The organism is Mycobacterium sp. OAE908 (assembly GCF_017872775.1).
Classification (GTDB): Bacteria; Actinomycetota; Actinomycetes; order Mycobacteriales; family Mycobacteriaceae; genus Mycobacterium.
This window is the reverse complement of sequence record NZ_JAGGJL010000001.1, coordinates 4,587,552-4,643,252: the sequence shown is the minus strand read 5'-3', so window position 1 is coordinate 4,643,252 and position 55,701 is coordinate 4,587,552. Positions and strand designations below refer to the sequence as shown.

Here is a 55,701-nt window from a genome sequence, read left to right as displayed (position 1 = left end):
GGTTTCGCGGAGTTCCTCCACGGTGTCGGCAATTTCCGCGGCGACGCTGGCGACTGGACACATGTTCGCGAATCCGGTGCCTGCCATGTCCTCGGCCGCCTGGGTGAACACGGCGTCGATCGCGTCGCCGAGGTCGGTGTGGGCGTCGACGATCGACGGGATGAGCAGCGCGTAGGCGTGGCCCGCGTTGATCAGCGCCTCGCGCGCGATCTGCACCTTGCCGCCGCGGAAGTGGTGATACAGGGAGCCGATCGGAGCGCCGGATGCCTGAGCGATGTCTTTCATGCCCACAGCGCCGTAGCCCTTGTGCCGCATCAGCTCGGCAGCGGCGGTCAGGATCGATTCTCGGGTGGACCTTGCCATCTGCGCCTCCTGACGACAGACTAGAGCATACGTTCTAGAATCAACGTTCTACCGCCGAAAGGTCGTCATGAAAGCCGTCGACGTTCCCGCCGGAACCATCGAATACCGCGAGGAAGGCGACCCGAGCGGACCACCTGTCGTTCTGCTCCACGGCCTGCTGATGAACGACGCGCAGTGGAACCCGGCGCTGCCCCTGCTGCCCGCCAGCTTCCGCTATCTGCTGCCGGTTCTGCCGATGGGCGGCCATCGCATCCCGATGCGCGCGCAGGCGGATTTGACGCTGCCCGGCATGGTCGAAATCGTCGGCGACTTCCTCGAGGCACTCGATCTCGCCGACGTCACGCTGGTTGTCAGCGACTGGGGCGGGCCGCTTTTTCTGACCGATGCCGGCCGCGACAAACGTATTGCGCGGCTGGTGATCTGTCCGTCCGAAGCGTTCGACAACTTCCCGCCGGGGTTGCCCGGCAAGGTGGCGTGGTTGGCCAGTCGCAACACGCTGACGGTGTCGCTGGCCATGCGGCAGCTCAAGGTCGGCTGGTTGCGGAGACAGTGGCTGATATTCGGCCAGATGGCGAAAAAGCCTGTCCCCCAAGACATTGTCGACCACTGGATGGCGGCGGGATTGGCCGACCGGCGGATCCGGCACGATCTCGTCAAGTACTGCCGCACCAGGTTCGACAAGACCGATCTGATCCGGGCCACCAACCGGCTGGCCGACTTCGACGGCGACGTGCTCGTGCTGTGGAGTCGAAACCCGGTGATGCCGGATGAGCACGCGACGCGGCTGGTCGAACTGACCGGCGGGACGCTGCGCTACATCGACGACGCGAACGTTTTGATCATGCTCGACCAGCCGCAGCAGACGGCGCAGGAAATCGGGGCTTTCCTCACCGCCTGCGAGTAACGTTCTCCGATCGTGAGAACGGTCCGCAGTTTCTGTCGGGTGTGCACGTCGGTGTGCGGCATCCTCGTCGACCTCGATGGCGACCGCGTGGTCGCGGTGCACGGCGACCGCGACAACCCGTTCTCGCAGGGGTATACCTGCCCGAAGGGCCGTGCGCTGCCGCAGATTCACCATCATCCTGACCGGCTGGAGCGACCCCAGATGCGGATCGCCGGCGCGCTGCAGGACACGACATGGGAAGCGTGCCTCGACGACATCGGCATCAAGCTGAGCGACACCATCGAGACGCACGGGCCCGAATCCGTCGGGATCAACTTCGGCACCGGCGTGGGCATGGACGCGGTCGGCTACCGCGTCGCGCAGCAGTTGCACGCCGCGATCGGCACACCGGCGAAGTTCAGCCCGTTGACCATCGACGGCACCGCCAAGGTGTTGATGGCCGACCTGATGGGCGGCACACCGGCGCTTGCCGCGCGGCCCGACTACGACAACGCCACGTTCGCGATGTTCATCGGCAGCAATCCCGTTGTCTCCCATGGGCATAGCGTCGGAATGCCGAATCCTCGCGGCGTCATCCGCGACCTCGCCAAGCAGGCCGAGGTGTGGGTCGTCGACCCCCGCTACACCGACACCGCGCGGCTTGCGACCCACCACCTCGCGCCGCGGCCCGGCACCGACTACGCGGTGCTCGCATATCTGGTGCGCGAAGTGCTGCGCGACGGCGTCAGGGCGCCGGCCCAGGACGTCGACGCGTTGGCAGCCGCGGTTGAACCGTTCACCGTGCACCACGCGGCTGCGATCGCCGACGTGCCGGCAGCCGACCTCGAGCGCCTGCTGAGCTCGATACGGAAGGCAGGCCGCATTGCGGTCGACACGGGTACGGGTGTCACGATGTCGCCGAGTGCGAATGTGACGCAATGGCTTTCGTGGGTGCTGTTGATCATCACCGATTCGATGAACCGCCCCGGCGGCATCTGGTTTCATCCGGGCTTCGGCTACCAACTGGAGAGTTTCGAACTGCCGGTCACGCCGCCGGAAGGACGTTTCGGTCCAGGACCGCGCAGCCGTCCCGAGACGCAGGCGTTTCTGCGGGAGTGGCCGTGTGCCACGCTGCCCGACGAGATCGATGCGGGCAACATCCGCGCATTTCTGAACCTCGGTGGCAGCATGCTCACGGCGTTCCCCAATGCGTGCTCGTTGCGCCCTGCGCTGGAAAAGCTCGACGTGCTGGTAACGACCGAGATCCTGCCGAACGAGACGACGGCGTTGTCGACGCATGTGCTTCCGACCAAAGGTCAGCTCGAGCGGCCCGACGTGACGCTGTGGGACTTCCTGTGCCCGCGCGTTTCCGCGCAGCACACCGATGCGCTGGTATCGCCTGTGGCAGAACGACGTTCGATGTGGTGGGTGCTGGCGGAAATCGGTCGGCGCCTCGGCCACGAGCTCGCCGATCCCAACGCCAGCGACGAGGCGATGCTTGCGCAGCTGAGCTCGAGCGGACGCGCGCCGTACGACGAATTGGTCGCCAACGGATGGGCCGAGGCCGACCGCGAACTGCCCGCAGCGTGGGTGGATCGGCACGTCGACCGGCTCGGCGGTTGGCGGATGGCGCCCCGCGTGCTCGTCGACCAGCTGAATGCGCTGCGCGAGCCCGCGCCGCTGGTGCTCGTGCCGCGCCGCCAACTGCGTCGGCTGAACGCTCAGCTGGAGTTCCTCGGCGAGACCGCCGAGATCGTCGTGCACCCCGACGATGCTGCAGCGGCGGGGATTTCAGACGATCAGAAGCTGACCGTGCGCAGCGAGCACGGCGAGCTCACCGGGGTCGCGCGGGTGGACGCTTCTGTTCGGCGCGGTGCGGTTTCGGTCCCACACGGCCATGTCGGGGCGAACGTCAACGTGCTCACCAGCAAGGACGACATCGATCTGGTCACCGGGATGACGCGCTACTCCGGTGTGCCGGTCAGCCTGCACCCGGCGTGATTCGAGTACCGAACTACTCGCTGCGGCTGCTCTTCATCGGCTGATACTCGGCCATGTGGGTATTTCACTGAAGGTTCCGCCTGTCCCGTTGGTCCGCGCAGTCGAGCGGACTCGTCATCACCTGTTGCGAATTCACCAATCCCTGGTGCCGCCGCCCGCCGCGATGGTCGAGCTGATCATGGCGACCTGGCTGTCCCAAGCGATCGCGGTGACTGCCGAACTGGGCATTGCGGATGTCCTCGCAGAGAAGCCGATGGACATCGACGACCTGGCGCGCAAGGTTGATGCAAACCCGGACGCCCTGGCCCGGATGCTGCGCGCCTTGATCGGCCGAGGCATCTTTCGCCAGCGTCGCGACGGCCGCTACGACCTGACCCCGCTGGCGAAGACGCTGCAATCGGACACTCCGGATTCGATGGCGGCCTTCGCCCGATTCGTCGGCTCGCCGGAGGACCGTGAGCACTGGAGCCACTGCATCGAGGCCATCAGGACCGGTGAGTCCGTTGTCCCGAAGCTGCGAGGAATGCCCGCGTTCGACTGGGCCATGAGCGATCCGGAATTGAGCGAAGTCTTCAACCAGGCGATGACCAACTTCACCGAGTTGGCCCTGACGGCGGTGCTCGCTGCCTACGACTTCGCCGAGCACCGGACCATCGTCGATGTGGCCGGCGGGCACGGACGTCTGCTCGCCGGCATGTTGTCGGCGGCACCGACCGCGCAAGGCATCCTGTTCGACCTTCCGCATGTGGTCGCAGGCGCCGAACCGCTGCTGCGCAAGCAGCGAGTCAGTGACCGCGTCCGCATCGTCGGCGGGTCATTCTTCGAGGCCGTTCCCGAGGGCGGTGACCTGTACGTGCTGAAGAACATCATTCACGACTGGTCGGATGAGAAAGCCAAGCAGATCCTCGAGACCGTGCGGGCCGCTGCGCCCCTGGACTCGAAATTGCTGTTGGTCGAATCCCTGATACCCCAACACGACCGCGAATTCGCCACGAAATGGCTGGATTTGGAGATGCTGGTGGGCAATTCGGGGCGCGAACGCACCGCAGACGAGTACCGAGAATTGTTGCGAGACGCGGGATTCGAGATGACCCGGGCGGTCCCAACCGCATCGCCGTTCAGTCTGGTCGAAGCCAGGGCGACCTGAGCTAGACGACGCCGATCTGTTTCATCTGCGCGTAGACGTCGACGACGCCCCAGGTCTCGACGACGCGGCCGTCGGCGATGCGGAACATGAACATCTCGTTGTAGGTGACGGTGTTGCCGGTCGGCGCGACACCCATGAATTCACCTCGGTGCGTACCGGTCACCGTCGTCCTGCCGACGACCTTGTCGCCCTCGCCGATCAAGTCCTCGACGGTGAGGTGGATGTCCGGATAGATGCGCAGCAGCATCGACCAGATCTGCTTGAGCGCCGCGGCCCCGGTCGTGTCTATCGGCAACGGCGTGCGGATCACCGCATCCGGGGCGACGACTTCGTCGATCGTTCTCGCGAGGAAGTCGAAGTCGCACGTGTTGGCTGCCTCATGAAAGCGCCTGAACAGCGCCTTGTTGGCGGCCACCTCGGCTGTCGACATGCTGGTCCGGGCTACTCCTCGTCGAGAGCGGCGGCGACGTCGTCGGGAATGTCGACGTTGGTGTAGACGTCCTGCACGTCGTCGAGATCCTCGAGCGCATCGATCAGCTTGACCACCTTGCGGGCACCTTCCAGGTCCACCGGCACGCTGACCGACGGCTGGAAGCTGGCCTCCGCCGACTCGTAGTCGATGCCCGCGTCCTGCAAGGCGGTGCGAACGGCAACGAGATCACTTGGCTCGCAAATGATTTCGAAGCTGTCGTCGAGATCGTTGACTTCTTCTGCCCCGGCTTCGAGCACTGCGGTCAGTACGTCGTCCTCGGTCAGGCCGTCCTTGGCCAGCGTCACCAGACCCTTGCGGGAGAACAGGTAGGACACAGACCCTGGGTCGGCCATGTTGCCGCCGTTGCGGGTGACCGCGACGCGCACCTCGCCTGCCGCGCGGTTGCGGTTGTCGGTCAGGCACTCGATCAGCACTGCGACGCCATTGGGGCCGTAACCCTCATAAGTGATGCTCTGGTAGTCGGCGCCGCCGGCTTCCTCGCCCGCGCCACGCTTGCGGGCCCGCTCGATGTTGTCGTTGGGCACCGAGTTCTTCTTGGCCTTCTGGATGGCGTCGTACAGCGTGGGGTTGCCGCCGGGATCGCCGCCACCGACGCGCGCCGCCACCTCGATGTTCTTGATCAAGCGGGCGAAGTTCTTGCCGCGACGGGCGTCGATCACAGCCTTCTTGTGCTTGGTGGTGGCCCACTTGGAATGGCCGCTCATGCAGGTACTGCTCTCTTTCTAACGATGCAAAGTCCAATCAACGAGTCTACGTGGAGGTTTATGCCTCACCGAACCGCGGCGGTTGGCGTCAGCGCCACCACCCGGTAGCCGATGCCCGCAGGCCAGCCGAGGTGGCCGCTGACGTGCACCTGAATCCAGGTCGGCGCCCCCGACGGGTCGTCGGTGAACGTGGCCGCGGCGTGAACGATCGCGGCCCTTTCGCCGGACGCCTGCAAGACCGCCGAGGTCGAAAGCGTCGCATCGCCGAGTTCGGCCCTGTCATAACGAAGGCTGTCGGGCAGGAAGAACGCCGTCTGGAAGTTCGGCATCCGGACACCCCGCGGCGCGTGGGGAGCCCGCTGCAGCGTCAACCCGGACACGACCGGCTTGCCGTCGAACCACACCGTGCCGACGTATTCGGTCCTGCGGGCCTCGCCGCCGGCGGGCAGGCGCACCAGCGTGTCGATACGCGGCTGCGGCTCGAGCTCGATCATCGTCATGGGCCTACTTTGCGCGATTTGTGCACGTCTTCACGCGTTGAGCGCGGAAAACCGTGCCCAAGTCGCTAGGACCCGGACAGTTGCGCCTTCACGCCGCGCGTCAGGTCGTCGGCGAGGATCTCCGGCTCGCCTGCGAACAGGCCGTCCAGCGCCTGCTTTGCGACCGCAGAGGGGTCGACCTTCCGATCGTCAGGAGCGTGCGCGGCCATGTCGGTGTCCATGTATCCGACGTGCAGGGAAGCCACATGGACACCGCGGGGCGCGAGTTCCTGCCGCAGTGCATCAGTCATCGCCCAGCCCGCCGCCTTGGCCGCGGAGTACGCACCCAATTCGGGCGCATGGAACCACGACAACACCGAGAGCACGTTGAGGATCGATCCGCCGCCGTTGCTTTCGATGATCGGAGCGAACGCCCTGGTCACGGCGAGGGTGCCGAAGTAGTGGGTCTCCATCTCCAGCCGCACATCATCCAGCGACCCCGTCAGCAGTGATGCGCCGGTCGAGACGCCTGCATTGTTGATCAATACATTGACGTCGCCGGCCACTTCAGCGGCGCGGGCGACGGATTCTGGATCGGTGATGTCGAGTTGCACGGGAATCACACCCGGCACGTCGATCGTCTCGGGCCGACGGGCGGCGGCATATACCTTGGCGCCGCGCTCGACGAGCTGTTCAGCGAACCGCTTGCCCAATCCGCGGTTCGCTCCGGTTACTAATGCGGTGATCTGTTCGGTAGTCATGCTGTATCCAAGCCGCGTTTCGTACCGATTATTCCATAACTCGCTAGAGCATATCGACGAACAGCTTGTGAATGCGACGGTCGCCCGTCATCTCCGGATGAAATGCCGTCGCGAGCATGCGACCCTGCCGCACCGCGACGATGTGATCCGCGGCCCGCCCCAGCACCTGCACTTCGGGGCCGACGCGTTCCACCCACGGCGCACGAATGAACACCGCATGCACGCGGTCGTCTAGCCCCTCGAACGGAAAGTCGCCCTCGAACGAGTCGACTTGGCGACCAAAAGCGTTGCGCCGCACAGTCATATCGATGGCCTTGAGCGGGACGGCCTCGCGCCCCTCGGCACCCGCGTCCAGAATCTCGGTCGCCAGCAGAATCATCCCGGCACAGGAGCCGTAGGCGGGCATGCCTTCGGCCAGCCGCGCCCGCAGTGGCTCGAGCAGTTCGAACTCGCGCAACAGGTGGCTCATCGTGGTGGATTCCCCGCCGGGGATCACCAGCGCGTCGACGGCCTCGAGCTCTCCAAGACGACGCACCGTCGTCGCATCGGCACCCGCCTCACGCAACGCCGCCAGGTGTTCACGGGTGTCGCCCTGCAAGGCGAGCACACCGACGCGCGGCGCGCTCATGGCGTGTAGTCACGCTTGTAGCGGGTCAGACCCTCCTGCATCACCGCCGCCACCATCTCACCGGTCTGCGTGAAGATCTTGCCCTGGGTCAACGACCGGCCACCCGACGACGACGGCGACGACTGGTCATAGAGCAGCCACTCGTCGGCGCGAAAGGGCCGCATGAACCACATGGCGTGGTCCAGCGACGCGACCATCAAATGCTTACGTTCCTCGACGTGGTTCACCTGCGCGGAGCCCAGCAGCGTCAGGTCGCTCATGTACGCCAGTGCGCAGATGTGCAGCACGTAGTCGTCGGGCAGCGGATCGCGGTGCCGGAACCACACCTGCTGCTGCGACGCTTTGCCCGGCAACAGCTTCATCTGATCTCGCGGCACGATGCGGACATCCCATTCGGCGAACTGGGCGAAGCCGGCGTCGTCGAATGCCCCGCCCTTGGAGATGAAGCCGGGCAGATCATCTGGCGGCGGCGCGAACGGCATCGCGTCCTGGTGCTCGATACCGCTCTGGTCGGTCTGAAACGACGCCGACATCGAGAAGATGGTCTCGCCGTGCTGGATCGCGTTCACCCGCCGAGTGACGAACGAGCCGCCGTCACGCAGGCGCTCGACGAGAAAAACCGTCGGCGCCTTGGCATCTCCAGGCCGCAGGAAGTAACCGTGCAGCGAGTGCACCTGGAAGCGTTCGTCGACGGTGCGTACCGCGGATACCAGAGACTGTCCTGCCACGTGGCCACCGAAGGTCCGCTGAAAGTAGCCCGACTCCGGACTGAAGACACTTCCGCGGTAGATGTTTACCTCGAGCTGCTCGAGATTCAGGATCTCTTCGATCGCCATGCAGAGTTGTTTACCAGCCCCGTTCAGCAAGCCTATGCGGGGCTGGCACGTCCTCCACGTTGATGCCGACCATGGCCTCCCCCAGCCCGCGTGACACCTTGGCCAACACGTCGGGGTCGTCGTAGAAAGTCGTTGCCTTCACAATGGCCGCGGCCCGCGCGGCGGGGTCCCCGGACTTGAAGATGCCCGAGCCGACGAACACGCCCTCGGCGCCCAACTGCATCATCATCGCCGCATCGGCGGGTGTGGCAATACCGCCGGCGGTGAACATCGTCACCGGCAGCTTGCCTGCCCGCGCCACTTCCACGACCAGTTCGTAGGGCGCCTGCAATTCCTTTGCCGCGACGTACAACTCGTCTTCGGCCAGCGATGTCAAGCGGCGGATCTCGCCGCCGATCTTGCGCATGTGTGTGGTCGCGTTGGACACGTCACCCGTGCCGGCCTCGCCCTTGGAGCGGATCATCGCCGCGCCCTCGCTGATGCGACGCAGCGCCTCGCCCAGGTTGGTCGCACCGCACACGAACGGCACAGTGAACTTCCACTTGTCGATGTGGTTGGTGTAGTCGGCCGGGGTGAGCACCTCGGACTCGTCGACGTAATCCACGCCGAGGCTCTGCAGAATTTGCGCCTCCACGAAGTGCCCGATGCGGGCCTTGGCCATCACCGGGATCGTGACCGCGGAGATGATGCCCTCGATCATGTCGGGGTCGCTCATCCGCGACACCCCGCCCTGTGCACGGATGTCGGCGGGCACCCGCTCCAGCGCCATCACGGCCACGGCACCTGCGCCCTCAGCGATGCGGGCCTGCTCGGGGGTGACGACGTCCATGATCACGCCGCCCTTGAGCATCTCGGCCATGCCGCGCTTGACCCGAGCCGTCCCGGTCTGGCTGTTGGCCGACCCGTTCGATCCAGCTGCGGTTTCCACTGCTATCTCCTCCAAATCGCTACCGATCCAGTCTAAACGTGGCGGCAAATCCAATGAATCCGCAGCTTCGAACCTCTCAGCGGATGGACTGCAGCTGCCTGCGCGGCACTGCGCCCCGCACGTCCGCCAGCGCGTTCGCCTCCTCGAGAAGCTCACCGAGCTGCAGCGGATAGACGGTTTCACCCTTGGCGACTAGGTCGGCAATCATTGTCGCATCGCACCACCGATGGCCGTGTATATAGGCCCGCTCCAGCCCGGTGCGGCCGGCCGCCGACGGCTCGAAGCGCCGGGTGCGGTGCACGAAGAACATCTCCTCGCTGCGAATGACCGAGCCGTTGAAGTCGATGACGGCCTCGCGCCGCCACACCGGTCCGACCATATCGGCCGGCTCGACGCGCAGCCCGGTCTCCTCCTGGACTTCGCGCGCCGCCGCCTGCGGCAGCGTCTCCCCCTGCTGCGCCGCCCCACCAACGGTGAACCACCACCGCGGCGCTGGGTTTTGCGAGCCGGCCGCTATCGCGGGATCCGATCCGCAGAACAGCAGGACGCAGCCGTCGTCGTCGAGCAGCACGACGCGTGCGGACAGCCGCCGGTTGACCGGCCCCACTTCTCGCGGCGTAGTCTCGGCGCGTTCGGCGATCTCGAAATATGTTGGCAGCGCGGCTGTTCCACCGAGTCGCAGCGCGCGCACCGCGGGCCGCTCGCGCAGCGCGAGGGTGTCGCGGACGGCGTCGTTGTGGAAGCGGCGGGCCAGCAGGACCCGCGCCTCGGCGTCGGCGAGCTCGGCGACCAACGCCACCGGCAGCGCCGCCGGGTCGACGAGTGCCAGCGCCGCGGACAAGTCGTTTTCGGCTGCCTCACGCGCGGCTCGCGGTGCCCGTTCGGCCGCATCGGCCCACGCAGCCAGTCGCTTGCCGTCCGGGCCGGCGCCATAGGCCTCGACTGCGACCGCCCGCGCCACCACCGCGCGCCGGGCCAGCGCGCCGTCGAGGGCCTGCCAGGACAAGTCGTAGCGGACGTGCAGCCGGTCCAGCCGATGCGCGGTCTGATACGCCCACATCCCGACCAGCACCACCACGACGGCCAGCATGGCCAGCACGATGATCACGACCCAGGTGATCACCTAGTCCCCCTGCTCGTCCGCTGCGCTTCGCGCCTGGGCCCGGCGCTTCGGCCCGAGGATCCGGTCGCCTGCACCTTCACTCCTGCTCCGGCAACCGTTTCGTAGACGCGCATGATCTGCCGCTCCACGACTGACCAGTCATAGCGGTGTACCGCCGCGGTCGCCGCGGCCACGTACCGCTCGCGCAGGCCGTCGTCGTCGAGCACCTCGATGAGTCCCGCGGCCAGGCCGGCGGAATCGTCGACAGGCACCAGGCGCCCGGCCTTGCCGTCCACCAGGACGCGACGAAACGCGTCGAGATCGCTGGCCACGACGGCGGTGCCCGCGGCCATCGCCTCGACGAGCACGATGCCGAAGCTCTCGCCGCCGGTGTTCGGTGCGCAGTACACGTCGGCGCTGCGCATCGCTGACGCCTTCTCGGCGTCGTCGACCTGCCCGAGGAAGCGCAGATGCTTGGCCAGTTTCCCAGCGTTTTCGCGCAGTTCATCCTCATCGCCGCGGCCGACGATCAGGATCTCGATGTCACCGAACCGCTTCGCCAGCGTCGGCAACGCACCCAGCAGGACTTCCATGCCCTTACGAGGTTCGTCGAAGCGGCCAAGGAACAGCACCGTCTTGCCCGGCCGCGGATAGCCGTCGAGCACAGGTGCGTGTGCGAATGAGCCCACGTCGACGCCGTTGGGGATTTCGACGGCGTCGCTGCCCAGCGCCTCCATCTGCCATCGGCGCGCCAGATCCGACACCGCGATGCGGCCGACGATCTTCTCGTGCATCGGCCGCAGAATCGGCTCAAACACGCTGAGTGTCAACGACTTTGTGGTCGACGTGTGAAACGTCGCGACGATCGGGCCCTCTGCAATGTTCAGCGCCAGCATGGACAGGCTCGGCGCATTCGGCTCGTGCAGATGCAGCACATCGAACTCACCCTGTACCAGCCACTTCTTCACCATGCGATGGGTGGCGGGGCCGAACCGCAGCCGGGCCACCGAGCCGTTGTAAGGAATCGGCACCGCCTTACCACCGGACACCACGTAGTCCGGCAGCTTCACGTGTGGTGACGACGGCGCCAGCACGCTGACGTCGTGCCCGCGACCGTGCATCACCTCGGCGAGTTGCAGCACGTGCGATTGCACGCCGCCGGGGACGTCGAACGAATACGGGCAGACCATGCCGATGCGCATTACGTCTCCAGTTTCGCGCGGCGCTCGTCTGAGAGATCGGCCAGCCATTGCGGCTGCATCATGTGCCAGTCGGCCGGATGGGCGGCGATGTTGCGGGCGAACCGGTCCGCCAGATTCTGCGTGATGACGCGTACGTCTCCCGACGACGTGTCCAGTGGCTCGCTCGCGCTGAATTCCCACCCGTGTGCGGTGTACCACGAGTGCACCGCCAACAGGTGCGCGCCGGTTTCGATCGCCAGCTTCGCCGACCCGGCAGGCATGCGCGTGGGTTCTCCGAAGAAGTCGACTTGGACCCCGTTGCGGCTGAGGTCGCGGTCGGCCATCAAGCAGACGGCGCGGTTGTCGCGCAGCCGTTCGCAGAGCACCTCAAACGGCGGCCGCTCGCCCCCCGTCAGCGGCAACATCTCGAAACCAAGGCCTTCGCGGTAGGCGATGAACCTGTTGTACAGCGATTCGGGCTTGAGCCGCTCGTTGACGGTGGTGAAGGGGCCGTGCTTCCACACCAGCCATACCCCCGCCATGTCCCAGTTCCCGCTGTGCGGCAGCGCCAGGATCACACCCCGGCCGGAGTCCAGGGCGGCAGCGATGTGCTCCTTGCCCGCCCAGTGCGGGTCGAGCAACTCGCCTTGCTTCTCGAGATCCATCGAGGGCAACCGGAACGCCTCTCGCCAATACCGCGCGTATGACGCCAGCGAAGCACGAATCAGTCCGTCGGGCACCCTGTCCGGCGTAACCCCGATGACGCGCGCCAGGTTCTTACGCAGTTGCTCGGGTCCACCACCTCGGGCCGCGTAGTGCGCGCCCGCATCGAAAGCGTTGCGCGCCAAGAACTCCGGCATCGCGCGCACGACGCGCCAGCCTGCGGCGTAGCCCAGGTCGGAGAGCTGGCCCCCGAATGGGGTCATGGCTCGCCCGTCTCGCCGTTGGCGGGCTCAGACTTCGTGATGGGCTCCATTGCGCCCGGCGAGGTCCGCACACTGTGCATCCGCTGCCCGACGGTCACCAGGCTTGCCACCGCGAGCACCCACATCGCCACATGCAGCAGCCACGGCGCATGCAGGAACCACACCCCGGAAAGCCCGGCGCCGACCAGCACGATGATCAGCCGTTCTGGCCGCTCGATGAGGCCGCCCTCACCGGACAGGCCGCTCGCCTCGGCGCGTGCCTTGATGTAGGAGATGACCTGCGAGGTGACCAGGCAGATCAGCGTCGCGACCACCAGTGACGTGCTGCCGATACCGAACGCCGCCCACCACAGCAGGCCACAGAACACCGCGCCGTCGCCGATCCGGTCGCACGCTGCGTCCAACACGGCACCGAATCGGGTGCCACCGCCGCGCTCGCGCGCCATCGCCCCGTCGAGCATGTCGGCGAGCACGAATATCCAGACCGCGAACGCACCCCACCACAGCTGCCCGATCGGGAACAGCGTCAACGCGCACAGCACCGTTCCGGCGGTGCCGAGAATGGTGATGCTGTCGGGCGTGAAGCCGGCCCGCAGTGCCGCCTTGGCGACCGGCTTGGACAGCTTCTCGTAGGCCGCCCGGGTCATCAGGTAGAAGTTGCTCACGGCAGTTTGGCCCACTCGGTCGCCAGCAGCTCACGGGTCTCACGCAACAACTGCGGCACGATCTTGGAGCCGCCGATGATCGTGATGAAGTTCGCGTCGCCACTCCATCGCGGCACCACGTGCATGTGCAGATGCTCGGCGAGCGACCCGCCCGCCGAGCTGCCTAGGTTCAGCCCCACGTTGAAACCGTGCGGTCGCGACACCGACTTGATCACGCGAATCAGCTTCTGGGTGAACGCCATCAGCTCGGCGCTCTCTTCGGCGGTGAGGTCCTCGAGCTCGGAGACCCGCCGGTACGGGACCACCATCGAATGCCCCGGGTTGTACGGGTAGAGGTTGAGCACGACGTACACCAGCTCGCCGCGCGCGACCATCAGCCCTTCCTCGTCGGGCATCCGCGGGATGTCCGTGAACGGCTCAGTCGACGCCGCCGAGCCACCCTTCATCGGCGCCTCGGCGATGTAGCTCATCCGGTGCGGCGTCCACAAGCGCTGCAAATGGTCGGGCTCACCGACGCCGTGGTCGACGATCGTGCGGTCGTCGGGGTCGTTCACTTCTTCGCGCCCACCTTGAGCAGTTCGGCTGTCGGAGTGGCGTTTTCGCGACCGGCGATCCACTCGACGATCGCGGCGACGGCCTCCTCCCGTGGCACCCCGTTGATCTGGGTGCGGTCGCCGAAGCGGAAACTCACGGCGTTGGCCTCGACGTCACGGTCACCCGCCACGAGCATGAACGGCACCTTCTGATTGGTGTGGTTGACGATCTTCTTCGCCATCCGATCGTCGCTGCCGTCCACCTCGGCCCGGACTCCGTGCATCTTCAGTTGCGTCGCAAGGCCATTGAGATACGGGATGTGGTCGTCGGCGACGGGGATGCCGACCACCTGGACCGGTGCCAGCCACGCCGGGAACGCGCCTGCGTAATGCTCGGTCAGGATGCCGAAGAAGCGCTCGATCGACCCGAACAGCGCGCGGTGGATCATCACTGGCCGCTGCCTGGTGCCGTCGGCCGCGGTGTATTCCAGCTCGAAGCGCTCGGGGAAGTTGAAGTCCAGCTGGATCGTCGACATCTGCCAACTGCGGCCAAGCGCATCCTTCACCTGCACCGAGATCTTCGGGCCGTAGAACGCCGCGCCGCCCGGATCGGGCACCAACTCCAGCCCGGAAGCGGCGCCGACCTCGGCGAGCACGCTGGTGGCTTCCTCCCACATCTCATCGGAGCCGACGAACTTGTCGGGATCCTTCGTCGACAGCTCCAGATAGAAGTCGGTCAGGCCATAGTCACCGAGCAGTTCGAGGATGAAGCGCAACAGGGAAGTCAGCTCGTCGCGCATCTGCTCGCGGGTGCAGTAGATGTGCGAATCGTCCATGGTCAGGCCGCGCACCCTGGTCAGCCCATGCACCACGCCGGACAGTTCGTAGCGGTAGACGGTGCCGAATTCGAAGAGCCGCAACGGAAGTTCGCGATACGAGCGCCCGCGCGACCGGAAGATCAGGCAGTGCATCGGGCAGTTCATCGGCTTGAGGTAGTAATCCTGGCCGGGCTTGCGCACCGAACCGTCCTCGTTGAGCTCGGCGTCGAGATGCATCGGCGGGAACATGCCGTCCGAATACCAATCGAGGTGACCGGAGATCTTGAACAGCTCGGCCTTGGTGATGTGCGGGCTATTGACGAACTGGTATCCGGCCTCGATGTGCTTGCGCCGCGAGTAGTCCTCGAGCTCGCGCCGGATGATGCCGCCCTTGGGATGGAAAACCGCTAGGCCTGAACCGATTTCGTCGGGGAAGCTGAACAGGTCCAGCTCGGCGCCGAGCTTGCGGTGGTCGCGGCGCTGCGCCTCCTCGATGAACTCCAGGTGTTTGTCGAGCGCCTCCTGCGATTCCCACGCGGTGCCGTAGATGCGTTGCAGGCTCGCGTTGTTCTGATCACCGCGCCAGTACGCCGCCGAACTGCGGGTCAGCTTGAACGCCGGAATGTATTTGGTCGTCGGGATGTGCGGCCCGCGGCACAGATCGCCCCATTCCCGTTCCCGGGTGCGGGGATTGAGATTGTCGTAGGCTGTCAGTTCGTCGCCACCGACCTCCATGACTTCCGGGTCGCCGGATTTGTCGTCGACGAGCTCCAACTTGTACGGCTCGTTCGCGAGTTCTTCGCGCGCTTCCTCTTTTGAGGCATACACACGCCGCGAGAACAGCTGGCCTTCCTTCACGATCTGGCGCATCCGCTTCTCCAGCGCCTCGAGGTCCTCGGGCGTGAACGCGCGCGGCGCGTCGAAGTCGTAGTAGAACCCGTCGGTGATCGGCGGCCCGATGCCGAGCTTGGCCTCGGGGAACATGTCCTGCACGGCCTGCGCGAGCACGTGTGCGGTCGAGTGCCTGATCACGGCGCGGCCGTCGTCGGTGTTGGCGGCGACCGGCGTCACCTCGACGTCGGCCTCCGGCGTCCACGACAAGTCGCGCAGCCGGCCGTCGGCCTCCCGCACGACGACGATCGCGTCGTCGGCGCCCCGGCTCGGCAGGCCCGCGTCACGGACCGCTGCCCCTGCGGTAGTCCCGGCAGCGACCCGGATCGGGGCTGCTAGGGCGGAGCTGGCGGGCGCGCTCATCGGGAACTCTCCAAACTGTCGGTGAAACGGGCGGTGTGCGGCTCGGCACTGAACGCGACCATGCTATCGGGGTCGGTCGTCATGCCCCCAGGCCAATCGGGCTCTTCAGCCACTTGGCCTCCGCGCCGAGAAGCCCGGCCGCCCAGCCGAGTGCGCCCAACAGCCACAGGGTGCCCAGTACCACCGCGGCGGTGAAGGCCGCGCCGAGCACCTGCACCCACAGTCCCTGCGCCTTGAACCAGCCCATCACTTTGTCGTAGCGCTCGCGGGTAAACGCCAAGAGCCTTCGCGCCCAATCGAATTCGGTGGCCAGGATCGCCAGCCCGATGAACACGATCGCCCAGCCGGGGCCCGGGTACGGGATCGCCAGGATGCCGACGCCGAGGATCGCAAGGCCGACCACTGCGACGGCGATGCGGTAGCCGAACTCGGTCTTCGGGCGGTCACGCAGCCGGTCGCGCCAGCGCGCCCAGCGCCGTTTGACCTCCGACGGTTTCACGGCTGACCCGGATTGAGCTTCACGAACAGTGCGTTGGCTTCGGCGAGCACGGTATCCCCGTCGAGGATCCGGCCCGAGATGAACATCTTGCGACCGTCGACACCGTCCACACCGGCGTCGACCTGCAGTTCCTTTTCGATCGGCACGATCTTTCGGTAGTCGACGTGCAGGAACGCGGTGCGCTGATACAGGCTCTGAGTAAGCCGGAACGTGGTGTAGCCGAGCAGTGAGTCGAAGAGTTGCGCGATGCATCCGCCGTGCACGGCACCGTTGCGGCCCAGGTGGAAGCGGCGAAAGCACACCGTGCCCGTGACGCGTTCGCCGTCCGTCTTGTGGTAGTCGCCGGGGATGCTCAACAGGCTGCCCCGGTTCGGCAGGTCCATGCGGCGACCGGACGGGGACGACCACTCGTCGGCGTCGTAGGGCGCGAGCAGCGCCGAGGCGGCCTCGATCAGGTCGGCAGCCTGGGTGATCACATCGTCCGGGGCGTCGGCGGCGCGGACGTGGTCCTGCAAGGTGCGGACCGCTTCGACGAACCGGCCGTAGTCGGGTCCGCCGTGGAGCGTGGGCTCGATGGGGCTGAAATCGCCGCCGCGGTGCTCCTCTGCGAATTCGGTGGTCACACCGCCACGGTATTGCCTACTTCAGCCGCTGGCGGAACCGGCTTTGCTCAGGGTGTCGAACTCCTCGTCGGACAGCTCGATCTCGGCGGCCGCGACGTTCTCCTCCAGGTGCGCGACCTTCGACGTCCCGGGAATCGGCAGCATCACTGGCGAGCGCTTCAACAGCCATGCCAGTGCCAGCTGGGACGGGCTGGCGTGGTGGTCGTCGGCAATCCGCTGCAGTGGTCCGCCCGGCGCGGCCAGCGGCCCGGCCGCCAGCGGGAACCACGGGATGAAGCCGATGCCCTTGTCTTCGCATGCCTCGAGCACGGGCTCAGCGGAGCGCACGGTGATGTTGTACATGTTCTGCACCGAGGAGATGGTCGCGGTTTTCTGCGCGGCCTCGAGCTGATCGACATTCACTTCGGACAGGCCGATGTGGCGGATCTTGCCCTCATTCTGAAGGGTGACGAGTTCACCGATCTGATCCTCGGCGGGAAACTTGTTGTCGATCCGGTGCAGCTGGAAAAGATCGATGGTGTCTACCCCGAGCCTCCGCAGGCTCATCTCGCATTCCTGACGCAAGTACGCCGGAAAGCCCAGTGGCGGCCATTCATCGGGCCCGGTCCGCAGCAGGCCGGCTTTCGTCGCGATGACGACCCCGTCGTACGGGTGCAGTGCTTCGCGGATCAGTTCCTCGGAGATGTACGGACCGTACGAGTCGGCGGTGTCGATGAAGTTGACACCTAGGTCGACGGCGCGGCGCAACACGCGAATGCATTCGTCGCGGTCCTCGGGCGGACCCCAGACGCCTTTACCGGTCAGGCGCATCGCGCCGAATCCCAGGCGGTTGACCGGGAGGTCGCCGCCGATGCTGAACGTTCCTGATGCTTGAGCGACGCTTTCAGTAGTCACTTTTCCGACCGTACGCCGGCGATGAAAAGCTGTCCTGGTGAAGCTGAGCGACCTTGCCGCGCTGCCGTTGACGTACTCCGAAGTCGGCGCGACCGCGGGCCACTTGCCCGCCGGCTACCACCACGTGCAGAAGTCGGCGGTGATCGGCAGGGGCAGACCACGCTTCGAGGAGGCAGCCGACAAGGGCATGCGATGGGGCATGCTGCGCGGCGCCGGGCTTCGGGTCGAGGCGACGAGCGACGTCGTCACCGTGGGCGCGGAAGTGATCGTGCATCTGGGCCCGGTGCGCGCGCCATGCCGCGTGGTCTACGTGGTCGACGAAGCTGACCGCCGCGGCTTCGCCTACGGGACGCTGCCCGGGCACGCCGAATCGGGCGAGGAACGGTTCATGGTGCGCTACGACCCGGCTACCGAAGACGTGTACGCGGAAGTCGTGGCATTCTCCCGGCACGGCACATGGTGGAGCAGGCTGGGCGCGCCGGTCACCTCGGTGATTCAGCGGGTGGTCACCGACCGATATCTGCGGGCACTGTGATTTGCCAGGTTAACCGTTAATTAACGCGTAGCCTTATGCCTAGTCATGCAAGATGATCGGATGATGACCGCGAGCGATTCCGCCGGAGTGGAGGCCACCCACCTCCGGATAGCGGAACTCGTACAGCAGCTGTACAGCCGGTCGGACGCGGATTCCGACACCGTGATCGCAGAGTTGGCCGAACACGCGGCCATCGAGATCCCTGGTGCCCAATACGCGGGCGTCACGGTCACCCGCAACGCCAAGCACATCGACACCCCCGCGGCGACGCACAAGTGGCCGATCTTGCTCGACGAGATCCAGCAACGTCACCGCGAAGGCCCGTGCCTGACCGCGGCGTGGGAAGAAAAGACGATCCACGTGGCGGACCTGGAGACCGACGAGCGGTTCCCGATGTACCGCCGAGATGCGTTGGAGCAGACGCCTATTCGCTCGGTCATGGCCTTCCAGATGTTCATCGCCGGCGAAACCATGGGCGCACTGAACATCTACTCCGAAGAGCCCAACGTGTTCGGCCACGTATCGAGGGACATGGGATTGATCTTCGCCGCGCATTCCTCGGTCGCCTGGAACGCGGCACGGCGCGACGAGCAGTTCAAGCGCGCGCTCGCGAGCCGAGACACCATCGGCCAGGCCAAGGGCATGATCATGGAGCGCTACGGCGTCGACGCCGTGCAGGCGTTCGAGGTGTTGCGCAAGCTGTCGCAGGACTCGAATGTGCCGCTGCTGCAAGTCGCTACGGAACTCGTCGCCAACCGGCAGGACAGTTAGCCCGAGACGGCTCGCGGAACTTCAATACTGTTCTCCTGGACAATCACCGGGTCGCCCACGTTGACCGTGTTGAAATACCACTCCGCGTCCTCTGGACTCAGGCTGATGCATCCGTGGCTGACGTTCTCATAGCCCAGTGAGTTGACGGCCCACGGAGCCGAATGGACGAAAAGGCCGCGGTCGGTGATCCGTACGGCGTAATCGACGTCGAGCAGGTATCCGTCGGGGGCGTCGACTGGGATGCCGACGCTGCTCGAATCCATCACAACGTCGCGTTCCTTGGCCAGCACGGTGTAGGTGCCGACAGGCGTCGGATACTCGGGCCGACCCATCGAGGCCGGAAAGACCCCCGGCTCCCCCCAATGGGGTCGGTGATGGGGCGACGGCAATGACGACGGGGGCCCCGCGTCGACACCATCGATGGTCACCTTGAATGTGTGATCGGAGATGTTCGCAACCCCGACGACCGCAGGCCCGGTTGCGAATTCCGTCTTGAAGCCGCCCGCTGAAAGCGCCACCGCACTGTGCGCCGGCCAGCGTCGGTCCGGAACCCATTGCACGACATCGTTGTTGAGCCATTGGAACTTGCCCGTCATCGCGGGCACCGACTTGATGTCGATCGCACGCTCGGCCGCATGCCTGTCGGAGACGGGCTCGCTGAATGTCACCACCACGGGGTGCGCCACACCCACGACCTGGCCCTGCCTCGGCAGCACAGATGCGATGGCGGGCTCGTAGGCCTGATGCACAGCCGCGCCGGCCTTATAGGAGACATCCGCTGCCGTCATGCTGACGCCGGTCGGCCCTGAAGCCGCAATCGCGTTGAGCCCGATCGCTGCGACTACACACAGAACAACCCCACGCATGGCTTCCGATTCCTTTGAAATTACAACGGTGTCAATTTGATCGTAGGTGTCGCGGTGACTTCGATCTATAAGTGCGCCTTCGCAATTCGATCAAGGATTCATCACGGTTCGGCCACGTCGCGCTAAGGGCAGCCGATTACCGCAGTGCCGCTTGTTGATTCGCGCGGTGCACCACCTCTTAGCGCGGAAGAGCCCTCAACACAGGCAGATTCGAAGCCGACGGGGCTCGGCGCGCCGTCAGCTCGTCGGACCCGGCCAGATTGGCTCACCGGACACAGGCGCTCCCGGTGGCGGCGGACCGGTCACCTCTCCCTTGCCGCCACCTGCGCCGCCCATCTGTGTCAGTGGGGCGCCGACTGGAGGCGCCGCCGCCACTGGGGCGGCAGGCACCGGCACTATTGGCACCGGCGGAGCGATCGGGACCGGCGGAGCCAGCGGTACGGGCGGAGCCACCGGCACCGGCGGGGCGGCGGGCACCGGTCCTGGCAAGGCCATCGGAACACCTGCCATGTCGGCTACTGGAGCGCTAGCCGGAGCGCACGCGCCCGCGGCGCCCACGGCAGCCGGCGCCCCACCGGGGATCTCCCCTGCCGACGACTGGACGCATGCGTAGTCCTCGCCACCGGTGACCAGTGGCGCAGCCGCAACGTGCGGGCTCACCGCCATGGCGACAGCGCACAAGCCAGCGCCGGCAGCAACTACCGTGATGTTGAATCGATCAAAGACCCTCATCGACGTCGAACCCTTCATTTGCGCTCAGACATTCCGCAATTCACGCGGCACGGCCGCATGCCGTACCGAAGTCGCCAGGACGACCGCGTTAATTATCAGCAGTCACTACTGCCCCACGGGTCACGCCGCACCACACTGTTTCCAAATGGTGACGTTGGCTGGCCGTGGCGGCCCACGAGGCGCACGCCGCCGAAAAATCCCTTTGAGCTGCATCGACCTCACGCGTTGTGCCCGCTCGTCACGTGCTGCAGGCAGACGCAGCCTACGAGTTATCCAAACGTTGCGGCGGCGAAGCACACCTGTCACCGGGTTTCGGCTGCGCAGGCCGGGGCATCTATATGTCATGAGTGTCGAGTCGAAGCAGGCTACCGATCTTTCGATCGGCGAGCTGATGAGCCAGTTCTCATCGCAGGTGTCACGGCTGATCCGTGACGAGTTCAGACTTGCGGAGAAGGAGTTCCAACAGTCCGCTAAACATGCGGGCATCGGCGCCGGATTGTTCAGTGTCGCCGGACTGCTCGCATTCTTTGGTGCGGCCACCGTCATCGCGGCGGCAGTGGCTGCGCTGTCGCTGGCACTACCGGTGTGGGCGGCCGCGCTCATCGTAGCCGCGGTGTTGTTCATCGCGGCGGCGCTCGCCGCGGTCGGCGGACGAAGCCAGGCGAAGGAGGCCACTCCGGCGGCGCCGAGAACCGTGCAAACCGTGAAGGCCGATATCGCAGAGATCAAGGACGCGCGCCATGGCACTACCTGATCCCCCCCGCCCCGAACCTGGCCCAGACGCCGGGGTCGACGACATCCAGGCCGACATCGAACGCACGCGAAAAGAGTTGGGCCAGACGGTCGGAGCCCTGTCGGACAAGTTGGACGTCAAGCAGCGCGCCAAGGACAAGGCCGCCGAAACCAGGGAGCGGGTCGTCGAGACGACGCACTCCATGGGGCGAGTCGCGACCGAGCCGAAAGTGACGGCTCCGGTGATCGCCGCACTCGTGGTCGCAGCGGTTGCCGTCGGGTTGGTGGCGTGGCGGCGCCGCCGTTAGTTGCGAACCATCAACACCGAACAATCGGGATAGTCAAGGATGGGATGGCAGTTCGGAACGGCGAGCGTGCCCAACTGATCGGCCTCCGAATCGCCGACAACGGCAAGCTGAGTCACACCCGGTTCATCACAAGTGCGTCCGTAGCGCCGTCCCGTACCCGAAGCAACGACTTCGACGTGCACGTCGGGATAGCGGCGGATCCAACTGTCGACCCGTCGATCTATCTGTCGCACAGTCGCTTTGCGTAGCCGACCTTCCTGCATCGCCAAATGAACCACCGCGTCGTTGTCGGGTTCGTCGTCGAGAACGACCGAGACTACGCCGCCGTCGCGAATCAGCCCCGCTGAATCGCTGCGGATGACGGCCACCGGGCAGCGCGCATGTTCGAACAGCGCGACCGCGACGGACCCGAACAACTTTCCGCTCATCGGGTTCGGTGTCGGCTCACCGATGCAGACCATCGCGGCGTGGCAGGACTCGGCGATCAGGACTTCAGCAGGGTCCCCCACTGTCCGCCTCACCTGAAGGCAGACAGGATGTCCCGCCTCCTCGACCGCGTCCGTCGCGGTGAGCAACAGGGGGTCGGCCTCGCACGCCGTCGTTCCGGTGTGTTTGTGGTGATCTCGCACGACATGCACGAGCCTAAGCGGAACGTCACGCGTAACCGCTTCCGCAACAGCCCATCTCGCGGCGTTGAGCGATGCAGACGAGCCGTCGATACCAACGACGATCGGCTTGCGTTCTCCGGATAGACCGCCTGACATGGCTAAACGCTATCGACACCCGCACCAGTCCGGTTAGGGACTTTGGTCGTCGCCGCGGAGTTCGTATGGCCTACGCCTGCAGCGGTGCAGACCACCGCAGCGTGGTCCCGCCGCCGGGCTCGCTGTCGATCGCAAACGCGCCCCCGGCGTCGAGGGCCCGCTTCTCCAGATTGGCCAGTCCACTGCGCGTGACCGCACCCGAGATGCCGACGCCGTTGTCAACGACTTCGATCAGAAGGTCATCTGCTGCAGTGACGCTTACCGAAAGCGTGGTCGCCTTTCCGTGCCGGATGGCATTGCTGACTGCCTCGCGAACCACCGCTTCGGCCTGATCGGCCAGCGTGGGGCTGACCACCGAAAGGGGCCCGACGAACTGCGTTGTGGTGCGGACTTCCGGATTGGCGAACTGCGCGATCGCGTCATCCACGCGCTGACGCAGCCGGGTCATTCCCGAAGAGGCGCCGTGCAGATCGAAGATTGCGGTCCGGATCTCCTGGATGACTTCCTGGAGGTCGTCCACGCAGGCGTTGAGGCGATCCTTGACTTCAGGCAAACGCGCCCGCGGAATCGTTCCCTGCAGTGCGAGCCCGACCGCGAATAGGCGTTGTATCACGTGGTCGTGAAGGTCGCGTGCGATACGGTCGCGGTCCGTCAGGATGCTCAGCTCCCGCATCTGACGTTGTGTACTGGCCAGCTGCCAAGCCAGGGCGGCCTGGTCTGCGAAGGCGGCCATCATGTCGAGTTCTTCGCCGGTGAAGGGGCGGGCACCTTTCGGGCGGACCGCGACGAGAACACCGGCGACCGTATCGGTCGCGCGCAGGGGCAAGACGAGCGCGGGACCGCTGACCGTAGTCTCCCCCGCGTCCAGCTCGAATCTGTCGAAACGTCCGGGAGCGCGCTGAACGTACGCTTCGCCGACAAGGGTTCCTTCGACCGGAATCGCCCGCAGCTCGGCCGCCGACCCGTCACCGGCGACGGCGGTCACGATGAGCTCATCGACCTCATTCGTAGAAAGCTCGGGATCCTCAGGTACGGCGACGAACGTCTGCTCGGCTCCACTGAGAACCCGAGATTCGTCGGCAACCAGCCGGAACACCCTGGCCGGATCGGTGCCCGACAGCAACTCGGTGCCGATGTCCCGGGTGGCCTCGATCCACGCCTGTCGGCGCTTCGACGCCTCGTACAGTCGCGCATTGTCGATTGCGATGCCGGCCGCCGCGGCGAGGGCGTACACCAAAACCTCGTCATCCTCGCTGAACGGCTGGCCGTTCGCCTTCTCGGTGAGGTACAGGTTGCCGAACACCTCATCGCGAATCCGCACAGGCACGCCGAGGAAGGTTCGCATCGGCGGGTGGTTGGGCGGAAAGCCCACCGATGCGGCGTGGTGGGAAATGTTGTCCAGTCGAATGGGCTTGGGGTCGTCGATCAAGACGCCGAGGACGCCACGGCCTTCGGGCAGGTGACCGATCTGCTCGCGCATTTGTTCGTCGATGCCCTCGTAGATGAACTCGACGAGTTCATGTTCATGACCACGGACGCCGAGTGCGCCATAGCGGGCGTCTACCAGCTGAATGGCGGTGTGGACGATAGTGCGTAGCGTTTCGTCGAGTTCGAGCCCTGAAGTAACGACGAGCATCGCGTCGAGCAGGCCGTCGAGCCGGTCGCGGCCCTCGACGATCTGTTCGACCCGATCCTGAACCTCGACCAATAACTCGCGAAGCCGCAATTGGGACAGCGTGTCGCGGAGCGGGGGCATGTTGCTCTCAGCCCCCGGTTCGACCGGATTGGTCACCGCACCAGTGTCGCACCGGGCTAACCAGTAGGCGAAGAATTCCGCGCCAATTCGGCGATGTCGCTGATCTGCCTGACGTCGCGATACTGACGCCGTACAAATGCGTTCAGCTCGTCGCGGCTCAGCTGTTCGGCGCGGTGACGGATGCCGTGCATCATCTTGCGCTCCATCACGAAATGCGCGACGTCGAACGCCGTGTGGCCGACGGCGCCACCGCTGCCGCGCACCAGCAGCCGTGTCCATCCATCTTGTTCACGCAGGTAGAAGCCCCAGCCTCCGCTGGCCTTGAACCCGCTTTGCACCCGCTCGAAATCGTCCGGCGACATCAGCAATAGATGTGAATTCGGCTCGACCGCCGCCACCACCTGTCGCGCCACGTCGCCGTAACGCCGGGCCAGCCAGATGCTGTCACCGGTGTGGAGGTCCTGTAACTCGGCATGAACGGTGTCAGCGTTGCGAATATGGGCCCCGGCGGCTCGCTCCAACCAGGAGTAGCTGTAGAAGCCGCCGCGGCATTCACCGATCTGCGCAAGCCACGGCCACACATCGGTGACGGGCGCATCGATGGTGACGGCTCGCGTGGTGATAGCGCTATTCGGCGCGATCAGCTCGTCGCCTGGAAGCTCGGCGGCGACCTCTTCATCGGTGGCGCCCCACCGGTACATCCCCGGCCGCAACCAACGTCTGTACAGCGCGAAAACGCCGATCACTGCCATCAATCCGGCTAGACAGACTCGTTGCTTGCCCATACGCCGACGGTAGAACCGGCACACGGCGTCCTTAAGGGTCCAAGGTCCCCGCCGGTGGGGCCCAAAGCGCCCTTATGACCTTTGTGCCAACGCCGGAGCATGGGTCCATGCGTACCCAGTGGCTGGTGATGGACCCCGCGGAAGGAGGGCCGCCGACACCGTTCCGCACGCGCGTGGCCGGAGCGGGGCGACACCTGCCGGCGACCCGACTCACCACCGCCGACTTGATGGCAACCACGCGGCATCACACCCACATCGATCTCGAACGGCTGACAGGTATCCACGAGCGCCGCGTGTCCGTCGGCGACGAGGACTCCTACAGTTTGGCCACCTCCGCGGCGCTCGACTGCCTCGAAAAGGCGAACCGCAACCCTGGATCGATCGACGCGGTAATCAGCTGCAGCATAACGAAATTCCGCGGCGGCCTGACCCAGTGGCTCGAGCCGTCGATGAGCAGCTTCGTCGCCCGCGCTATCGGCGCGACACATGCGATGACGTTTGACGTGTCCAACGCATGCGCTGGAATGCTGACCGGTGTCACGGTGGCCAACAACTGGATTCGGCAGGGCACCGTCGAGCGAGTGCTCGTCGTGAGCGGTGAATACATCTCGCAACTGGGCCAGAATGCCGCCCGCCATATCCGCAACATCATGAGCAAAGAACTCGCCTCGCTCACCCTCGGCGACGCCGGCGCGGCGCTTCTCCTCGAACGGGCTGACCCGGGATCTGCCGGCATCACCATGGCCGGCTTTACCACCGTCGCTGATTACAGCCGGCTGTGCCTCGCCTATCCGAAGGGTCATGAACCTGCCGCGCGAATGTTCACCGATGCTCGAGGAATTCACAAGGCGGCGATGTCCAACACCCCGTTGCTGTTGCACGAAGTCCTTGATGCAGTGGGGATTTCGATACACGACATCGATCACGTGATCACTCACCAAACGTCGGCCCGCGCGATACGCAAAGGCATGGCGAAGATGGCCGCCTCTTTCGGCGACATGCCACGGCACGACGCGGTGATCACCGTTGACCGATATGGCAACACGGCGTCCACCACCCACACCGTGGCCCTCGTCGAAGAGCTCGAGGCCGGGCATATCAAGCCCGGCGAAACCGTGGCGCTGATCGCATTGGCATCAGGACTGGAGATTGGTGTCGTGCTACTGAACCTGGATGAGGAGTTGGTGGATCGCTATGGGCACATTGATTGATCAGGTCTGCCTCAGCCACGGCGGCTGGCGCGACCACCACAGTGCCCTGCGCATCGCCGTGAAGGCAGCCAGAAGCTGCTTGGACATGTCGGGAAGACAGCCCGACGACGTTGATCTCCTTGTCAATGCAGGTATCTATCGTGACCGCAACCTCGGAGAGCCTGCACTCGCGGCGCTGATTCAGAAGGACATTGGCGCCAACCCAGAGAATCCCCATGCACAGACGCACGGAACATTCTCGTTCGACATCTCAAACGGATCGTGTGGACCGCTCACAGCGCTACAGATCGTCGACGGATTCCTGAAGTCGCACGCTATTGACTGCGCGCTTGTCGTGGCCAGTGACGCCAACCCCGGGCGTGGAATGAGTGAGCGGTTTCCGTTCGCGCCTGCTGGAGCCGCGATGCTCTGCGGGTGGACAGACGACGACTACGGCCTGCAACGTGTTCAGTGGATCAGCAGTCTCGACGAAGGTGAAAGCTCCAACGCGACGGTGGGTCTGGTCGATGGCCGCAACGTGCTTCGTTTCGTCGAAACGGACACCGTTGACCGTCAGTTCGCGGTGGCGGCCGGCCGTGCAGTCGATGAGTGCCTGCGCGAGGCAGAGCTCGAAATCGATGACATCGACGCGATCGTCGCCGCTCCCAACCGGTTCCGATTTCGGGCCGAACTCGCGGCGCACCTCGGCGTTTCCGAGAGTCGAATCATCGTCTCCGACAACAACGTCCACACCGCATCGATGGTGGCGGCGTTCGTTCAGGCAGCCGCCAGAGCGCGCCCCGGCGACCGCATTCTCCTGATCGCCGCAGGTGCCGGAATCGTCGCAGGCGCTGCGGTGTACCGCGTCCCGCCCAGACGGGGCTAGACCAGGTCACAGGCCGGTGGGATAGGTTTCCGGGTTTTCGCCTGCGGTCCACAGGCTCGTCACCTCGAGCGGCTCCAATGCGCACGTTCGGTCGATGTGGATGATCGCGTCGAACTGCTCGCCTGGGCGGACGTGGTAGTAGTGACTTTGCCGTTCCGTGGCAGGCAGATAGATGACACCAATAGCCCGACTCAGCCGAACAACGTCGAGCGGTTCGTCCGCAGCCCGGCTGATCATCGGCGACACCAGGAACTCGGGCCTTTGCGTCTCGTGGAACAGTTCTTCCACGCTTCCGTTCAACGCTGGTCTGACGTCCTTACGTTCGGTGATTCCGCCCCATTCGCTCGCCGCGGTCACGCTCCCTGAAAAAGTGGTAAAGCCGATCAATCGAGCATCATCGCCGTAGCGTTCGCGCACCAACTGTCCGAGCGTGAGCTGGCCGTCACTGCCGACCTCGGTTGCTCGCGCATCTCCTACGTGAGAGTTGTGCGCCCAGACCACGATTCGGGCTGGTTCGTGTCTTCCTTGCCTGTCGAGATGCGCAAGCAACGCGTTCAGCGTCTGGCCCATGTGTTTGTCGCGAAGATTCCACGACGTGACTCGGCCGCTGAACATCGCGCGGTAGTACACCTCCGCGTTTCGCACGGTCTGCGCATTCTGCTGCGCGTAGAACTGCTCGTCCGGAGCAATCAGTCCGTCGCGACGGGCATACTCCAGCGCGTTGCGCTGCATCTCGACCAATTGCTCGACTGCCTGCCGCTCGCAGGACAGCCCGGCGCCGAATGCGGCTGTGAATCCGTACGCTTGACCGTCTTCGGCCGACGTGTGGTCGAAGCAGGCATACCGTTCTCGCGCTCGCGCCGCGGCTACCGGGTCGACGTTCTCGAGATACGAGACGACTTCCTGCATGGACCGATGCAGGCTGTACAAATCCAAACCGTAGAAGCCAGTTTGGCGCTCACCGCGCTCTCGTCGATGTTCGTTGTGCGCGCACAGCCAATCCACGAACTCCCGCACGACGACGTTGCGCCACATCCACGCAGGGAATCGTTCGAATCCACTCAACGCCTCGGTCGCGGATCTGTCTGCGCCGAGTCCGCGCACATATCGGTTGACTCTATAGGCGTCAGGCCAGTCCGCTTCAGCGGCGACGGCGCAGAACCCTTTCTCCTCAATGAGCCACTTCGTGATTTCCGCGCGTGCTTGGTAGAACTCGTGTGTCCCGTGCGAACTTTCGCCGATCAACACGATTCGCGCGTCGCCGATGATCTCCTCGAGGGCTTCCCGCGGCGGCACTCCACCGGGCGCGTCGACGGCTGTCCGATCGATGATCTCTGCGGCTGTCTCGGCGATTCGAACCCTCGCAGTACCCATACCGTTCGTCGGGGTACCCAGAAGCTCACGAACCTCTTCGTCACCGACCTGGCGGAAATCCCAGAACGAATCCCCCACCGCAAGGAATGGCGTGGGCATCGATGCACAGACCACATCGTCGACGATGCCGGCCAATTCCCGACAGGTTGACTCAGGCGCGGCTGGGACCGCGACCACAATCTCGGCTGGATCCTGCTCGCGTAGAGCCTGAATCGCGGCGAGCATGCTGGCTCCGGTGGCGAGGCCGTCGTCGACCAAGATGACCGTCTTCCCCGCGACGTCGACGGGTGAGCGGCCACCGCGGTAGGCAGCCTCGCGCCTGACCAGTTCGCGTCCTTCTCGTTCGGCGACATCCCGAAGTTGTTGCGGTGTAACGCGCAATGTGCGCAGGACGTCGTCGTTGACTACGACTCGGCCACCACTGGCCAGGGCTCCTACGGCGAACTCCTCGTGGCCGGGGGCGCCGAGCTTGCGGACGACGAATGCATCCAACGGGGCGGCAAGGGCTGCGGCCACTTCCCATGCGACCGGGATGCCGCCGCGCGGCAGCCCCAGCACGACGACGCCTTCGCGTCCGCGATACGCGCTCAGCAGAGTTGCAAGAACCCTGCCTGCTTCCCGACGGTTGCGAAACATCTGCCGTGGGGAGTTCCTGATCAGCCCCCGGGCGCTGGTCATTGCTCCGCCCCGATCGATAGCCCGACGCCATTCCAGCGCCGAAATGTCACAGGTTCGTCGGTGACATTCTCGATCTCATCCTCGGTCACCGCCATCACTTGTTGCGCAGCATCGAATAACGCTCGGGCGGCTGCCAGTTCATCACCGATCGCCGCGAAGTAGCGGTCTGACCGGTTCAGCTTCGCTACACCAACGCCCACGACTTCCTGGTCGCGCCAATGTAACCGTGCCGTCGCCCGCGTCTCGACGCCATGCTCGTCGATAGAAACGGTGACCGTCCACATCTTGTGGACATGCTGAGCGCGGTTGTCATTCATCGCATTTCCTGTGTTTCCGCGAGTGGATTGGGATGTGGAGAGGTGGTCCCGGACCCCTCGATCCGGGACCAAGCCATAAGAGAGGTTTTCTCATCGCGTCTCCTCGGTCCAGGTTGAGCTTCCACTCTGATCCGACTCCTTGCGGCGGCGCGCCGGTAGGGACCGAAGTCCTGCGACAAAGAGTCGTTCGTCGACGGCGGGAAGAGGGACCAGCGGCCCTATCGATACCGCCGCCACAAGCGGATCGTTGCGGCATGACGATAAGGATCATCCGCGTGGCGGCGGCTGCCGCTTTGCTCTGTGCGGCACGGCGGTACTACCGCAATTGGGGCACGACGAAGGAAGAGTGCCGCGCTGACCTGCCCGGCGACGAACTTGTCGGCCGTCCCGTCGATCAAACGACAGAAGGCGTGTGGATCAACGCGTCTGCCAGCACGGTATGGCCGTGGCTGGTGCAGATGGGCCAGGACCGCGGCGGGCTGTACAGCTACCAGACACTGGAAAACCTTGTGGGACTGCGTTATCACAACGCCGACTGCGTCCACCCGGAATGGCAGAGTGTTGCCCGCGGCGACAAGATTCGGCTGGTGCCGAAGGGCTGGATGGGCCTCCGCCAAGGATTTTCGATGTACGTCGTTGACGTGGTCGAAGGCCAGCACATTGTGCTGAGCGCGGCACCCGCGGGCCAGCCCTCAGAGGTGGTCTGGTCATTCCATCTCGTCAAACACTGGGAAGATCGATGCCGACTGCTGATCCGGACACGGGCACAGCTGCGTCATCCCGGAGAGGTGCTGTTCACAGAAGTCGCCGGACCCGCGAGGGCCCTGCTGACGAGGGGCACCCTGCTCGGTATCAAACGGCGAGCAGAAGCACAGGTGCAGGGCGAGGCAGCCGACGCCGAGGCGCGCGGCCGCCTGCACCGCGTCGTGTAGCCGACGCCTAAACGACCGTGAATTCGCGGTCGGGCTCGGAGCCAAACATGAATCGTCGGCCCGAAATCCTCAACGGACGGATTCGTACGTAATGCTGCTTGACCGTCGCCGTCCATGGCAGCAGCTGTCCTCGTTCCGCCTCGTCAATCTCCTCATCGGTGTGGAGGATGCGCGCGGTCCCCCTGACGATCACGCTCCAACCTTCAGTCACACCGTGATCGTCGGCCTCGAACAACACCTGGTTGTTGATGGCAGCGCTGACCAGCTTGGTGCCTTCGGCGGTACGGAATAACACCGTGCGGTGCTGAACTACGAAATTCACCGGAAAGATCGCCGGCTCGCCATCGACGCTCGTGACGAGCCGCCCCAATGCGACGCTCGACAGCAGTTGCCAGGATTCGGTCTCCGAGAGGATGGAGATTGGCTGCGATTCTATGGACATGGAATCGACGCTAGTGAGTTCGCGGACCCAGCAATACGGCCGGAAGTCCCTCGAATCAAGAACCATCGGACACTTGGGACGCCGTAGGGACCTTTGGCATGGGCAATGAGACCGAAGGGCCGTGCATCGTGCCCTGGAAAGGAGCACGATGGGCCGATGAGCAGTGCGGTGATCGACACCGCGGGACTACAGCAACTCGTATCCACGCTGATCGACCGTGGCTACCGGGTGATTGGTCCCACGCTGTCGGATAACGCGATCGTGCTGGGCGAGCTCACGTCGGCCGCCGAGCTCCCCGTGGGCTGGGGTGTCGACGTCGGCCCCGGTCACTATCGGCTGCTCCGCCGCGACGACGAAGCCGCATTCGGCCACTCGGCCGGTCCGCAGTCGTGGAAGGAGTTCCTGCACCCTCCGCGACAACGCTTGTGGTCCTCGGACGGCGTGGCGCAGGAGGATACCCCGCGCTATGCCTTTCTGGGTGTACGTGCCTGCGATCTCGCCGCCATCGCGGTGCTCAACGGTGTTCTCGGCAAGGGCGCTCATCCCGACGGGGGCTTCGTCGACCGGCTGGCGCGCATATTCGTGGTCGCGGTCAACTGCACCGAGCCCGGGGGCCTGTGCTTCTGTGCGTCCATGGGAACCGGGCCGGAGGTAGGCCCGGGTTATGACCTGGCCCTGACCGAGCGCATCGACGACGAGGGCCGCTGGTACGTGGTCGACGTCGGCAGCGACGCCGGTACTCAAGTGCTTGCAGCGCTGCCGCATCGCGAGGCCCGCGGTGCTGAAATTGATTCTGCTCGAGCCGATGTCGCGGAGGCGGCCCACCACATGGGCCGGCAAATGCCAGCCGGTGACCTCCGCGAGCTGTTGATCGAATCTCGTGAGTCGCCGCGTTGGGACGAGGTCGCCAGTCGGTGCCTGACATGCGGCAACTGCACCATGGCCTGCCCCACCTGCTTCTGCACCAGCGTCGAGGACGTCACCGATCTCACAGGCGAGCATGCCGAACGGTGGATGAATTGGGCCTCGTGCTTCGAGTTCGATTTCACGTTCGTACACGAAGGCAGCGTCCGACAATCGGGCCCGTCGCGTTATCGACACTGGATCACCCACAAGCTCGGCACCTGGCACGACCAGTTCGGCAGCTCCGGCTGCGTGGGATGCGGACGGTGTATTGCCTGGTGTCCCACCGGGATTGACATCACCGAGGAGATGAACGTCCTGGCCACCCTGGCGGAGCACCGCGATGACTGACACCGCGACCTGGTCCGGCACGGCCCGCACGGCGATGGCACCTGTGCCATACCGGGTCCGCAGTCGCATTGTGGAGAACCGAGATTCGTCGACACTACAGCTCGAACCGCTACGCGATCCCCTGCAGGCACCGCTGCCCGGCGAGTTCATGATGATGTACGCGTTCGGGATCGGAGAGGTCGCCATCTCCGTCAGTGGCGTTCCGTCCGACTCCGACAGCACTATCACCCACACCATCCGGTCGGTGGGCGCGGTGAGCCGCGCGCTGCACGATGCGGAACCGGGCACCGTGATCGGGATGCGCGGTCCATTCGGCACGAACTGGGGCTTACGTGAAGCTGTGGGCCGCGACCTCGTGATCGTCGCCGGCGGAGTCGGGCTGGCGCCGCTTCGGCCAGTGGTGCTCGGCGCGTTCGCCGCCCGCGACTCCTATGGCAGCGTGACGCTGATCGCAGGTGCTCGTTCGCGCGACGACTTCTTGTTCAGCGAGGAGCTGGCCGAGTGGGCGCGGGACACATCGATCGCGGTGCACATGACAGTCGACGTGCCTGTTCAGGGTTGGCCCGGGGAGGTCGGCTTCGTCACCGAACCGCTGCGCCGACTACCGCTTCGACCTGCGAACACCACCGCGCTCCTCTGCGGTCCCGAGCCGATGATGCAAAACGGAGCCATCGAGCTGCTGCGAAAGGGAATGGCCGCCAGCGATATCCGCGTCTCCCTTGAACGCAACATGCAGTGCGGGATCGGCTGGTGCGGACACTGTCAGTTGGGTCCGCTATTGCTCTGTCGAGATGGGCCGGTCGTCGGCTATGACGCCGCCGAACCCTTACTTGCGGTCAAGGAGCTGTAGATGCGCACACCGACGTTGGCCGTGTGGAAGTTCGCCTCGTGCGACGGATGTCAGCTGACCTTGCTCGACTGCGAGGACGAACTGCTTACCATCGCCGGACAGGTGCAGATCGCGACATTCCTCGAAGCGTCCAGCGCGATCGTCGGCGGACCGTACGACGTGTCACTGGTCGAGGGCTCGATCACCACCGCTGCCGACGAACGCCGAATCAAGGAAATACGTGAGCAATCCAGAACCTTGGTGACCATCGGTGCGTGCGCCACCGCTGGCGGCATCCAGGCTCTCCGCAACTTCGCCGACGTCGACGAGTTCGTGTCGGTCGTTTACGCCAAGCCCGAGTACATCGACACCTTGGCGACCTCAACGCCGGCGGCCGCACACGTGAAAGTCGATTATCAATTGCAAGGCTGTCCTATCGACCGGGGGCAATTACTCGAAACCCTGGCCGCCCTGTTGGTTGGCCGCAAACCCAGGCTACCGGCCAAGACCGTGTGTACCGAATGCAAACTGCGCGGCGTGACGTGTGTCGTTGTGGCAGAAGGCATCCCCTGCCTGGGGCCGGTCACACATGCCGGATGCGGCGCACTATGCCCCTCGTATCACCGCGGCTGCTACGGCTGCTTCGGTCCAGCCGCAACGCCCAACACCGCGGCATTGATCCCAGTGTTGCGCCGCGACGGAATAGCCGCCGAGGGGGTCGAGCGGGTGTTCTCGACGTTCAACGTCGCGAATTTCGCCGCAGAGCGGAACGACACGTGAATCCCGAAACCCGCACGATCTCGGTCGGTGCGTTGACACGCGTCGAAGGCGAAGGTGCGCTCCATGTCACGTTGAGTGGCGGCGTTGTCGAAAGCGTCGAGCTCAACATCTACGAGCCGCCACGATTCTTCGAAGCCTTCCTTCGCGGTCGGGCTCACACTGAGCCGCCGGACCTCACCGCACGGGTCTGCGGCATCTGCCCGGTGGCCTATCAGATCAGTGCGTCCAATGCGATCGAAGATGCTTGCGGCGTAACCGTTCCCGAGGAACTAGCGGCCTTGCGCAGACTGCTGTACTGCGGTGAGTGGATCCACAGCCACGCGTTGCACATCTTTCTATTGCATACACCGGATTTCCTTGGATATCCCGATGGCATCAGCCTGGCCAAGGACCGTCCGGATCTGATCGAACGTGGCCTTGCCATCAAGAAGACCGGCAACCGGTTGATGGAAAAGATCGGCGGCCGGGCAATCCATCCGATCAACGTGCGGCTCGGCGGTTTCTACTCGGTGCCCCACGAGCACGATCTCGATCCCCTCGCTGAGATGCTGCGCCGTTCGCTCGACGAAGCACTCGACGTCCTGCAGTTGGTCGCGCAGTTCGAGTTCCCGGACGCCGAATTCGATCATGAGCTGCTGTCGTTGACGGCCGGCGATCGGTATCCCATCGAGAACGGCATGATCAAGCGCAGCACCGGAAAGCCCTTCCAGGTTGCTGATTTCACCGAGCATGTCGTCGAAACCCAGGTCAAACATTCAACTGCCTTGCACGCGACCTTGGATGGTCAGCGCTACCTGACAGGTCCATTGGCCAGGTATTCACTGAACTCAGCTGCGCTGTCCCCGATCGCTCGCGAAGCTGCCACTGCCGCAGGACTGGGCGCGCAGTGCCGGAATCCGTTCCGCAGCATTCTCGTCCGCGCCGTCGAAGTCATCTACGCGATCGAGGAATCACTGCGCATCATCGCCGAATACGAGCGCCCCGCGCGGCCCTTCGTCGACGTGCCGGCCCGCGCAGGCATCGGTCACGGCGTCAGCGAGGCACCGCGAGGCCTGCTCTACCATCGGTACGAAATCGGCGACGACAACCTGATCCGGTCAGCGACGATCGTTCCGCCAACTTCGCAGAATCAGGCCGCGATCGAGCACGAGATGGCTGAACTGGTCGCAGCCAATCTGGCAGTCGACGACGCGACGCTGACGTCTTTGTGCGAGAAGGCGATCCGTAATCACGATCCCTGCATCTCGTGCTCAGCACATTTCCTGACCCTGACCGTCGATCGCAAATGAGCGGCGAAGCGCTCATCATCGGCGTTGGCAACGAATTCCGCCGTGACGACGGAGTGGGACTCGCCGTCGCAACCGCAATCTCGGAGAGAGCGCTGCCGGGTGTTCGCGTCATGATGGCGATCGGTGAACCCGGCTCGATACTGGATGCCTGGACCGGCGTGCCGTTCGCAATCGCAGTCGACGCAGCAATGTGCAACGGCGGCGCGCCAGGCACGATCCGCCGCTGGACCCCAGACGAGGATGCCGAGACTGTGATCGTGAGCTCGCACGCGCTTGGGTTTCCCCAGACCTACGCCCTGGGCAGGGCAGTCGGTCAGATCCCCGACAAGTTGGTCGTCTTCACGGTCGACGTCGACGACGTGGGCCACGGCGTCGGACTCACAGCAGCCGTCGCCAACGCCGTCCCCGTGGTGGCCGAGGCAATCGTTTCTGAACTGAGGGAGTAGCGACTAGGAGTTACGCGGCTAGATGGCGCGCCAGGTCCGATAATGCCCGGGCCACCGCCAGCTGACTGCCTACACCGGCGAAGCCGTGCTCGGCCGGACTCAGCGCGACCAGCCCGACGCCCACCGTTTCCTGTTCACCGTATTGCAACCGGGCCGTCGCTCGTGTCTGCCCTTCGCGTTCGCGAATTGAAATGGTTACTGTCCAGTCGGTTTCGACAGGTGAAGAAGTGCTGAGTGACATTGGGCCTCCCGACATTGGGTGTGTACCTTCAGCTGCTGATCTCGAATGCAACCATGCGTCGAAAGACGATGGCAGGGCTGAAGGTCACCGACGCCTGAGCCGTTCGTTGATGGCCATGACATCGGGATCGATATGTCGAATTGCTCCCGGGCTGGGGACCAATGGCTCCTTTGCCGGCGGGGAAAGGGGCGCTAGCTTCGAATCCATTGATGAGTGGAGCCGACCATGACGATGCAAACACCCGGTATCAAGGTCATCCGCGATGCGGTCGAGTTGGCTTGCCGCGCGCCGTCCTTGCACAACAGCCAGCCATGGCGATGGGTTGTCGACGGATCGACCCTTCACCTCTTCGCCGATGTGGGTCGGCTGATGTCGGCCGCAGACCCGCTTGGCCGCGAGATCATCCTGAGCTGTGGGGCCGCCCTCGACCATTTGGTAGCCGCCATGGCTGCCGACGGTTGGGACACCATCGTGGAGCGGTATCCCGATCAATACGAGCCTTTCCACTTGGCTACCATGGACTTTCGTCCGGCAACAAGTAATACCAACGCCGTCGGCATAGTTCGTGCCGGCGCAATTCGGCGGCGCCGCACTGATCGCCGGCCGTTCGGGCCACCGGACGACTGGATGCGGTTCGAGGTCCTACTGCGGCAGGCGATGATCCCGTATCAGGTGATGTTTGACGTGGTACTCGACGACGCACGCCCCCGGATGGCAGAAGCATCCCGGCTCACCGAAGAGATACGAAAGAACGATCCGACCTATGACGCCGAGTTGAGCTGGTGGACATCGTCTTTTGTCAGCGATGAAGGTATTCCGCAAAGCGCTCTGGTCTCAGCCACCGAGGCGGCGCACATCGACGTGGCTCGCGAATTCCCGACCACAGCAGCGATAGGCGAACAGGCGAATGGTGAAGACGTAGATCGAGCCAAGATCGTGGTGTTGTCCACGCATCATGAGGATGCCAGGCTAGACGTTCTCCGTTGCGGCGAAGCATTGTCGAGCCTGCTGCTCGAGTGCACGGCCGCGGGCCTGGCGACGTGCACGTTGACTCACATGACCGAACTTGCTCCAAGCAGGGAGATCGTCCGCCAGCTCACGGGTCAGCACGGCCTGCCACAGGTGCTGGTCAGGGTCGGCAAGACACCAACGAGAATGTCGGGCTCAATCGCCGAGACTCCACGTCGGCCCCTGAACGATATCCTCGAGATTCGCGAGTAGCGGCGGAGAAGGATTCACGCACGCGGCCTGATCGAGGAATGTCATCTCAATCGACGAGCGACTCCCGTTGGAGGTACACCGATGAACGCCGCACGACAGGTTGACTCAGCACCGTCAACCCGCCGACCAATGACACGTCCCGACTGCGGATCTACCACGCGCGGCTTAGACGTAATCAGCGCTGCACCGGTGTGATGGCGCGGGGGCTGACGTCAGGGCGTCGTGGCGCGGTGCGGGATGCGACGCGCACATCGACGGTGAAGTACTCGACGTCGGGTGTCTCTTGGGCGACTATCTCGCGCAGCCGAAGAAAAACCGCATCGAGTGCCTCCAACGGATCGACATCCACGGGAATAACGGAGATCCCCACATCCATCCAATGGCCCCCGTAGCGGGTCAGTCCATGAGCAAACCCCGGCAGGTCAACATGATCTGCCGGGTCCCACGACACCACCTCCACTGCTTTGTCGGCCATGCTGTGCGCTACGTGAAAACCGTTCGACTCCATAATAATTCGCCCTCTCCTTCTTGCTGAACTGACTTTTCTACATTCGCTAAGTGTTGTGGTTGGCCCGACCGTCGTTGTCGGCCAGATCGGCTAGCGCGCGATCCCAGGCAGCGTGTCGCAGGTGGTTCAAATGAGCGCGCAACAGTGCATAGGCCGCAGTGGTGGCCCCGGCGATGGCTATCCACAATCCGAGAGCCACCATCATTGCGTCGGCAGCAGCGTCTTTGTCACCCCTTGGCGGACGGGTGGGCTCGCCGGCGGCGTCGACCCACACCGAGGTCTGATCCCCGGCCTTCATTCGGTTTCGAGTACTCGCGACGCCGGTATGGATTCGGCCCGCGAATTCCCAACGCACCTCTGACACATAGGAGAACTGGAACGGCAAGGCAGTAACTGAGCTGTCATGTGTCGCTGTCCCCGCCACTTCATGGCGAGCCATCCGTTCGTCAGCGAACACATGGACCTGCTTGTCGTAGACGGCCGTACCCGCTGCCCCCGCAACGGGGACGGCGAGAATTGCAAACAGAACAGCCAGAAGCATTGTGAAGGCTTCGAAGCGGTCGCTGGTGCGCACCAGGCCATTGCGAACGACCAGGCGCCGCACCCAACTCCCCGGCGTCAGGGTAAAGGTTTGCATGTCGCCTCCTCGATCCCTACAGGCGCTCGGTGCCCGACTGATGTCGATGGTGGTCGGCACAGGACGCTCCGCGCAGGGGCCAAAGTCCCAGGATCTGAGGCCCAATGGTCGCTGCGAGGGGACCAATGGGCTCATCGCGAGTGCGCTTCTCGCAATTAAGGTTCGGCAGGTAGCCGCCGACCGTCTTGGCTACGCCATACGGAGGACACCATGGCCGAGCCAGCCACTTCAGCCGACACGATCACCGCCGCACAACTAACCGCCATCATCGAGCTGGCATGCCGAGCACCGTCGCTGCACAACAGTCAGCCTTGGCGTTGGGAATTCGACAACGGCGCTCTGCGCTTATTCGCCGATCACTCGCGGATCGGGGTACACACGGACAGCACCGGCCGGGAGGTGATTCTCAGCTGCGGCGCAGCACTCGATCATCTGCAGGTTGCGGCGGCCGCCGCGGGGTGGGTTGCCAGCGTCGAGAGATATCCCGATCCCCGCAATCACGATCATCTCGCATCAGCCATCTTCCGCCGGTCAGGCTACATAGACGACGACGTACGCACTCTGGCCGAAGCGATCGCCCATCGGCGCACCGATCGGCTGGCATTCGCCGCACCAGAACCGTGGGAGGAGATGGAACGGCAACTGCGCGCACTCCTTCGTGGCACTGCCACTCATCTAGACGTCGTCGACGACGACGGAAGATCCATCCTTGCCGACGCGTCACGGCGCAGCGAAGAACACCGCCGCGGCGATGCCTCCTACCGATATGAATTGCTCTGGTGGACAGGGCGTTCCAGTTCTGAGGGCGGCGTTCCATCCAGTGCGCTGCCCTCAACTGCGGAGGCGTCGCACGTCGACATCGCACGCGAGTTCCCTGCCTACGACAGCGGCGACCGGCGACCCCAAGTCGACCGTGATCATTCGAAAATTATTGTGCTGTCGACCTACGACGACAGCAGGGAGAACACGCTTCGATGCGGCGAAGCGCTCTCGCGTGTGCTGTTGTTATGCACCGCCGCGGGTTTTGCGACGTGCACATTGACCCACATGATCGAGCTACACGAGAGCCGCGAGATCGTGCGTCGTCTGACCCGTCGGCGCGCTGAACCGCAGCTGCTGATCCGCGTCGGCCGTGCCCCCGACGCCGGCCCGTCGCCGGTTCACACTCGAAGGCGTCCGATCGCTGACGTGCTGCAGTTCTCCTGACCGGAGCTTCGGGCCGGGACTTCCGGCGAATGATCAAGGACCAAAGACTCCTCATCGCCCGAGGCCACCCCCATAGCGTCGAACACAGCAGGCTGCACCAGCGGTCTCGCATCAACTGAGCTGGGAGACAACGATGTCGGAAACACTTGTCCCACCGCCCCCCACCACTCGCCCTGTTGTTCCCAAAGCAGGTCTGGGGCTGGCGGCGCTGACGGCCATCGTCGTCGGATCGATGATCGGCAGCGGTATCTTCGCGTTGCCCTCACAGATGGCCGCAAGCGCCGCCCCCGGTCCGCTATTGATCGGGTGGGTGGTCACAGGCGTCGGCATGCTGATGCTGGCCTTTGTCTTTCAGACACTGGCTTCGCGTAAGCCTGGGGTCGACGGCGGCGTGTACGGCTATGCCCGTGCCGGTTTCGGTAACTACATCGGCTTCACATCGGCGTTCGGATACTGGATGTCCGCATGGGTGGGCAACGTCGCCTACTTGGTTTTGCTGTTTTCGACGTTGGGATACTTCTTCCCTCAGTTCGAGGGCGGTGCAACGGTGCCCGCGATCATCGGCGCCTCGATCGTGCTGTGGGTTGTGCACGCGATGACACTGCGAGGCATCCAAACCGCCGCGTTCGTGAACGTCGTCGTGACGATCGCCAAGGTCGTGCCGATCATCGTCTTCATCGCGATCGCGGCCGTCGGGTTCAAGGCAGGACTGTTCACCGCCGACTTCTGGGGAAAGACAACGCAGATCGACGGAGCGCCCCTGGGCGACACCATGAGTCAGGTCAAGAACATGATGCTGGTTACGGTGTGGGTTTTCATCGGTATCGAGGGCGCTTCGATCTACTCCCAGCGGGCGGGCAGGCGCAGCGACGTCGGTCGGGCCACAGTGCTGGGGTTCGGGGGTGTGCTGGCCCTGCTGCTTCTGGTCAACCTGCTGTCGTATGGCCTGATGGCTCAGGCGAAGCTGGCCGGCGTGCCTGACCCGTCCATGGCGGGTGTGCTCGAGAACGAGGTCGGAAGCTGGGGCGCGGCATTCATCTCGATAGGCCTCGTCGTCTCTCTGCTCGGCGCGCTGATCGCGTGGGTGATGTTGTGTGTCGAGATCCTGCGCCTGCCCGCCAATGAACAGGTGATGCCGAAAGCGCTTGCCCGAGAAAACCAGCACGGTGCGCCGGCAACCGCGCTGTGGCTGACAAACCTGTGTGTGCAGGCGCTTCTGTTGTGGACTCTCGCCAACTCGAGCACCTACACCAACCTCGTCTACCTTGCGACGTCTCTCATCCTGCTCCCCTACCTGTGGTCGGCGGCTTATCAGGTGTTGTTGGCGGTGCGCGGTGAGACGTACGAATCGGGCCGCGGCAGGACTCGCGATCTGATCATCGGGGTCGTCGCGTTGGGGTACGCGGTGTGGCTGGTCTACGCCGGAGGCTGGCAGTACCTGCTGATCGCGGCCCTGTTCTACCTCGCGGGCACCGGCCTCTTCATCTGGGCGCGTCGGGAGAACCGGTTGCCGGTGTTCAGCAAGTCCGAACTCGTCGTGGTCACCGTGGTCGCGCTGACATCGGTAGCGGCCGTCGTGCTGATGGCCACCGGCAATCTGGCCGTGCTGTGAGCGATCCGAATACCATGAGCGAGAACGCATCCCGACTCGGAGTCTGGTCGGAGGCGGGCCGGTTGCGGCGAGTCATGGTGTGCGCACCCGGGCTCGCCCACCAACGCCTGACACCTGAGAACTGCAACGAGCTGCTGTTCGACGACGTCATCTGGCTGCAGCAAGCCCGACGCGATCATTTCGATTTCGTCGCCAAGATGGTCGATCACGGCGTGGAAGTCCTCGAGCTGCAGGACCTCCTCACCGAGGTCGTGGCCGTGCCAGAGGGGCGCCGATGGGTGCTGGACCGCAAGGTCACCGACGATCTGGTCGGATCGGGGCTGACCCACGAGATACGGGCATGGTTGGCCGAGTTGCCTGCCGAACGACTTGCGGAGTTGCTGATCGGCGGCGTGGCCTACCAGGATGTGCCCGACGACGTCGGCGGCAGCTTCCTGGCGATCTTTCGTGAGCTCGATCCGGCAGGTTTCGTGCTGCGGCCGCTTCCGAATACACAATTCATGCGCGACAACTCGTCGTGGATTTTCCACGGAGTCACGCTGAACCCGATGCACTGGCCCGCCCGCAGGCAGGAAACGCTGCTCACGACAGCCGTTTACAAGTTCCATCCCGCTTTCGCCGACGAGAAGTTCGATATCTGGCTCGGTGACGCCGACGGCGTCGCACATGACCATGGCGCGGCCACCCTGGAGGGTGGAGACGTGATGCCGATCGGCAAAGGCACCGTGGTGATCGGCATGGGCGAACGCTCGTCGCATCAGGCCATCAGCCAGGTGGCGCGCAGCTTGTTCGCGGCCGGGGCAGCCGAACGGGTGATCATCGCCAGCCTGCCAAAGTCCCGTGCGGCAATGCATCTGGACACCGTATTCACATTCTGCGACTACGACCTTGTCACTGCATACGCACCGATCGTCGACGGCATCGTGCCGTTCAGCCTGCGCCCGGACGACAGCGCGCCATCAGGCCTCGATATCCGCCGCGAGCCAAAGGGCCTCGTCGCGACGATCGGCGAAGCTGTCGGCGTCGACTTCCGGGTTGTCGCGACCGCTGGCGATATCTACGGCATCCAGCGAGAGCAATGGGACGACGGAAACAATGTGGTGGCACTCGAACCCGGCGTTGTCATCGGCTACGACCGAAACATCCTGACCAACACGGCATTACGCAAAGCCGGAGTCGAAGTCGTCACCATCACCGCCAGCGAACTCGGCCGGGGCCGAGGTGGTGGCCGCTGCATGACGTGCCCGATCCAGCGAGATCCGCTCTACACCTGAGGAACAGAAACAAGATGGCACTCAACGTTCGAAACAGAAGTCTGCTCAGCCTGGTCCATCACAGCGATCGCGACCTGCTTTACCTGCTCGACCTATCCCGAGATCTCAAGCGTGCAAAATACTCCGGACTCCAGCGACAGAGCCTGGCGGGCAAGAACATCGCGCTCATCTTCGAAAAAACGTCCACCCGCACCCGGTGCGCGTTCGAAGTCGCCGCACACGACGAGGGCGCACACGTGACATACATCGACCCAGCATCATCACAGATCGGGCACAAGGAGTCGATGAAGGACACCGCTCGGGTACTCGGCCGGATGTATGACGCGATCGAGTACCGCGGCGCCGGCCAAGATGTCGTCGAGGAGCTCGCCGAATACGCGGGCGTGCCGGTGTTCAACGGTCTCACTGATGAATTCCACCCAACACAGATGCTGGCCGATGTGCTCACGATGACCGAACATTGCCCAAAGCCGCTGACGGACATCACGTTCGCGTTCGTCGGCGACGGCCGCAACAATGTGGCGAACTCCTTACTGCTGATCGGCGCGAAGCTCGGCATGGACGTCCGGATCGGCGCACCGCAAGACCTATGGCCCAGCGATGACCATGTGACCATGTGCCGGGAGTTCGCAGCGGCATCGGGCGCGCGCCTCACGGTCACCGATGATCCGCACAAGGCGGTCAGCGGTGTCGACTTCATCTACACCGATATCTGGGTGTCGATGGGTGAACCGATCGAGACCTGGGGCGAGCGCATCGAGCAGTTACTCCCCTACCAGGTGAATTCCGAATTGCTCGCGATGACCGGCAATCCCCGAGTGAAATTCATGCACTGCCTGCCGGCCTTCCACAATTCCGAAACGAAGGTCGGCGCCACGATCGCGGCACAGTATCCGAATCTTGCAAACGGCATCGAGGTGACCGAGGACGTCTTCGAGAGTCCTGCCAACATCTCCTTCGATCAGGCGGAGAACCGCATGCACACCATCAAAGCTGTCCTCGTGGCAGCGCTCGGCTGACCGTCATGCGGATCGTGATCGCCCTGGGCGGCAATGCATTACTGCGGCGTGGACAGCCGATGACAGCCGAAAACCAGCGAGCCAACATTCGGTTGGCGGCAGAGCGAATCGCCGAAGTGGCGCACGGAAACGAGGTCGTGATCGCTCACGGAAACGGCCCACAAGTTGGGCTGCTGGCGCTCCAGGCGGCGGCATACCACGATGTCGCGCCTTATCCGCTCGACGTGCTCGGCGCCCAGACAGAGGCGATGATCGGCTACGTCATCGAACAGGAACTGGGCAACCTGCTGCCGCCAGAGCAACAGCTTGCGACAGTCCTGACGATGATCGAGGTGGACCGTGACGACCCAGCGTTCGGCCATCCCACCAAGCCGATCGGCCCGGTTTACGACGGGGAGACCGCGGAGCGACTCAAGGCCACCAGCGGCTGGGCGATCGCCGCTGACGGAGACAAGTTCCGACGAGTCGTCGCCAGCCCAAAACCCAAACGGATCTTCGAGATAGGGCCCATCCGCAGCCTGGTGGACCACGGCACAATCGTGATCTGCGCCGGCGGGGGCGGCATCCCGACGATGTACGACGAACACGGCCACTTGCGCGGCGTCGAGGCCGTCATCGACAAGGACCTCGCCGCCGCCCTGTTAGCTGAGCAACTCGAAGCCGACCTATTGGTCATCGCCACCGATGTCGACGCTGTCTACACCGAGTGGGGCACACCGCATCAGCGCCGGCTGGGCAAGGTGACTCCCGACGAGCTCGTCAGCCTCGAGCTCCCCGCAGGCTCAATGGGTCCCAAAGTCCAGGCCGCGTGCGGCTTTGCGCGGGTCACAGGCAACGAAGCCGTCATCGGGTCGCTGGCCGACATCGCCAACATCGTCCTTGGCAACGCCGGCACCCGTGTGAAGAGTTGACTGCCACCAGTCGCTAATGCCGACGGGCGATGATCACCGGTATGCGCGCTTCCTGCGCAACCGCAGTGCTAACCGAACCGAGCAGCATGCCCGCGAACCCGCCTCGGCCATGGCTGCCGAGAACGACGAGCTGAGCGCGCTCGGACTGGGCGAGGATATGGCGGACTGGTCGTTCGAATTCCACCACACGGTGGACCGTGACCTCGGGATACCGTTCCTGCCACCCAGCTAGGCTTGCGGCGAGGGCCTTTTCGGCAGCGGTTTGCACAACCGAAGCATCGATACCGAAGACGGTGGACATATCGGCATCGTTCCAAACATGTAGCGCCACCAAATCAGCACCGCGCGCGGAGGCCTCGTCGAAGGCGATTTCGATCGCCAACTCCGACGCCCGCGAGCCGTCAATGCCCACGAGTACCGGACGATACGGCTGTTGCGACTGCGGGCTCTCGTCGTGGACAACGGCGACGGGGCCATGAGCGTGGTGAATCAAGCCAGTGCTGACCGATCCGAGCAAGCGGCGATGTCGCCCGGTGCGGCCATGGCATCCCACCACGACCATTTCGGCTTCCTTGGATAGATCGACGAGCGTCGGCACCGGGCCTCCGAAAAACAGTTCGCTAGTGAACTCTGGCCGGTCGCCGCCCTGCGAGATTTCCTCGGCGACTTTCATCGCGTCGGCAACGACGTTGCGGGCGTCGTTCTCTTGAATCTCGAGTACTTCCTGCGGGACGCGCCCGGCAGGCCACATCAACGTCGACGACGCGGCTGACAAGGAGGGCGCGACATGAACGACTGCAAGTGGGACGTGGCGTATTGCCGCCTCGCGGGCTGCCCATCGAAGAGCGGTGTGTGACGACGGAGAGCCGTCGACTCCTACCACAATGCCGTGATGTGAGATCTGATCCGACATTTCCTGACCCTCCTCAGCGATTGAGAACTATCGATGATGACGTTAGGAGCCCGTCTGCGGCCGCGACTGGAGGCATTGGTCCCGAACGGGCTGCCAAACGCCCCTCGCCGCGTGGGACGCTTACTCAGGTTGCCAACCGCAGCACGTCCTCGAAGCCCGCGACCAAGCAGTCGTAGAAGACATCGAAGTCTGGGATCGCGCCGGTGTCTGCATTGATCCCGAGCGCGCAGGTGTCGACATAGGACAGCAGCGTTACATTCAAAGCCGCTCCGATGGTCGGCGAGAAGGCATACTGCATTCGCACTTTCGCTCCAGCCAGGTATACCGGCGTCGGTAGCCCTGGGACATCGCTGGCCACGAAATCGACGTTCCGCAAGGCCGAACCGACGTACCAGCGCGGTGCGAGGTTGAGTGCGCCCGCGATGAATTGGGTATAGGCCAGCGATTTCTCGTTGCGCTGCATTGTTGTCTGCTCGTGAATGAGACGGATGCTTTGTGCGGGATCGGCAATGCCTGCGGGTACTTCGAATCGCATCAAAGTCGCCCGGTTACCGCCAACCGGATCGGTCGGGGTTCGAATGCTGATCGGCATCGTCACGACGAGCCCGTCAGCATGTGCGCCGTGCTTGTCGTGGTATCGCCTTAAGCCTCCCGCGACCCCGGCTATGAAGGCGTCGTTCAGCGATCCCCCCGCGGCCTTGCCTGCGCGGTACAACGCCTCTTTCTGCACTTGATGCACGCCAAGCTTCCGCATTTTGCTGCGCTCCAACATGATTGGTGATCCCGGACGTCGAATCGGGCGCGCTGTCCGCAGAATCGAGGCCGCGGTGGAGCCGACGGCAGACAGTGTACGAAGCGGACGGCGAACGCTATTCAGAATGAACCGAGGTGTCGCCCGCAATGAACTCGCGAGGCTATTCGATGCAATGCTCGCCTCGGACAGGAGCACGTCGCGCCAACCGGCCAGGACAGTGTTCGCGGCCGACTCCGGTATTTGTCGCTGTTCGGCTTGCTCCCTGTTGTCGTAGAGAGTCATCGCGATCTGAACGGCGCCGATGCCGTCCGTGAGTGCATGGTGCAACTTGCACAGCAGCGCAGCACCACCATCGGTCATTCCATCGATGAGAGTGACCTCCCATAGCGGGCGCATCCGATCGAAGTCGGCCATCGCGGCAATGCGCGCCATTTCGAGAATTGTGTCGAGATTGGCCGGCGCCGCAGCACTCACCCTGCGCAAGTGAAAGGCAAGGTCAAAATCGGGGTCGTCCTCCCAATGCGGCGACGCGAAAAGCGGGGACGGCACGATCCGCTGCCGAAACATCGGCACGGCGCGGCTTAGCGCTTCGAACCGGTCGACGAGTAGACCCCAGTCCGGTGACCGATCCAGCAGAACCAGGCTGACGATCGTCGACCTGAGGCGGGGGTCCCTTTCAATCGACCAAACGAAGGCGTCGCTGTTGCGAAGGAATTCGGCCATGTTGCAGCGGATTCAGGCCGCGACGGCCACGTCGACGGAGAGAAGGTCCGCGATGGCGTACGCGGAAGTCCAGTCGCCGTCACGCACGGTCCGGGCCAGGTCTTCAACCAAGGGGCTATGTACACCAAGCTCCGCCAGCCAGGCCGACACCGTGCACGCAATCCGGTCGCTGGAGACGCATACGGTGCGTCCATGGTGGAGGCAGTCCGTGAGCTGGTAGGTCGTGATCAACTGTCGACGCTGCACCAGGCTTGTTAGTGACCTCATCGCTGCCTCCTCGTCGAGTCGTACCTCTTCATCAGACCAGCGGGGCCGGTGGACGCCGTAGGGGCAAAGGAACGGTCCCGCCGCTGCATTTGTGCCATGTTTCATGTTTCCAATGGCGGCCCGGGGTCCCTCATTGCTGAGGTCAAACGGACGTCGCCGTTGGGACCAACGGCCCTGCTTTTTGGAGGCCGATGGCCATAACGTCGCCACATGTCCACTCCGATCGACCGTCCCGGCATTGTGGTCGGAGTCGATGGCTCGACCTCTTCGAAGGCTGCCATCGATTGGGCCGCGCGCGACGCAGCGCTGCGCAACGTCTCGCTCACCCTGGTTCATGTCGCCAGCGGCCTCGGTCAGGCCTGGTCGCAGACCCCGCCGCCGGTCGGGCTCGGCGAATGGCAACAGCGTCACTGCCGCGAGATCCTCGCCGATGCGGTCAGGATCGCCGAGAACGCGACGCGGGAAGCGCGCGCCATACCGATCAAGACCGAAACGTATTACTCGGCCATCATTCCCACGCTCGTTGACATGTCGAAAGGCGCCGACATGGTGGTGGGTTGTCGTGGCGCAGGGGCATTCGGGCCTTTACTGGGCTCGGTCAGTTTCGGCCTGGCGAACCACGCCCACTGTCCGGTCGCGGTCATCCACGACGACGTGCCGCCGCCGGCGCCACCCCCAGCACCGGGTCACGTCCTCGTCGGCATCGACGGCTCGCCGGTCTCGGAGTTGGCCACCGCGATCGCGTTCGACGAAGCGTCGCGCCGGCAGGTGAATCTGATTGCGCTGCACGCATGGAGCGACACTGCATTGGAGTTTCCCGATATCGATTGGGCGATGATTGAAGCCTCCGAGGACGAGGTCTTGGCCGAGCGGCTGGCAGGGTGGCAGGAGCGCTACCCAGACGTGATGGTTCAACGCGATGTCGTTTGCGACAGGCCGGCGCGACAGCTCGTCGAGCGGTCGGAAGCCGCGCAACTCGTCGTGGTGGGCAGTCACGGTCGCGGTGGGTATGCCGGGATGCTCCTTGGGTCGGTCAGCTCGGCGGTGGTTCAATCTGTCCGCGCGCCGGTCATCGTGGCACGCGCACAGTGAGCTACTGGGCGTCGGTGAACCGGATCGTGCGGCCTGGTGCGAGTTGCTCTACGCGGCCGCGGCATTCGATCATCACGGGTGGAAGATCACGAGGGTCGACGCTGACCTCGGCACCCTTACCACTGACCCGGACGTGTACATGGTGACCTCGATAGTGAATCGGAAAGCCCAAAGCACCAAGCGCTTCCGGCCAATGTGGAGACAGAACTAAGCGATCGCCTCGGGTTTCAAGACCGGTGAAGCACCGCTGCACGAGGTCGACGCTGCCGGCCATGGCGGCAAGATGGATGCCCTCGGAGGTCGTCCCGCCTTGGATGTCGGCGACGTCGGACTTGAGTACCTGCTGGAAGAAGTCAAGCGCTCGATCACGATTCGAGCGCGCCAGAACCCACGTGTGAACGACGCCGCTCAGCGTCGATCCGTGAGATGTTCGGGCCAGGTAGTAATCGACCATCTTTGGAATCTGCTCTGTCCCGAACCGGTAATCGAGGCGCTCGAGCAACTCGCGCAATTCGTCCGACGAAAGCAAGTACAGCAGCATCAACACGTCGGCTTGCTTGGATGCCTTGTATCGGTTGACGTCGTCGTGTTCGGCTTCGAGGATGCGGTCAAGGCGCTGGATGTTGCCGTACCGCTTTCGGTAGGTATCCCAATCGAGTTCGGCCAGTCGGCTGTAACCCTCGAACTGACTGATGACACCGTCGTGGAACGGCACAAACATCCGGCGGCTGACGTGATCCCACTGCGCCAACTCCTCGTCGGTCAAGCCCAACCTTTCGCGCAGATCGAGCCGATTCGGCAGCGGCATGAGTGCAAAGGCCTCCATCGCACGCAGGATGACCCACACCGCCATCACGTTCGTGTACGCGTTGTTGTCGACGCCTTCATAGGGCCTGTCGGGATAACCCGAGTGGAACTCGTCAGGCCCAATGACGCCGTTGATGCAGTAACGGTCCCGCGCCCGGTCGTACGTCGCCCTGCTGACCCAGAACCGTGCGATCTCCGCGAGCATCTCAGTGCCGTAATCGATCAGGTACGCGAGGTCCCCCGTGACCTGATAGAACTGCCACACGTTGTAGGCGACGGCGATCCCGATGTGATGCGCGCGGTTGCTGGGGTCTGGATTCCACCGACCCGAGCGTGGATTCAAATGCAGCTCCGGGCTTTCCTCCCGTCCGTCAGTTCCGGATTGCCAGGGGAACATCGCGCCCGCGTAGCCAGCCAGCTTGGCCGCTCCTTTCGCCTCGACCAGCCTGCGGTACCGGTACCGCAGCAATGCCCGGGTGACAGTGGGCAGACGAAGATTGAGCACCGGGAAGATGAACAGCTCATCCCAGAAGATATGGCCGCGATACGCCTCACCGTGCAGTCCCCGCGCGGGCACACCGACGTCGAGGTCCTCGCTGTTATACGAGACGGTCTGCAACAGGTGAAGCAGGTGCAGCCGCAAGATCCGCAATTCGTCGGCGTGGTCGTCGAACTCGATCGACAGCCGCTCCCACAAGTGAGACCACTCGAGCTTGTGCGCATCACGTATTTCGGCGAACCGACCCTGTCGGCTGAGCCTTCGCTCGGCGCCGGCAGCGGGCTCCGATGTTGCCACGTCGCGACCCGTTACCACAGCGATGATCTTCTCTACCGACAGCGATTCCCCTGCCGTCAGCTCGGTGAGGATTTCATGGCCGATTTCCAATTCGTCGTCAACGAGACGGTATGTCGCGCCTAGTTCCACGTCGTTGTGCCACAAAGTCGTTCGTGCTGCCACCGCAACGGGGATTCGTGACTGCGTCGTCTCGGCCGTCAGCAGCACCGAGTTCTCCGAAAGCACGCGAGTAGTGACGGATCCCCAGTGCGTGCTGGCCAATTCTCGGTAGCGTTCCACGCCCGAATTTCGCACATTACCGTCGATTGTCGAGCGGACTTCGATCGTTCCCGACCAGTCTTCAGCGACGATTGTCGTTTCGAGCGCGGCGATGTGCGCCTGGTCCATCGCCACGAATCGGTGCTGGACGACCGAGGTGGTCCGACCGGCGTCGTCACAGAAGCGCAACTCACGAGTGAGCACCGCCCCACGTAGGTCCAGCGTCTGGCGGTAGTACAGCAACGCGACGGAGTCGACGTCGAACCAGTCACCGCCGTCGATGCGGAACGTCAGCGGAAGCCAGTTGGGAAGATTGACCAGACTCTCGTGTCCTGTCTTCTTCCCGTCGATGATGTCATCGAGCCTGTTGTAGACACCGGCGGCATATGTTGCCGGGTAATGGACCTGACCCGCTGCCTTCTCCGGCGCTGCACCACGCGTGGCGAAGTATCCGTTGCCAAGCGTGCACAGCGCCTCCCGAAGCTTTTCCGCGCGCGGATCATAGTCCTCGAACGTGAAAGTCCAAGCCTCGTCCGAGGTTTGCCGCTGATATGCGAGCCAATTGCCACCCCGGCGCAAGAACTCACATACCTCGGTCGGATTGTTGACACAGAATTGCGCCGCGGTAGGACGGTCACCATCCTCGTCGTGGCGCACGACGATTCCGAGACCGTTGAATCGAATTGCGTCGAAGGCGTCTTCGTCGGTGAGATCATCGCCAACGTAGATCGGCAGCGAACGGCCCTTCTGCTGGACCTTGTCACGGATCCACTGCAGCGCTGTGCCTTTGTCCCAGTCGATATTTGGACGCAACTCAACGACCTTCCGGCCGCCGGTCACGCGCAGGCCGTGAGCGTGGCCATGTCGATGGGTCGCGGCGATGACCCCGCCAGCATTCTCAGGAGCAGCGTTGCGATAGTGCACCGCAACGGCATAGCGCTTGTGCTCGACGCGTACTCCCGGTACGTCCCTAAGTTCATCGCGCAGTTCTGTTGCCGCCCTTTCGAGGACGGGCACCGCCGCGGATGCAGCGTCGTTGTGGTGATGACTGCCGTCCGGCCCCACGAGTTCGAATCCATGGCTGCCGGCGTACCACAAGCCGGGCAGGCCGACCCGATCGCGGATGTCCGCCAAATCGCGTCCGCTGAGTATCGCCACGGGGCAATGCGCGGCGAGGTTTTCCAGGGCCTTCGCGGCGCCAGGAACCAGCGTGGCGACGTCTGGATCCGAGACGATCTCGGACAGAGTGCCGTCGAAATCCAGGCATACGAACGGCTCCCGGCCCGCCACTACGCCAATCAGCTGGCCATACGAGTCAAGTGCGTTCGGCAGGTGCGATGCGCGTATGTCACCGGTCCGTACCGCTACATCGGCGAGGTCGGCAACCACGGCGTCGGCTCCGCAGCGCAGAAGTGCGTCCGGGTGTCCGGTGCGATCCACGCCGATCACCAATGTGAATCCTCCATTGCGTCCGGCCTCGACCCCGGCCTCGGCATCCTCGACGACAACTGTGCGTCCCGGAACCGCGCCCAGCCTGCTGGTGGCTTCGAGCAGGCTGGCGGGGTCCGGTTTGCCGGGCAGCCCAAGAGTGTCGGCGACCACACCGTCGACGCGCACGGCGAAAAGATCTGCCAGTCCTGCCGCCTTGAGGATCTGCTCGCAGTTGCGGCTCGCGGAATAAACGGCGGTGGCAACCCCGGCGTCGGTCAGTTTGCGTACCAGCGCGGCAGTCGACTCGAACACAGGCACGCCGGCATCGATCCGCTCGAGAAATAGCTGCTGCTTGCGGTTGCCCAGGCCACACACCGTGTCCTGGGCACTGTCGAACGGATCGCCCAGTGGGAGCGAAATCCCCCGCGACGCAAGGAAGTCCGCCACTCCGTCATACCGCGGTTTGCCGTCTACGAAATGCCGGTAGTCCTCGTCAGTAACCGGCGAGTGGATCTCACCATCGCGCGCCGGCCGCTGCTCGAGAAAATCGTTGAACATAGTGGCCCATGCCGCGGCATGTATCGACGCGGTGTCGGTGACCACACCATCGAGGTCGAAGATGACGGCATCATGTAAGCGCGGGTCAATCGTGACCGACGTGCTCATCGGACCAATGCTTCCTCGACGACGCGGTCACCGGCGACCTCGACAGGCGCTTCGGCAACCTCGAAAAGGCGTTCCGCATCGGCCCGCGTGCACGGCTGCGTGCCGGGTGTCATCAGCATCGCGGCACCGACGGCGATGCCGTACCGTATCGCCTTGCTCAGTGCCCAATCTCGGCTCAAGCCAACCGCGATGGCTGCGACCATCGCGTCGCCGGCGCCCACACCGCTGAGCGCGCGCATTGGGATGGCAGGAAACCGCAGGCTCCCCTGTGAGGCGGCAAGCAGTGCTCCGGCGGATCCGAGCGACACCACAACAACCTGCGCTTGTCCGCAGTCGATGATTTCGTGGGCGGCGTCCAACTGTTCGGATTCGGTGACGAGTTCGCGCCCGGCACATTCGCGCAGTTCGCGCACGCTGGCCTTGAGCAGAAACACCCCAGAAGTGATGTGCTTCAGACCGCCGCCAGAGGTATCCAAGATCAGGCGCACGCCGAGATCGCGGCAGATCAGCGCCACTTGCTGGTAGAAGTTCGCCGGCGCACCCGGCGGTAGACTGCCGCTTGCTACCACGAATCTGGCTGAGGCCGCGGCGCGTCGAAGCTCGCCGAGGCATTGCTGTTGTTCATCGAACGCGAGATTCGGTCCTGGAAGCACAAACCGGTATTGCACGCCGGTGCTGGTCTCGTTGACAGTGAAGCTCTCCCGTGTCGGAGCAGCAATCTTGACGGGGCGAATCGGCACCCCGCCGTCGATGAGAAGTTGCGTCAGCACGTCACCGGTCGGCCCGCCCGCGGGGTAGACCGCCGTCACCGGCTCCCCCAATACATGGCCGGTCTTCGCCACATTGATGCCGCCGCCACCAGCGTCGTAGCGAGCAGTCCCGCATCGGATCTTGTCAGTCGGGCGTACCACATCGGCATTGGTGCTGATGTCGAGCGCAGGGTTCATCGTCAAGGTGACGATCGTTGCCGGGCTCGTCGGACTCATGACGTTGATCCGACTACGCGCAGGCGTTCAGCGGTAGGGACCGAAGTCCCATCTCGCCAGGTAGGGACTTAGTGCCCTGGGCATTCGTGACCTTCAGCGGGTCGGCTGTGGTCCTCGGACGCTACGCCGCCCGAGCAGCGTGCAAAAGGCTGGACTCATGCAAAGTGACACCTACATCCGTGACATCTCTACGCTGCGCATCACCGATGCCGAAGAAGCTGGCGGCAAGGGCGCGAACATGGGCGAAATGGTCGCGGCCAAGCTGCCCGTCCCGCCCGGCTTCGTTCTGCTGCGGGACTGCTACCGCGATTCGATGCGAGCGGGCGGGGTCGACGCTGAGCTGAGCGCACTTCACCGGGAGGCCCGTGACACCGTCGCAGACACCACACGTCTCACCGAGCTGTGCGAGAGGATGCAGGGTCTGGTGCACAAAGCCGGCGTCACCGATACCGTTCGCGAACTCATCCTCACCGCGTATCACGCCCTCGGGTCCGACGCTGTTGTGGCCGTACGGTCCTCGGCGACCGGTGAGGACGGCCGTGATGCGTCTTTCGCCGGCATGAACGCCACCATCACGAACGTCAGCGGCGATGACGGGCTGCTCGACGCGGTGCTTCGGTGCTGGATGTCGCTGTTCAGCCCGCGGGTCATCACCTATCGCGCCAGTCGAGACTTCACCGCCGACCCCGCGATGGCAGTCGTCATCCAGCTGATGGTCAACTCCGAGAAGGCCGGCGTCGCGTTCACCGCCGACCCGAGCAACGGCGCGCGGGACCGGGTAGTCATCGAAGGCGCATTCGGCCTCGGCGAGGTCGTGGTGTCCGGAGAGGTCGAGCCCGACACCTACATCGTTTCGAAGGAAACCCTGGAAGTACTCGATGTTCGGTTGGGGCACAAGGCGTTCAAGATCGTCCGTGGCGCCGATGGACACGACCAGCCTGTCGACCTCGACGACGTTCAGGCCGATGCGCGGGTGCTCGATGACGACGAAATCCGACGCATCGCCGAACTCGCGGTCGCGACAGAGCAGCACAACGGCTGCCCGCAGGATACGGAGTGGGCGATCTCGGAAGGCAACACGTATTTGGTTCAGGCGAGGCCGATCACGACCCTGCGCCATACCACCGCTCCGTCGTCCGACAAGCATGCGGTACTGGCGCGCGGACTCGCCGCGGCGCCGGGCACGGCGTCGGGCAAGGTCCGCGTGCTGCAGAGCCCCGACGAGGGAAACCGGTTGTTGGAGGGTGAGATCCTCGTCGCTCAGATGACGAACCCGGATTGGCTGCCCACCATCCGCCGCGCGGCCGCGTTGGTGACCAACACCGGCGGCATGACCTGTCATGCGGCAATCGTCGCCCGCGAGTTGGGCGTCCCGTGCGTCGTCGGCACGCGGACCGCGACTGAAGATCTGCATGATGGCATCACCGCGACGGTCGACGGTACCCATGGACGCGTTCTTGCTGGCATCGTTGAATCCACGCCCACGGTGGCTGCCACAGAACGCCAGGCACCAACCGAACCGCAGACCGAAGTGACAGGCACCAAGGTCTACGTGAACCTGGCCATGGCAGACACCGCGGAAACCGTCGCGGCCCTGGGACCTGACGGGGTCGGCCTGTTGCGTGCAGAATTCATGCTGACCGAAGCACTCGGCGGACGTCATCCTCGTGACTTGATCGCCCACGGTGAGCAGAGCAAGCTCGTTGACGGAATGGTGGCGTCCGTCGGCCGCATCGGCGCGGCGTTCGCTCCCCGTCCGGTCATCTACCGCGCAACAGACTTCCGCACCAACGAGTTTCGCGGTTTGGTAGGTGGCGCGGCATACGAGCCTGTCGAACACAACCCGATGATCGGCTACCGCGGCTGCTATCGATACATCAAAGAACCCGACTTGTTCGCCCTCGAACTGCAAGCCCTGGCCCGGGTGCGCGAACAATCACCGAACGTGCACGTGATGATCCCGTTTGTGCGGACCCGATGGGAACTCGAGGAATGTCTGTCGTTGATCGACGCGAGCCCGCTGGGTCGCCAACGCGGACTGCATCGCTGGGTGATGGCCGAGGTGCCATCGGTGGTGCATTGGCTGCCGGAGTACATCGGTATGGGTATCGACGGCGTCTCCATCGGTAGCAACGATCTGACGCAACTGGTGCTCGGCGTCGATCGCGATTCCGACATCTGCGCCGAGCTGTTCGACGAGTCCGATCCCGCCGTGCTCGACGCTATCGGCCAGATCATCAGCACCGCGCGGAAATTCGGCATCACCTCCTCGCTGTGCGGTCAGGCACCGTCGACCAAGCCGGCGTTCGCCGAACATCTGGTCCGGATGGGCATCACGTCGGTCTCGGTGAACCCTGATGCCCTCGGGGCCGCCCGGCGCACCATCGCCGCCGCCGAACGCCGCGTGCTGCTGGAATCAGCACGGTAGATCGCTGTGACAACGGTCCTCGACGACAAGCCACTGGACCCACGGCACCTAGCAGTCGCCCCTCTTGCCGATGTGATGGACTGGCTCGACACCTCGGCGGAGGGGCTTTCGACTGCCGAGGCCGGGGCCCGGTTAGCGCACGTCGGTCCGAATTCCGTTCGTACCCATAGAGTCAGCGCTGCTGCCGTGTTACTGCGCCAACTCAACAACGCGGTGCTCGGCCTACTGGCGGTGACCGCGGTGTTGTCGTTCTTCCTTGGCGATAACACGCAGGCCGTCATCATCTGCCTCATCTTGTCGGTCAGCGTCGGACTGAGTTTTGTCAACGAGTACCGCGCCGAGCGCGCAACGGCGGCTCTTCACTCGTGTGTTCACCACAACGCGCTGGTGCGCCGCGACGGGCAGTTGACCAAAGTCGACGTCAACACGCTGGTGCCAGGCGATGTCATCGAGCTCGAGCTGGGCCAGCTGATACCCGCCGACGTCCGTTTGATCGACGTCAATGGCCTCGAGTGCAACGAAAGCATCCTGACCGGTGAGTCCACCGCGACCGAGAAATCGTCCGAC

The 55,701-nt window shown here is 64.3% G+C and carries 56 protein-coding genes and 1 pseudogene (2 of these 57 running past the window's edge); 24 read left to right on the top strand and 33 right to left on the bottom strand.

The genetic code is table 11. The features are described 5' to 3' along the window. Positions 1-363 carry the 5' portion of a TetR/AcrR family transcriptional regulator gene (locus tag J3E61_RS22975; protein WP_210085102.1) on the bottom strand. 234 nt of this gene lie to the left of the window's left edge, so 363 of the gene's 597 nt are visible here — the first part of the coding sequence; its start codon is at positions 361-363; the stop codon falls past the left edge of the window. A 67-nt stretch (positions 364-430) separates the two neighbouring features. On the opposite strand from J3E61_RS22975, the gene J3E61_RS22970 reads away from it, so the two are divergent. From J3E61_RS22970 to J3E61_RS22960, 3 genes are read left to right on the top strand one after another with little or no spacing between them, the layout of a single operon-like run. Then, positions 431-1,267, top strand: a complete 837-nt coding sequence (locus J3E61_RS22970; protein ID WP_210085101.1) for an alpha/beta hydrolase — start codon at positions 431-433, stop codon at positions 1,265-1,267. A gap of 12 nt (positions 1,268-1,279) precedes the next feature. After that, positions 1,280-3,247, top strand: a complete 1,968-nt coding sequence (locus tag J3E61_RS22965; RefSeq protein WP_210085100.1) for a molybdopterin-dependent oxidoreductase — start codon at positions 1,280-1,282, stop codon at positions 3,245-3,247. Between the two features lie 55 nt (positions 3,248-3,302). Next, positions 3,303-4,394 (top strand): hydroxyneurosporene methyltransferase, encoded by a 1,092-nt coding sequence (locus J3E61_RS22960; RefSeq protein WP_210085099.1) that lies wholly within the window; start codon positions 3,303-3,305, stop codon positions 4,392-4,394. Between the two features lies 1 nt (position 4,395). On the opposite strand, the gene J3E61_RS22955 is transcribed toward J3E61_RS22960, so the two are convergent. The 16 genes from J3E61_RS22955 to J3E61_RS22880 all read right to left on the bottom strand — a co-directional run bounded on the left by J3E61_RS22955 (position 4,396) and on the right by J3E61_RS22880 (position 17,718). Next, complete coding sequence (locus J3E61_RS22955) at positions 4,396-4,824, bottom strand: ester cyclase (RefSeq protein WP_210085098.1); 429 nt, start codon at positions 4,822-4,824, stop codon at positions 4,396-4,398. Positions 4,825-4,835: 11 nt separating this feature from the next. Beyond that, a complete protein-coding gene (locus J3E61_RS22950; RefSeq protein WP_192720801.1) occupies positions 4,836-5,591 on the bottom strand; it encodes a YebC/PmpR family DNA-binding transcriptional regulator in 756 nt (251 codons plus the stop codon). Positions 5,592-5,656: 65 nt separating this feature from the next. Continuing rightward, positions 5,657-6,091: a hypothetical protein gene (locus J3E61_RS22945; RefSeq protein WP_210085097.1), complete on the bottom strand. Its 435-nt coding sequence runs from the start codon at positions 6,089-6,091 to the stop codon at positions 5,657-5,659. 65 nt (positions 6,092-6,156) lie between these two features. Further along, on the bottom strand, positions 6,157-6,831 hold the full coding sequence (locus tag J3E61_RS22940; protein WP_192720803.1) for an SDR family oxidoreductase: 675 nt from the start codon (positions 6,829-6,831) through the stop codon (positions 6,157-6,159). 43 nt (positions 6,832-6,874) lie between these two features. Beyond that, positions 6,875-7,459 carry a pyridoxal 5'-phosphate synthase glutaminase subunit PdxT gene (gene pdxT, locus J3E61_RS22935; protein WP_210085096.1) on the bottom strand — a complete coding sequence of 195 codons (585 nt, stop codon included), beginning with the start codon at positions 7,457-7,459 and terminating at the stop codon, positions 6,875-6,877. Then, on the bottom strand, positions 7,456-8,295 hold the full coding sequence (gene tesB, locus J3E61_RS22930; RefSeq protein WP_192720805.1) for an acyl-CoA thioesterase II: 840 nt from the start codon (positions 8,293-8,295) through the stop codon (positions 7,456-7,458). Before tesB ends, pdxT begins: the two co-directional genes overlap by 4 nt. Positions 8,296-8,305: 10 nt before the next feature. Further along, positions 8,306-9,223, bottom strand: coding sequence for a pyridoxal 5'-phosphate synthase lyase subunit PdxS (gene pdxS, locus J3E61_RS22925; RefSeq protein ID WP_192720806.1), 918 nt, complete (start codon positions 9,221-9,223; stop codon positions 8,306-8,308). A gap of 76 nt (positions 9,224-9,299) precedes the next feature. Then, positions 9,300-10,346 (bottom strand): NUDIX domain-containing protein, encoded by a 1,047-nt coding sequence (locus J3E61_RS22920; RefSeq protein ID WP_210085095.1) that lies wholly within the window; start codon positions 10,344-10,346, stop codon positions 9,300-9,302. Next, entirely contained in the window at positions 10,343-11,527 is a 1,185-nt protein-coding gene (locus J3E61_RS22915) for a glycosyltransferase (RefSeq protein WP_192720808.1), read from the bottom strand. The genes J3E61_RS22920 and J3E61_RS22915 overlap by 4 nt, the downstream gene beginning before the upstream one ends. Beyond that, entirely contained in the window at positions 11,527-12,432 is a 906-nt protein-coding gene (locus J3E61_RS22910; RefSeq protein WP_210085094.1) for a phosphatidylinositol mannoside acyltransferase, read from the bottom strand. The genes J3E61_RS22915 and J3E61_RS22910 overlap by 1 nt, the downstream gene beginning before the upstream one ends. After that, the gene (locus J3E61_RS22905; protein ID WP_210085667.1) at positions 12,429-13,079 is read right to left on the bottom strand and encodes a CDP-alcohol phosphatidyltransferase family protein; all 651 of its coding nucleotides are present in this window, start codon (positions 13,077-13,079) and stop codon (positions 12,429-12,431) included. The genes J3E61_RS22910 and J3E61_RS22905 overlap by 4 nt, the downstream gene beginning before the upstream one ends. 14 nt (positions 13,080-13,093) lie before the next feature. Then, positions 13,094-13,651: an HIT domain-containing protein gene (locus J3E61_RS22900; RefSeq protein WP_192720810.1), complete on the bottom strand. Its 558-nt coding sequence runs from the start codon at positions 13,649-13,651 to the stop codon at positions 13,094-13,096. Then, positions 13,648-15,702 carry a threonine--tRNA ligase gene (locus J3E61_RS22895; protein ID WP_210085093.1) on the bottom strand — a complete coding sequence of 685 codons (2,055 nt, stop codon included), beginning with the start codon at positions 15,700-15,702 and terminating at the stop codon, positions 13,648-13,650. The genes J3E61_RS22900 and J3E61_RS22895 overlap by 4 nt, the downstream gene beginning before the upstream one ends. A gap of 79 nt (positions 15,703-15,781) precedes the next feature. After that, positions 15,782-16,201 carry a TIGR02611 family protein gene (locus J3E61_RS22890; RefSeq protein ID WP_210085092.1) on the bottom strand — a complete coding sequence of 140 codons (420 nt, stop codon included), beginning with the start codon at positions 16,199-16,201 and terminating at the stop codon, positions 15,782-15,784. Further along, the gene (locus J3E61_RS22885; protein ID WP_210085091.1) at positions 16,198-16,824 is read right to left on the bottom strand and encodes a PaaI family thioesterase; all 627 of its coding nucleotides are present in this window, start codon (positions 16,822-16,824) and stop codon (positions 16,198-16,200) included. The genes J3E61_RS22890 and J3E61_RS22885 overlap by 4 nt, the downstream gene beginning before the upstream one ends. A 21-nt stretch (positions 16,825-16,845) precedes the next feature. Continuing rightward, complete coding sequence (locus tag J3E61_RS22880; protein ID WP_210085090.1) at positions 16,846-17,718, bottom strand: aldo/keto reductase; 873 nt, start codon at positions 17,716-17,718, stop codon at positions 16,846-16,848. Positions 17,719-17,755: 37 nt separating this feature from the next. On the opposite strand from J3E61_RS22880, the gene J3E61_RS22875 reads away from it, so the two are divergent. Both J3E61_RS22875 and J3E61_RS22870 read left to right on the top strand, forming a co-directional pair. After that, the gene (locus J3E61_RS22875; protein WP_192720815.1) at positions 17,756-18,253 is read left to right on the top strand and encodes a DUF1990 family protein; all 498 of its coding nucleotides are present in this window, start codon (positions 17,756-17,758) and stop codon (positions 18,251-18,253) included. A 63-nt stretch (positions 18,254-18,316) separates the two neighbouring features. After that, positions 18,317-19,024, top strand: coding sequence for a GAF and ANTAR domain-containing protein (locus tag J3E61_RS22870; protein ID WP_210085666.1), 708 nt, complete (start codon positions 18,317-18,319; stop codon positions 19,022-19,024). Here the strand turns inward: J3E61_RS22870 and J3E61_RS22865 are convergent. Continuing rightward, positions 19,021-19,890: a L,D-transpeptidase family protein gene (locus J3E61_RS22865; protein ID WP_192720816.1), complete on the bottom strand. Its 870-nt coding sequence runs from the start codon at positions 19,888-19,890 to the stop codon at positions 19,021-19,023. The genes J3E61_RS22870 and J3E61_RS22865 overlap by 4 nt on opposite strands. A gap of 237 nt (positions 19,891-20,127) precedes the next feature. Continuing rightward, positions 20,128-20,622, bottom strand: a complete 495-nt coding sequence (locus J3E61_RS22860) for a hypothetical protein (protein WP_210085089.1) — start codon at positions 20,620-20,622, stop codon at positions 20,128-20,130. A gap of 343 nt (positions 20,623-20,965) precedes the next feature. Between J3E61_RS22860 and J3E61_RS22855 the strand changes: the two genes are divergently transcribed. Beyond that, positions 20,966-21,376: a phage holin family protein gene (locus J3E61_RS22855; protein WP_192720818.1), complete on the top strand. Its 411-nt coding sequence runs from the start codon at positions 20,966-20,968 to the stop codon at positions 21,374-21,376. Beyond that, positions 21,363-21,662 (top strand): DUF3618 domain-containing protein, encoded by a 300-nt coding sequence (locus J3E61_RS22850; protein WP_210085088.1) that lies wholly within the window; start codon positions 21,363-21,365, stop codon positions 21,660-21,662. Before J3E61_RS22855 ends, J3E61_RS22850 begins: the two co-directional genes overlap by 14 nt. On the opposite strand, the gene J3E61_RS22845 is transcribed toward J3E61_RS22850, so the two are convergent. The 3 genes and pseudogenes from J3E61_RS22845 to J3E61_RS22835 form a co-directional block, all read right to left on the bottom strand. Continuing rightward, the gene (locus J3E61_RS22845; RefSeq protein WP_210085087.1) at positions 21,659-22,426 is read right to left on the bottom strand and encodes a universal stress protein; all 768 of its coding nucleotides are present in this window, start codon (positions 22,424-22,426) and stop codon (positions 21,659-21,661) included. The genes J3E61_RS22850 and J3E61_RS22845 overlap by 4 nt on opposite strands. 70 nt (positions 22,427-22,496) lie before the next feature. Next, on the bottom strand, positions 22,497-24,182 hold the full coding sequence (locus J3E61_RS22840; protein ID WP_210085665.1) for a GAF domain-containing protein: 1,686 nt from the start codon (positions 24,180-24,182) through the stop codon (positions 22,497-22,499). A gap of 164 nt (positions 24,183-24,346) precedes the next feature. Further along, positions 24,347-24,967, bottom strand: a pseudogene (locus J3E61_RS22835) (hypothetical protein); the annotation flags it as partial. A 107-nt stretch (positions 24,968-25,074) separates the two neighbouring features. On the opposite strand from J3E61_RS22835, the gene J3E61_RS22830 reads away from it, so the two are divergent. Continuing rightward, positions 25,075-26,178: a 3-oxoacyl-ACP synthase gene (locus tag J3E61_RS22830; RefSeq protein ID WP_210085086.1), complete on the top strand. Its 1,104-nt coding sequence runs from the start codon at positions 25,075-25,077 to the stop codon at positions 26,176-26,178. Beyond that, the gene (locus J3E61_RS22825) at positions 26,162-27,043 is read left to right on the top strand and encodes a 3-oxoacyl-ACP synthase (protein WP_210085085.1); all 882 of its coding nucleotides are present in this window, start codon (positions 26,162-26,164) and stop codon (positions 27,041-27,043) included. The genes J3E61_RS22830 and J3E61_RS22825 overlap by 17 nt, the downstream gene beginning before the upstream one ends. 6 nt (positions 27,044-27,049) lie before the next feature. Here the strand turns inward: J3E61_RS22825 and J3E61_RS22820 are convergent, their stop codons facing one another. After that, on the bottom strand, positions 27,050-29,095 hold the full coding sequence (locus J3E61_RS22820) for an erythromycin esterase family protein (protein ID WP_210085084.1): 2,046 nt from the start codon (positions 29,093-29,095) through the stop codon (positions 27,050-27,052). Continuing rightward, positions 29,092-29,412: a DUF1876 family protein gene (locus J3E61_RS22815; RefSeq protein ID WP_210085083.1), complete on the bottom strand. Its 321-nt coding sequence runs from the start codon at positions 29,410-29,412 to the stop codon at positions 29,092-29,094. Before J3E61_RS22815 ends, J3E61_RS22820 begins: the two co-directional genes overlap by 4 nt. A gap of 254 nt (positions 29,413-29,666) precedes the next feature. Here J3E61_RS22815 and J3E61_RS22810 point away from each other — a divergent pair, with 254 nt between their 5' ends. Next, entirely contained in the window at positions 29,667-30,344 is a 678-nt protein-coding gene (locus tag J3E61_RS22810) for an SRPBCC family protein (RefSeq protein ID WP_210085082.1), read from the top strand. A 7-nt stretch (positions 30,345-30,351) separates the two neighbouring features. On the opposite strand, the gene J3E61_RS22805 is transcribed toward J3E61_RS22810, so the two are convergent. Beyond that, on the bottom strand, positions 30,352-30,786 hold the full coding sequence (locus tag J3E61_RS22805; protein WP_210085081.1) for a pyridoxamine 5'-phosphate oxidase family protein: 435 nt from the start codon (positions 30,784-30,786) through the stop codon (positions 30,352-30,354). Between the two features lie 156 nt (positions 30,787-30,942). Between J3E61_RS22805 and J3E61_RS22800 the strand changes: the two genes are divergently transcribed. From J3E61_RS22800 to J3E61_RS22780, 5 genes are read left to right on the top strand one after another with little or no spacing between them, the layout of a single operon-like run. Beyond that, the gene (locus tag J3E61_RS22800; RefSeq protein WP_210085080.1) at positions 30,943-32,040 is read left to right on the top strand and encodes a 4Fe-4S dicluster domain-containing protein; all 1,098 of its coding nucleotides are present in this window, start codon (positions 30,943-30,945) and stop codon (positions 32,038-32,040) included. After that, on the top strand, positions 32,033-32,890 hold the full coding sequence (locus J3E61_RS22795; protein ID WP_210085079.1) for an FAD/NAD(P)-binding protein: 858 nt from the start codon (positions 32,033-32,035) through the stop codon (positions 32,888-32,890). Before J3E61_RS22800 ends, J3E61_RS22795 begins: the two co-directional genes overlap by 8 nt. After that, positions 32,891-33,649, top strand: coding sequence for an oxidoreductase (locus J3E61_RS22790; protein ID WP_210085078.1), 759 nt, complete (start codon positions 32,891-32,893; stop codon positions 33,647-33,649). After that, positions 33,646-34,938: a Ni/Fe hydrogenase subunit alpha gene (locus J3E61_RS22785; protein ID WP_210085077.1), complete on the top strand. Its 1,293-nt coding sequence runs from the start codon at positions 33,646-33,648 to the stop codon at positions 34,936-34,938. Before J3E61_RS22790 ends, J3E61_RS22785 begins: the two co-directional genes overlap by 4 nt. Next, positions 34,935-35,384 (top strand): hydrogenase maturation protease, encoded by a 450-nt coding sequence (locus J3E61_RS22780; RefSeq protein WP_210085076.1) that lies wholly within the window; start codon positions 34,935-34,937, stop codon positions 35,382-35,384. Before J3E61_RS22785 ends, J3E61_RS22780 begins: the two co-directional genes overlap by 4 nt. Positions 35,385-35,394: 10 nt before the next feature. Here the strand turns inward: J3E61_RS22780 and J3E61_RS22775 are convergent, their stop codons facing one another. Then, on the bottom strand, positions 35,395-35,625 hold the full coding sequence (locus J3E61_RS22775) for a DUF1876 family protein (protein ID WP_210085075.1): 231 nt from the start codon (positions 35,623-35,625) through the stop codon (positions 35,395-35,397). A 225-nt stretch (positions 35,626-35,850) separates the two neighbouring features. Here J3E61_RS22775 and J3E61_RS22770 point away from each other — a divergent pair, with 225 nt between their 5' ends. After that, the gene (locus J3E61_RS22770) at positions 35,851-36,846 is read left to right on the top strand and encodes an NAD(P)H nitroreductase (protein WP_210085074.1); all 996 of its coding nucleotides are present in this window, start codon (positions 35,851-35,853) and stop codon (positions 36,844-36,846) included. 175 nt (positions 36,847-37,021) lie between these two features. Here J3E61_RS22770 and J3E61_RS22765 read toward each other — a convergent pair whose 3' ends face one another. Further along, entirely contained in the window at positions 37,022-37,321 is a 300-nt protein-coding gene (locus J3E61_RS22765; protein WP_210085073.1) for a hypothetical protein, read from the bottom strand. A gap of 79 nt (positions 37,322-37,400) precedes the next feature. After that, positions 37,401-37,991, bottom strand: a complete 591-nt coding sequence (locus J3E61_RS22760; protein WP_210085072.1) for a hypothetical protein — start codon at positions 37,989-37,991, stop codon at positions 37,401-37,403. Positions 37,992-38,201: 210 nt separating this feature from the next. Between J3E61_RS22760 and J3E61_RS22755 the strand changes: the two genes are divergently transcribed. The 5 genes from J3E61_RS22755 to arcC all read left to right on the top strand — a co-directional run bounded on the left by J3E61_RS22755 (position 38,202) and on the right by arcC (position 44,013). After that, entirely contained in the window at positions 38,202-39,197 is a 996-nt protein-coding gene (locus J3E61_RS22755; protein ID WP_210085071.1) for an NAD(P)H nitroreductase, read from the top strand. Positions 39,198-39,330: 133 nt separating this feature from the next. Next, on the top strand, positions 39,331-40,809 hold the full coding sequence (arcD, locus tag J3E61_RS22750) for an arginine-ornithine antiporter (RefSeq protein WP_210085070.1): 1,479 nt from the start codon (positions 39,331-39,333) through the stop codon (positions 40,807-40,809). 14 nt (positions 40,810-40,823) lie between these two features. Further along, positions 40,824-42,083 (top strand): arginine deiminase, encoded by a 1,260-nt coding sequence (locus tag J3E61_RS22745; protein WP_210085069.1) that lies wholly within the window; start codon positions 40,824-40,826, stop codon positions 42,081-42,083. Between the two features lie 14 nt (positions 42,084-42,097). After that, entirely contained in the window at positions 42,098-43,102 is a 1,005-nt protein-coding gene (locus J3E61_RS22740; RefSeq protein ID WP_210085068.1) for an ornithine carbamoyltransferase, read from the top strand. A 5-nt stretch (positions 43,103-43,107) separates the two neighbouring features. Continuing rightward, the gene (gene arcC, locus J3E61_RS22735; protein ID WP_210085067.1) at positions 43,108-44,013 is read left to right on the top strand and encodes a carbamate kinase; all 906 of its coding nucleotides are present in this window, start codon (positions 43,108-43,110) and stop codon (positions 44,011-44,013) included. A gap of 13 nt (positions 44,014-44,026) precedes the next feature. On the opposite strand, the gene J3E61_RS22730 is transcribed toward arcC, so the two are convergent. The 3 genes from J3E61_RS22730 to J3E61_RS22720 all read right to left on the bottom strand — a co-directional run bounded on the left by J3E61_RS22730 (position 44,027) and on the right by J3E61_RS22720 (position 46,670). Beyond that, the gene (locus tag J3E61_RS22730; protein ID WP_210085066.1) at positions 44,027-44,926 is read right to left on the bottom strand and encodes a universal stress protein; all 900 of its coding nucleotides are present in this window, start codon (positions 44,924-44,926) and stop codon (positions 44,027-44,029) included. A gap of 124 nt (positions 44,927-45,050) precedes the next feature. Further along, positions 45,051-46,403: a DUF1298 domain-containing protein gene (locus J3E61_RS22725; protein WP_210085065.1), complete on the bottom strand. Its 1,353-nt coding sequence runs from the start codon at positions 46,401-46,403 to the stop codon at positions 45,051-45,053. A gap of 12 nt (positions 46,404-46,415) precedes the next feature. Then, entirely contained in the window at positions 46,416-46,670 is a 255-nt protein-coding gene (locus J3E61_RS22720) for a hypothetical protein (RefSeq protein WP_210085064.1), read from the bottom strand. A gap of 210 nt (positions 46,671-46,880) precedes the next feature. On the opposite strand from J3E61_RS22720, the gene J3E61_RS22715 reads away from it, so the two are divergent. Then, positions 46,881-47,762, top strand: coding sequence for a universal stress protein (locus J3E61_RS22715; RefSeq protein ID WP_210085063.1), 882 nt, complete (start codon positions 46,881-46,883; stop codon positions 47,760-47,762). Position 47,763: 1 nt separating this feature from the next. Here the strand turns inward: J3E61_RS22715 and otsB are convergent, their stop codons facing one another. Together otsB and J3E61_RS22705 are read right to left on the bottom strand one after the other, a co-directional pair. Further along, positions 47,764-51,720, bottom strand: coding sequence for a trehalose-phosphatase (gene otsB / locus J3E61_RS22710; protein ID WP_210085062.1), 3,957 nt, complete (start codon positions 51,718-51,720; stop codon positions 47,764-47,766). Then, the gene (locus tag J3E61_RS22705) at positions 51,717-52,706 is read right to left on the bottom strand and encodes a 1-phosphofructokinase family hexose kinase (protein ID WP_210085061.1); all 990 of its coding nucleotides are present in this window, start codon (positions 52,704-52,706) and stop codon (positions 51,717-51,719) included. The genes otsB and J3E61_RS22705 overlap by 4 nt, the downstream gene beginning before the upstream one ends. 157 nt (positions 52,707-52,863) lie before the next feature. Between J3E61_RS22705 and ppsA the strand changes: the two genes are divergently transcribed. Together ppsA and mgtA are read left to right on the top strand one after the other, a co-directional pair. Further along, positions 52,864-55,134: a phosphoenolpyruvate synthase gene (gene ppsA / locus J3E61_RS22700; RefSeq protein WP_210085060.1), complete on the top strand. Its 2,271-nt coding sequence runs from the start codon at positions 52,864-52,866 to the stop codon at positions 55,132-55,134. A 75-nt stretch (positions 55,135-55,209) separates the two neighbouring features. Beyond that, on the top strand, positions 55,210-55,701 hold the 5' end (the start) of the coding sequence (gene mgtA, locus J3E61_RS22695; protein ID WP_210085664.1) for a magnesium-translocating P-type ATPase. 2,046 nt of this gene lie beyond the right edge of the window; only the first 492 of its 2,538 coding nucleotides appear in the window; its start codon is at positions 55,210-55,212; the stop codon falls past the right edge of the window.

What these genes read in the sequence shown, in the direction of transcription:
- J3E61_RS22780 (WP_210085076.1), top strand. Translation starts at nt 34,935, where the DNA reads ATGAGCGGCGAAGCGCTCATCATCGGCGTTGGCAACGAATTCCGCCGT.
- arcC (WP_210085067.1), top strand. Translation starts at nt 43,108, where the DNA reads ATGCGGATCGTGATCGCCCTGGGCGGCAATGCATTACTGCGGCGTGGA.
- J3E61_RS22855 (WP_192720818.1), top strand. Translation starts at nt 20,966, where the DNA reads ATGAGTGTCGAGTCGAAGCAGGCTACCGATCTTTCGATCGGCGAGCTG.
- J3E61_RS22840 (WP_210085665.1), bottom strand. Translation starts at nt 24,182, where the DNA reads ATGCCCCCGCTCCGCGACACGCTGTCCCAATTGCGGCTTCGCGAGTTA.
- tesB (WP_192720805.1), bottom strand. Translation starts at nt 8,295, where the DNA reads ATGGCGATCGAAGAGATCCTGAATCTCGAGCAGCTCGAGGTAAACATC.
- J3E61_RS22945 (WP_210085097.1), bottom strand. Translation starts at nt 6,091, where the DNA reads ATGACGATGATCGAGCTCGAGCCGCAGCCGCGTATCGACACGCTGGTG.
- J3E61_RS22720 (WP_210085064.1), bottom strand. Translation starts at nt 46,670, where the DNA reads ATGAGGTCACTAACAAGCCTGGTGCAGCGTCGACAGTTGATCACGACC.
- J3E61_RS22745 (WP_210085069.1), top strand. Translation starts at nt 40,824, where the DNA reads ATGAGCGAGAACGCATCCCGACTCGGAGTCTGGTCGGAGGCGGGCCGG.
- J3E61_RS22905 (WP_210085667.1), bottom strand. Translation starts at nt 13,079, where the DNA reads ATGACCCGGGCGGCCTACGAGAAGCTGTCCAAGCCGGTCGCCAAGGCG.
- pdxT (WP_210085096.1), bottom strand. Translation starts at nt 7,459, where the DNA reads ATGAGCGCGCCGCGCGTCGGTGTGCTCGCCTTGCAGGGCGACACCCGT.
- J3E61_RS22865 (WP_192720816.1), bottom strand. Translation starts at nt 19,890, where the DNA reads ATGCGTGGGGTTGTTCTGTGTGTAGTCGCAGCGATCGGGCTCAACGCG.
- J3E61_RS22950 (WP_192720801.1), bottom strand. Translation starts at nt 5,591, where the DNA reads ATGAGCGGCCATTCCAAGTGGGCCACCACCAAGCACAAGAAGGCTGTG.
- ppsA (WP_210085060.1), top strand. Translation starts at nt 52,864, where the DNA reads ATGCAAAGTGACACCTACATCCGTGACATCTCTACGCTGCGCATCACC.
- J3E61_RS22955 (WP_210085098.1), bottom strand. Translation starts at nt 4,824, where the DNA reads ATGTCGACAGCCGAGGTGGCCGCCAACAAGGCGCTGTTCAGGCGCTTT.
- J3E61_RS22775 (WP_210085075.1), bottom strand. Translation starts at nt 35,625, where the DNA reads ATGTCACTCAGCACTTCTTCACCTGTCGAAACCGACTGGACAGTAACC.
- J3E61_RS22800 (WP_210085080.1), top strand. Translation starts at nt 30,943, where the DNA reads ATGAGCAGTGCGGTGATCGACACCGCGGGACTACAGCAACTCGTATCC.
- J3E61_RS22895 (WP_210085093.1), bottom strand. Translation starts at nt 15,702, where the DNA reads ATGAGCGCGCCCGCCAGCTCCGCCCTAGCAGCCCCGATCCGGGTCGCT.
- J3E61_RS22795 (WP_210085079.1), top strand. Translation starts at nt 32,033, where the DNA reads ATGACTGACACCGCGACCTGGTCCGGCACGGCCCGCACGGCGATGGCA.
- J3E61_RS22820 (WP_210085084.1), bottom strand. Translation starts at nt 29,095, where the DNA reads ATGACCAGCGCCCGGGGGCTGATCAGGAACTCCCCACGGCAGATGTTT.
- J3E61_RS22790 (WP_210085078.1), top strand. Translation starts at nt 32,891, where the DNA reads ATGCGCACACCGACGTTGGCCGTGTGGAAGTTCGCCTCGTGCGACGGA.
- J3E61_RS22725 (WP_210085065.1), bottom strand. Translation starts at nt 46,403, where the DNA reads ATGGCCGAATTCCTTCGCAACAGCGACGCCTTCGTTTGGTCGATTGAA.
- J3E61_RS22730 (WP_210085066.1), bottom strand. Translation starts at nt 44,926, where the DNA reads ATGTCGGATCAGATCTCACATCACGGCATTGTGGTAGGAGTCGACGGC.
- J3E61_RS22830 (WP_210085086.1), top strand. Translation starts at nt 25,075, where the DNA reads ATGCGTACCCAGTGGCTGGTGATGGACCCCGCGGAAGGAGGGCCGCCG.
- J3E61_RS22825 (WP_210085085.1), top strand. Translation starts at nt 26,162, where the DNA reads ATGGGCACATTGATTGATCAGGTCTGCCTCAGCCACGGCGGCTGGCGC.
- J3E61_RS22760 (WP_210085072.1), bottom strand. Translation starts at nt 37,991, where the DNA reads ATGCAAACCTTTACCCTGACGCCGGGGAGTTGGGTGCGGCGCCTGGTC.
- J3E61_RS22860 (WP_210085089.1), bottom strand. Translation starts at nt 20,622, where the DNA reads ATGAGGGTCTTTGATCGATTCAACATCACGGTAGTTGCTGCCGGCGCT.
- arcD (WP_210085070.1), top strand. Translation starts at nt 39,331, where the DNA reads ATGTCGGAAACACTTGTCCCACCGCCCCCCACCACTCGCCCTGTTGTT.
- J3E61_RS22765 (WP_210085073.1), bottom strand. Translation starts at nt 37,321, where the DNA reads ATGGCCGACAAAGCAGTGGAGGTGGTGTCGTGGGACCCGGCAGATCAT.
- J3E61_RS22815 (WP_210085083.1), bottom strand. Translation starts at nt 29,412, where the DNA reads ATGAATGACAACCGCGCTCAGCATGTCCACAAGATGTGGACGGTCACC.
- otsB (WP_210085062.1), bottom strand. Translation starts at nt 51,720, where the DNA reads ATGAGCACGTCGGTCACGATTGACCCGCGCTTACATGATGCCGTCATC.
- J3E61_RS22910 (WP_210085094.1), bottom strand. Translation starts at nt 12,432, where the DNA reads ATGACCCCATTCGGGGGCCAGCTCTCCGACCTGGGCTACGCCGCAGGC.
- J3E61_RS22970 (WP_210085101.1), top strand. Translation starts at nt 431, where the DNA reads ATGAAAGCCGTCGACGTTCCCGCCGGAACCATCGAATACCGCGAGGAA.
- J3E61_RS22755 (WP_210085071.1), top strand. Translation starts at nt 38,202, where the DNA reads ATGGCCGAGCCAGCCACTTCAGCCGACACGATCACCGCCGCACAACTA.
- J3E61_RS22845 (WP_210085087.1), bottom strand. Translation starts at nt 22,426, where the DNA reads ATGTCAGGCGGTCTATCCGGAGAACGCAAGCCGATCGTCGTTGGTATC.
- J3E61_RS22805 (WP_210085081.1), bottom strand. Translation starts at nt 30,786, where the DNA reads ATGTCCATAGAATCGCAGCCAATCTCCATCCTCTCGGAGACCGAATCC.
- J3E61_RS22715 (WP_210085063.1), top strand. Translation starts at nt 46,881, where the DNA reads ATGTCCACTCCGATCGACCGTCCCGGCATTGTGGTCGGAGTCGATGGC.
- J3E61_RS22940 (WP_192720803.1), bottom strand. Translation starts at nt 6,831, where the DNA reads ATGACTACCGAACAGATCACCGCATTAGTAACCGGAGCGAACCGCGGA.
- J3E61_RS22705 (WP_210085061.1), bottom strand. Translation starts at nt 52,706, where the DNA reads ATGAGTCCGACGAGCCCGGCAACGATCGTCACCTTGACGATGAACCCT.
- J3E61_RS22770 (WP_210085074.1), top strand. Translation starts at nt 35,851, where the DNA reads ATGACGATGCAAACACCCGGTATCAAGGTCATCCGCGATGCGGTCGAG.
- J3E61_RS22870 (WP_210085666.1), top strand. Translation starts at nt 18,317, where the DNA reads ATGACCGCGAGCGATTCCGCCGGAGTGGAGGCCACCCACCTCCGGATA.
- J3E61_RS22850 (WP_210085088.1), top strand. Translation starts at nt 21,363, where the DNA reads ATGGCACTACCTGATCCCCCCCGCCCCGAACCTGGCCCAGACGCCGGG.
- J3E61_RS22740 (WP_210085068.1), top strand. Translation starts at nt 42,098, where the DNA reads ATGGCACTCAACGTTCGAAACAGAAGTCTGCTCAGCCTGGTCCATCAC.
- J3E61_RS22915 (WP_192720808.1), bottom strand. Translation starts at nt 11,527, where the DNA reads ATGCGCATCGGCATGGTCTGCCCGTATTCGTTCGACGTCCCCGGCGGC.
- J3E61_RS22810 (WP_210085082.1), top strand. Translation starts at nt 29,667, where the DNA reads ATGACGATAAGGATCATCCGCGTGGCGGCGGCTGCCGCTTTGCTCTGT.